The sequence below is a fragment of the bacterium genome (genome assembly GCA_030693205.1).
Taxonomy (GTDB): Bacteria; Patescibacteriota; Minisyncoccia; order JAHIHE01; family JAHIHE01; genus JAHILZ01.
Genome location: JAUYBG010000006.1, coordinates 1 through 57,671, shown reverse-complemented (window position 1 = coordinate 57,671; position 57,671 = coordinate 1). Strand labels below are relative to the sequence as shown.

General features: G+C 38.1%; 59 protein-coding genes (1 of these 59 running past the window's edge). 51 read left to right on the top strand and 8 right to left on the bottom strand.

Annotated features, from left to right (window positions below):
- The 25 genes from ftsW to rpsI all read left to right on the top strand — a co-directional run.
- Positions 1-368 carry the 3' portion of a putative lipid II flippase FtsW gene (gene ftsW, locus Q8N37_01145; protein MDP3057113.1) on the top strand. Its footprint begins 742 nt before the window's first position, so only the last 368 of its 1,110 coding nucleotides appear in the window; the start codon falls outside the window, past its left edge; the stop codon is at positions 366-368.
- Positions 369-491: 123 nt separating this feature from the next.
- On the top strand, positions 492-698 hold the full coding sequence (locus tag Q8N37_01140; GenBank protein ID MDP3057112.1) for a hypothetical protein: 207 nt from the start codon (positions 492-494) through the stop codon (positions 696-698).
- Between the two features lie 92 nt (positions 699-790).
- Complete coding sequence (locus Q8N37_01135) at positions 791-1,033, top strand: hypothetical protein (GenBank protein ID MDP3057111.1); 243 nt, start codon at positions 791-793, stop codon at positions 1,031-1,033.
- A gap of 17 nt (positions 1,034-1,050) precedes the next feature.
- Positions 1,051-1,407, top strand: coding sequence for a hypothetical protein (locus Q8N37_01130; protein ID MDP3057110.1), 357 nt, complete (start codon positions 1,051-1,053; stop codon positions 1,405-1,407).
- Positions 1,408-1,501: 94 nt separating this feature from the next.
- Positions 1,502-2,608, top strand: a complete 1,107-nt coding sequence (gene murG, locus Q8N37_01125; protein MDP3057109.1) for an undecaprenyldiphospho-muramoylpentapeptide beta-N-acetylglucosaminyltransferase — start codon at positions 1,502-1,504, stop codon at positions 2,606-2,608.
- 156 nt (positions 2,609-2,764) lie between these two features.
- Positions 2,765-4,315 (top strand): UDP-N-acetylmuramate--L-alanine ligase, encoded by a 1,551-nt coding sequence (murC, locus tag Q8N37_01120; protein MDP3057108.1) that lies wholly within the window; start codon positions 2,765-2,767, stop codon positions 4,313-4,315.
- A gap of 13 nt (positions 4,316-4,328) precedes the next feature.
- Positions 4,329-6,074, top strand: coding sequence for an ABC transporter ATP-binding protein (locus tag Q8N37_01115; protein ID MDP3057107.1), 1,746 nt, complete (start codon positions 4,329-4,331; stop codon positions 6,072-6,074).
- Between the two features lie 61 nt (positions 6,075-6,135).
- Positions 6,136-7,092, top strand: coding sequence for a UDP-N-acetylmuramate dehydrogenase (gene murB / locus Q8N37_01110; GenBank protein ID MDP3057106.1), 957 nt, complete (start codon positions 6,136-6,138; stop codon positions 7,090-7,092).
- Positions 7,093-7,131: 39 nt separating this feature from the next.
- Positions 7,132-7,581 (top strand): HPF/RaiA family ribosome-associated protein, encoded by a 450-nt coding sequence (locus Q8N37_01105; protein ID MDP3057105.1) that lies wholly within the window; start codon positions 7,132-7,134, stop codon positions 7,579-7,581.
- A gap of 55 nt (positions 7,582-7,636) precedes the next feature.
- A complete protein-coding gene (locus Q8N37_01100; protein ID MDP3057104.1) occupies positions 7,637-7,903 on the top strand; it encodes a hypothetical protein in 267 nt (88 codons plus the stop codon).
- 7 nt (positions 7,904-7,910) lie between these two features.
- Positions 7,911-8,180, top strand: coding sequence for a DUF5661 family protein (locus Q8N37_01095; GenBank protein MDP3057103.1), 270 nt, complete (start codon positions 7,911-7,913; stop codon positions 8,178-8,180).
- A 7-nt stretch (positions 8,181-8,187) separates the two neighbouring features.
- On the top strand, positions 8,188-9,327 hold the full coding sequence (gene mnmA / locus Q8N37_01090) for a tRNA 2-thiouridine(34) synthase MnmA (GenBank protein ID MDP3057102.1): 1,140 nt from the start codon (positions 8,188-8,190) through the stop codon (positions 9,325-9,327).
- Positions 9,328-9,419: 92 nt separating this feature from the next.
- The gene (locus Q8N37_01085; protein ID MDP3057101.1) at positions 9,420-11,429 is read left to right on the top strand and encodes a hypothetical protein; all 2,010 of its coding nucleotides are present in this window, start codon (positions 9,420-9,422) and stop codon (positions 11,427-11,429) included.
- 67 nt (positions 11,430-11,496) lie between these two features.
- Positions 11,497-11,769 carry a hypothetical protein gene (locus tag Q8N37_01080; protein MDP3057100.1) on the top strand — a complete coding sequence of 91 codons (273 nt, stop codon included), beginning with the start codon at positions 11,497-11,499 and terminating at the stop codon, positions 11,767-11,769.
- Positions 11,766-13,667, top strand: coding sequence for an alanine--tRNA ligase (locus Q8N37_01075; GenBank protein ID MDP3057099.1), 1,902 nt, complete (start codon positions 11,766-11,768; stop codon positions 13,665-13,667). The genes Q8N37_01080 and Q8N37_01075 overlap by 4 nt, the downstream gene beginning before the upstream one ends.
- Positions 13,668-13,692: 25 nt before the next feature.
- A complete protein-coding gene (locus Q8N37_01070; GenBank protein ID MDP3057098.1) occupies positions 13,693-15,351 on the top strand; it encodes a hypothetical protein in 1,659 nt (552 codons plus the stop codon).
- 231 nt (positions 15,352-15,582) lie between these two features.
- A complete protein-coding gene (gene infA / locus Q8N37_01065; GenBank protein ID MDP3057097.1) occupies positions 15,583-15,795 on the top strand; it encodes a translation initiation factor IF-1 in 213 nt (70 codons plus the stop codon).
- A gap of 14 nt (positions 15,796-15,809) precedes the next feature.
- Positions 15,810-15,923 carry a 50S ribosomal protein L36 gene (gene rpmJ / locus Q8N37_01060; protein MDP3057096.1) on the top strand — a complete coding sequence of 38 codons (114 nt, stop codon included), beginning with the start codon at positions 15,810-15,812 and terminating at the stop codon, positions 15,921-15,923.
- Between the two features lie 81 nt (positions 15,924-16,004).
- A complete protein-coding gene (gene rpsM / locus Q8N37_01055; GenBank protein MDP3057095.1) occupies positions 16,005-16,394 on the top strand; it encodes a 30S ribosomal protein S13 in 390 nt (129 codons plus the stop codon).
- A gap of 26 nt (positions 16,395-16,420) precedes the next feature.
- On the top strand, positions 16,421-16,879 hold the full coding sequence (gene rpsK, locus Q8N37_01050) for a 30S ribosomal protein S11 (GenBank protein MDP3057094.1): 459 nt from the start codon (positions 16,421-16,423) through the stop codon (positions 16,877-16,879).
- 165 nt (positions 16,880-17,044) lie between these two features.
- Positions 17,045-17,674, top strand: coding sequence for a 30S ribosomal protein S4 (gene rpsD / locus Q8N37_01045; GenBank protein MDP3057093.1), 630 nt, complete (start codon positions 17,045-17,047; stop codon positions 17,672-17,674).
- 70 nt (positions 17,675-17,744) lie between these two features.
- Entirely contained in the window at positions 17,745-18,731 is a 987-nt protein-coding gene (locus tag Q8N37_01040) for a DNA-directed RNA polymerase subunit alpha (protein MDP3057092.1), read from the top strand.
- 12 nt (positions 18,732-18,743) lie between these two features.
- A complete protein-coding gene (rplQ, locus tag Q8N37_01035) occupies positions 18,744-19,094 on the top strand; it encodes a 50S ribosomal protein L17 (GenBank protein ID MDP3057091.1) in 351 nt (116 codons plus the stop codon).
- 44 nt (positions 19,095-19,138) lie between these two features.
- A complete protein-coding gene (gene rplM / locus Q8N37_01030; protein MDP3057090.1) occupies positions 19,139-19,606 on the top strand; it encodes a 50S ribosomal protein L13 in 468 nt (155 codons plus the stop codon).
- 85 nt (positions 19,607-19,691) lie between these two features.
- The gene (rpsI, locus tag Q8N37_01025) at positions 19,692-20,135 is read left to right on the top strand and encodes a 30S ribosomal protein S9 (GenBank protein MDP3057089.1); all 444 of its coding nucleotides are present in this window, start codon (positions 19,692-19,694) and stop codon (positions 20,133-20,135) included.
- A gap of 88 nt (positions 20,136-20,223) precedes the next feature.
- On the opposite strand, the gene Q8N37_01020 is transcribed toward rpsI, so the two are convergent.
- Entirely contained in the window at positions 20,224-21,633 is a 1,410-nt protein-coding gene (locus Q8N37_01020) for a hypothetical protein (GenBank protein MDP3057088.1), read from the bottom strand.
- Positions 21,634-21,964: 331 nt separating this feature from the next.
- Between Q8N37_01020 and Q8N37_01015 the strand changes: the two genes are divergently transcribed.
- The 4 genes from Q8N37_01015 (at position 21,965) to Q8N37_01000 (ending at position 25,601) form a co-directional block, all read left to right on the top strand.
- On the top strand, positions 21,965-22,966 hold the full coding sequence (locus Q8N37_01015) for a rod shape-determining protein (GenBank protein ID MDP3057087.1): 1,002 nt from the start codon (positions 21,965-21,967) through the stop codon (positions 22,964-22,966).
- 3 nt (positions 22,967-22,969) lie between these two features.
- Positions 22,970-24,067: a glycosyltransferase family 1 protein gene (locus Q8N37_01010; GenBank protein MDP3057086.1), complete on the top strand. Its 1,098-nt coding sequence runs from the start codon at positions 22,970-22,972 to the stop codon at positions 24,065-24,067.
- A gap of 71 nt (positions 24,068-24,138) precedes the next feature.
- Positions 24,139-24,543: a hypothetical protein gene (locus Q8N37_01005; GenBank protein MDP3057085.1), complete on the top strand. Its 405-nt coding sequence runs from the start codon at positions 24,139-24,141 to the stop codon at positions 24,541-24,543.
- Positions 24,544-24,596: 53 nt separating this feature from the next.
- Positions 24,597-25,601 carry a virulence RhuM family protein gene (locus tag Q8N37_01000; protein ID MDP3057084.1) on the top strand — a complete coding sequence of 335 codons (1,005 nt, stop codon included), beginning with the start codon at positions 24,597-24,599 and terminating at the stop codon, positions 25,599-25,601.
- Positions 25,602-25,774: 173 nt separating this feature from the next.
- Here Q8N37_01000 and Q8N37_00995 read toward each other — a convergent pair whose 3' ends face one another.
- Positions 25,775-26,905, bottom strand: coding sequence for an Eco57I restriction-modification methylase domain-containing protein (locus tag Q8N37_00995; protein MDP3057083.1), 1,131 nt, complete (start codon positions 26,903-26,905; stop codon positions 25,775-25,777).
- Between the two features lies 1 nt (position 26,906).
- Positions 26,907-27,545: a site-specific DNA-methyltransferase gene (locus tag Q8N37_00990; GenBank protein ID MDP3057082.1), complete on the bottom strand. Its 639-nt coding sequence runs from the start codon at positions 27,543-27,545 to the stop codon at positions 26,907-26,909.
- A gap of 142 nt (positions 27,546-27,687) precedes the next feature.
- On the opposite strand from Q8N37_00990, the gene Q8N37_00985 reads away from it, so the two are divergent.
- From Q8N37_00985 to Q8N37_00880, 22 genes are all read left to right on the top strand, one after another.
- Positions 27,688-28,035 (top strand): hypothetical protein, encoded by a 348-nt coding sequence (locus Q8N37_00985; GenBank protein ID MDP3057081.1) that lies wholly within the window; start codon positions 27,688-27,690, stop codon positions 28,033-28,035.
- 8 nt (positions 28,036-28,043) lie between these two features.
- Entirely contained in the window at positions 28,044-28,790 is a 747-nt protein-coding gene (locus Q8N37_00980; protein MDP3057080.1) for a R.Pab1 family restriction endonuclease, read from the top strand.
- A 145-nt stretch (positions 28,791-28,935) separates the two neighbouring features.
- On the top strand, positions 28,936-29,190 hold the full coding sequence (locus Q8N37_00975) for a hypothetical protein (GenBank protein MDP3057079.1): 255 nt from the start codon (positions 28,936-28,938) through the stop codon (positions 29,188-29,190).
- Positions 29,191-29,424: 234 nt separating this feature from the next.
- The gene (locus Q8N37_00970; GenBank protein ID MDP3057078.1) at positions 29,425-32,997 is read left to right on the top strand and encodes an AAA domain-containing protein; all 3,573 of its coding nucleotides are present in this window, start codon (positions 29,425-29,427) and stop codon (positions 32,995-32,997) included.
- 231 nt (positions 32,998-33,228) lie between these two features.
- Entirely contained in the window at positions 33,229-33,789 is a 561-nt protein-coding gene (rhuM, locus tag Q8N37_00965; GenBank protein ID MDP3057077.1) for a RhuM family protein, read from the top strand.
- Entirely contained in the window at positions 33,782-33,928 is a 147-nt protein-coding gene (locus tag Q8N37_00960; GenBank protein MDP3057076.1) for a hypothetical protein, read from the top strand. Before rhuM ends, Q8N37_00960 begins: the two co-directional genes overlap by 8 nt.
- Positions 33,929-34,039: 111 nt before the next feature.
- Complete coding sequence (locus Q8N37_00955; protein MDP3057075.1) at positions 34,040-34,330, top strand: hypothetical protein; 291 nt, start codon at positions 34,040-34,042, stop codon at positions 34,328-34,330.
- Positions 34,331-34,448: 118 nt separating this feature from the next.
- Positions 34,449-34,850 (top strand): hypothetical protein, encoded by a 402-nt coding sequence (locus tag Q8N37_00950; protein ID MDP3057074.1) that lies wholly within the window; start codon positions 34,449-34,451, stop codon positions 34,848-34,850.
- A 77-nt stretch (positions 34,851-34,927) separates the two neighbouring features.
- Positions 34,928-36,067 (top strand): glycosyltransferase, encoded by a 1,140-nt coding sequence (locus tag Q8N37_00945; GenBank protein MDP3057073.1) that lies wholly within the window; start codon positions 34,928-34,930, stop codon positions 36,065-36,067.
- A 60-nt stretch (positions 36,068-36,127) separates the two neighbouring features.
- Complete coding sequence (locus tag Q8N37_00940) at positions 36,128-37,120, top strand: DNA polymerase III subunit (GenBank protein ID MDP3057072.1); 993 nt, start codon at positions 36,128-36,130, stop codon at positions 37,118-37,120.
- Positions 37,117-38,232 carry a hypothetical protein gene (locus Q8N37_00935; GenBank protein MDP3057071.1) on the top strand — a complete coding sequence of 372 codons (1,116 nt, stop codon included), beginning with the start codon at positions 37,117-37,119 and terminating at the stop codon, positions 38,230-38,232. The genes Q8N37_00940 and Q8N37_00935 overlap by 4 nt, the downstream gene beginning before the upstream one ends.
- 17 nt (positions 38,233-38,249) lie before the next feature.
- Positions 38,250-38,804, top strand: a complete 555-nt coding sequence (gene frr, locus Q8N37_00930; GenBank protein ID MDP3057070.1) for a ribosome recycling factor — start codon at positions 38,250-38,252, stop codon at positions 38,802-38,804.
- Between the two features lie 29 nt (positions 38,805-38,833).
- Positions 38,834-39,952 (top strand): site-2 protease family protein, encoded by a 1,119-nt coding sequence (locus tag Q8N37_00925; protein MDP3057069.1) that lies wholly within the window; start codon positions 38,834-38,836, stop codon positions 39,950-39,952.
- Positions 39,953-39,974: 22 nt separating this feature from the next.
- Positions 39,975-41,216, top strand: a complete 1,242-nt coding sequence (locus tag Q8N37_00920) for an aminoacyl--tRNA ligase-related protein (protein MDP3057068.1) — start codon at positions 39,975-39,977, stop codon at positions 41,214-41,216.
- A 111-nt stretch (positions 41,217-41,327) separates the two neighbouring features.
- Positions 41,328-42,380 carry a rod shape-determining protein gene (locus Q8N37_00915; GenBank protein MDP3057067.1) on the top strand — a complete coding sequence of 351 codons (1,053 nt, stop codon included), beginning with the start codon at positions 41,328-41,330 and terminating at the stop codon, positions 42,378-42,380.
- 116 nt (positions 42,381-42,496) lie between these two features.
- The gene (mreC, locus tag Q8N37_00910; protein MDP3057066.1) at positions 42,497-43,207 is read left to right on the top strand and encodes a rod shape-determining protein MreC; all 711 of its coding nucleotides are present in this window, start codon (positions 42,497-42,499) and stop codon (positions 43,205-43,207) included.
- A gap of 152 nt (positions 43,208-43,359) precedes the next feature.
- Positions 43,360-43,740 carry a hypothetical protein gene (locus Q8N37_00905; GenBank protein ID MDP3057065.1) on the top strand — a complete coding sequence of 127 codons (381 nt, stop codon included), beginning with the start codon at positions 43,360-43,362 and terminating at the stop codon, positions 43,738-43,740.
- Complete coding sequence (gene mrdA / locus Q8N37_00900) at positions 43,706-45,631, top strand: penicillin-binding protein 2 (protein ID MDP3057064.1); 1,926 nt, start codon at positions 43,706-43,708, stop codon at positions 45,629-45,631. The genes Q8N37_00905 and mrdA overlap by 35 nt, the downstream gene beginning before the upstream one ends.
- A 115-nt stretch (positions 45,632-45,746) precedes the next feature.
- Positions 45,747-46,205 carry a transcription elongation factor GreA gene (gene greA, locus Q8N37_00895; protein ID MDP3057063.1) on the top strand — a complete coding sequence of 153 codons (459 nt, stop codon included), beginning with the start codon at positions 45,747-45,749 and terminating at the stop codon, positions 46,203-46,205.
- 5 nt (positions 46,206-46,210) lie between these two features.
- Positions 46,211-47,674, top strand: a complete 1,464-nt coding sequence (lysS, locus tag Q8N37_00890; protein ID MDP3057062.1) for a lysine--tRNA ligase — start codon at positions 46,211-46,213, stop codon at positions 47,672-47,674.
- Positions 47,671-48,078 carry an adenylyltransferase/cytidyltransferase family protein gene (locus Q8N37_00885; protein ID MDP3057061.1) on the top strand — a complete coding sequence of 136 codons (408 nt, stop codon included), beginning with the start codon at positions 47,671-47,673 and terminating at the stop codon, positions 48,076-48,078. Before lysS ends, Q8N37_00885 begins: the two co-directional genes overlap by 4 nt.
- A gap of 13 nt (positions 48,079-48,091) precedes the next feature.
- Positions 48,092-48,271 (top strand): alpha/beta hydrolase, encoded by a 180-nt coding sequence (locus Q8N37_00880; GenBank protein MDP3057060.1) that lies wholly within the window; start codon positions 48,092-48,094, stop codon positions 48,269-48,271.
- A gap of 45 nt (positions 48,272-48,316) precedes the next feature.
- On the opposite strand, the gene gatC is transcribed toward Q8N37_00880, so the two are convergent.
- The 5 genes from gatC to Q8N37_00855 all read right to left on the bottom strand — a co-directional run.
- Positions 48,317-48,607 carry an Asp-tRNA(Asn)/Glu-tRNA(Gln) amidotransferase subunit GatC gene (gene gatC / locus Q8N37_00875; GenBank protein MDP3057059.1) on the bottom strand — a complete coding sequence of 97 codons (291 nt, stop codon included), beginning with the start codon at positions 48,605-48,607 and terminating at the stop codon, positions 48,317-48,319.
- Between the two features lie 93 nt (positions 48,608-48,700).
- A complete protein-coding gene (locus Q8N37_00870) occupies positions 48,701-54,985 on the bottom strand; it encodes a LamG-like jellyroll fold domain-containing protein (protein ID MDP3057058.1) in 6,285 nt (2,094 codons plus the stop codon).
- 74 nt (positions 54,986-55,059) lie between these two features.
- Positions 55,060-55,554, bottom strand: a complete 495-nt coding sequence (locus tag Q8N37_00865) for a hypothetical protein (protein MDP3057057.1) — start codon at positions 55,552-55,554, stop codon at positions 55,060-55,062.
- 29 nt (positions 55,555-55,583) lie between these two features.
- A complete protein-coding gene (locus tag Q8N37_00860; protein MDP3057056.1) occupies positions 55,584-56,888 on the bottom strand; it encodes a PKD domain-containing protein in 1,305 nt (434 codons plus the stop codon).
- A gap of 30 nt (positions 56,889-56,918) precedes the next feature.
- Positions 56,919-57,671 (bottom strand): hypothetical protein (locus Q8N37_00855; protein ID MDP3057055.1); only part of this gene is annotated, 753 nt, incomplete at its 5' end.

Here is a 57,671-nt window from a genome sequence, read left to right as displayed (position 1 = left end):
GACAGAGCCGGCAAAAATATAATTATTTGCCCGAGCCTTTCGGCGATTCTATTTTTGCTATTACCGGAGAAGAGCTGGGTTTCGCGGGACTTTTGGCGTTGATCATTTTATTTTTAATATTTGTTTGGCGGTGTTTTATCATAGCCAAGAACGCGCCGGATAATTTTGGGAAATTATTGGTTTCCGGAATTACTTTTATTCTTGTTATTCAGTTTTTTATGAATATTGCCGCGATTACGCAATTTATACCGATGACGGGAGTTCCTATGCCTTTTATCAGCTATGGCGGGTCTGCGCTAGCAACTGCTTTGTTCGGGGTTGGGATAATATTGAATGTTTCAAGCCATACTCCAAGAAAATCTCATTAAACATAAAATCTTATATGGAAAATATTTTTCAAAAGAGATAGCTAAAACTATAAAGTGATGCTTGGCATAATTCTGAAAAAGTAGTATAATTAAAAAAGAAAGAAAAAATGTAAATTTTTAGGTTTGGGCACGAACCACATCGTGGTCCTTACCCAATTCAAACCCGGCACCGTCTACCGCTTCCGCGTCGCTTCCACTGACAAGTTCGGCAACACCATCATCTCCTCCGACTACACGGTCCTCTCGCCGGTCAAACGCCAATCCATCATCCAGATGATCATCAACCAATTCGAGAACATCTTCGGCTGGGCTAGGGGGATAGGGATCTAGGAAAGAAATAGCGGACTAATAATTAAGGGCTTTACTAATTTTAGAAATGCGGTATAATTATAAAGTATTTATTTAACCGTTATTAGCGCCGTATGCAAGATTTTCTTTTATTATTTATTGCGGTTTTGTTGCTTATATTAGCCGTTGAACTAAGCATGGTTTTATATTACGCGATAATTTTTTTGCAGGACGCGGTTATTATTATAAAACGAGTGAAATCTCTCGAAGGCAGTTTGGAAGAAAAACTGACAGTGCTCGAGAATGACCTGACTCTTACAAGCGGAAAAATAATAAAAGGAATTGTTAAAGGTGTCGGCAAGTTTTTAAAAAAATAATTAATTAAATTAAAAATATGGTAAAGACGCAAAATAGCGACAACACAAAGAAAATTTTAGTCGGAGCCGGATTAGTAGCCGGTGCAGCCCTAGCAGCTTATCTTTTAACTTCGCCTAAAGACAGGAAAAAAGCCGCAAAAAAAATTAAAAGCTGGATGGCGGAAATGCAAAAAGAAACCGCTGAAAAAGTCCAGAAAGTCCAGGATTTGACGGAGGAAAAGTACAATCAAATTATTGATGAAGTTAAGCCAAAATATGAAGCCGCAAAAGATATTAGCGCGGCCGAACTATCAACGTTTGCGGAAGAAATGAAATCACATTGGAAAAATATTTCTCGTGCGGCTAAAAAAATTAAAACGAGCAAGAAGAAATAGAATAACTAATAAATTCCCAAAAAAAGCAGAGAGTTTTAGAGATAAGCTTTCTGCTTGTTCGTAGTTAAAGAAGCATGTTAACTATCTTATTACCATGAGAGTATTATTTACCGGCGGCGGAACAGGAGGGCATATTATGCCTATTATCGCAGTAGCCGCAAAAGTAAAAGAAATATTAAGTACGCTTCACGAAATACCAAATTTTCTGTTTATAGGCAGTGATAGTCCGTTTAATGAAGTTATCGCTATTTCCGGTATCCCGATTAAGACCATTAAGGCGTATAAACTGCGCAGATATTGGTCAATTGATAATATTATTGATTTGATAAACTTGCCGATTGGCGCAATTCAGGCTTTTTTCCAAGTCTATTCGTTTATGCCCGATGTGGTATTTTCAAAAGGCGGATATGCGTCTTTTCCAGTCGTGCTAGCGGCCTGGTTTTTCCGCATCCCGATAATTATTCATGAATCTGATTCGGTGGCGGGATTGGCAAATACCATTGAAGGAAAATTGGCCAACAGGATCGCGGTTTCTTTTGCCGAGGCGGGAAATTATTTTAGCAGGAAGAAAATAATTCTTACGGGCAATCCGGTTCGCCAGGAGATTTTTCAGGGCGATAAAGAGCGGGCAATAGAAGAATTTGGCTTGAAAAGAGATTTACCCACGCTTTTGATATTAGGGGGAAGCCAAGGAGCGCAAAAAATTAATAATATAGTGCTGGAGGCGCTAGTTAAGATCGTTACGAAGGCTCAGGTCATACATGTATGCGGGATTGATAATTATGAAGATGTAAAAAAAACAATTTCCGATTTTGGCCTGACAAACATTGAAGATTATCATCCTTATCCTTTTTTATTAGACAATCTTAAGGATGCTTATGCCATAAGCGACCTGGTCGTCAGCAGGGCCGGAGCAAATAATATTTCGGAAATAATCAATTTGAATAAGCCGGTGGTTTTAGTTCCTCTTCCGAATTCTGCCGGCGCCCATCAATTAAAAAACGCTTATTATTACAGCAGCAAAGGCGCGGCGTTGTTGCTGGATGAAACTAACCTGACGCCCAATATGCTTTATGACGCTATTTTTGGAATATTGGACAATAAATCAAAGCAAGTTCAGATGATTCGCGCCGCCAGGCAATTAATGTCGCTCGATGCGGCGCAATTGATCGCTGAGGAGATTATAAGACTGGGAAAATAGATTTTTAATAAAAAGAGCGCTGTAAGCCGGCTCTTTTTATTTTGATTTTAAACTTGTTTTGGGGTATAATTTAATAAGCAATGATAAAAATATTTAACCCGCTAGAAATATGCAAATTATTTTTAATGCGGTTTGGCAATAAACGATAGCATAAATATGGGAATTTTTAACGGGTTGAAAAAAATAGATTTTGATAAAATAAAAAAAATTCATTTTATTGGAATTGGCGGAATTGGCATTTCTGCGATATCCAAGCTTATGCTTGCGCAAGGCAAGAAGGTTAGCGGTTCAGATCTGGGTGAATCCGATATTACGGCAAAGCTAGAAAAAATGGGAGCAAAAATTTTTATCGGCCAAAAAAAAGAAAATGTGCCGAAGGACGCGGATCTGGCTATTTATACGCCTGCGATAGCTTACGATAATGTTGAAATGATAGCCTCTAAAGAAAACAGGATACCTCTTATGAGCTATCCGGAAGCTTTGGGGTTTTTATTGAATGATAAATTTGGTGTTGCTGTTTGCGGAACGCATGGCAAGTCAACTGTGACTTCAATGGTTGGCCTTGTTTTGGCAGGCGGCGGATTGGATCCGAGTGTCGTGGTAGGGAGTAAAGTGCCGGAATTTGATGGAAATTTGAGAATTGGCAACTCGATAAACAGTGAACATTATTTTATTGCGGAAGCTTGCGAATACAAGCGTGATTTTTTGGAATATTATCCGAAAATTATCGTTTTGAATAATATCGAGCTTGACCATACGGATTACTATAAAGATATTGCAGACTTCAGAAGCGCCTTTGAGGAATTTATTGGACATTTGCCGGATAATGGAGTTTTGATTTTGAATGGAGACGACAAGCAAGTTGAAAGTTTAAAGTTAAAAGTTAAAAGTCCGAATGCAAAGCTGAAAATTATACAATTTGGTCTCGGCGAGAATAATGATGTAAGGGGGTATGATTTTAAAACCGAGAACGGGAAAACAAAATTCAAAGTAAATTATAGAGATAAAGATTTGGGCGAGTTTGTGATTAAACTTCCCGGGAAATTCAATGTTTATAACGCGTTAGCCGCAATAGCAACAGGCTTGCATTTGAAAATTGATGCGGAAAAAATAAAAAAATCCTTAGCTGATTTTGGCGGAATTTGGCGGAGATTTGAGATAAAAGGCGAATATCGCGGCGCAACGGTAATTTCCGATTACGCGCATCATCCGACAGCGGTGAGGTCGACGATTGAAGCGGCACGGGAATTTTATCCCGAACGAAGAATTGTCGCGGTTTTTCAGCCGCACCAGCATAATCGGACGAAAATGCTCTACGATGATTTTTTGAAGAGTTTTGACAGCGCGAATGTTTTGGTTTTGGCGAAAATTTTCGATGTTGCAGGAAGAGAAGAAAAAAAAGATCAAAATGTGAGCTCGCAAAGACTGGCGGAAGATATAAAAGCTGTCATTGCGAGGAGCGAAGCGACGAAGCAATCTCTGGCTAATGCCAGATTATCAAACAAGTTGAGAGATTGCCACGCCCCGACAAGCGGGGCTCGCAATGACAATAATAATGTTTTTTTGCAATCCGATTCTATTTTTTATGCCAAAAATTTGGATGAAGTTCGAAAATTGATCGATGAAAAAATCAAACCCGGTGATGTTTTATTGATCATGGGCGCGGGAGATATTTATAAGGTGGCGGATGAATTGGTTAAAAAATAAAAAATATTTTTTTATGGAGTTCGCTGATGATTTGAAAATCGTTTGGAGGTTTTTAGCGAAATATAAGCGCGAGGTTTATATCATTTTTTGCGTGGCATTTTTTGCTTCCGCCATCGAAGCCGCTGTTCCTTATATTTATGGAAAAATCATTGATTTGATCATCAACGGTGAAGGGATATCGGTTTTTGCCCTGATTTTGTTTATTTGGCTGGTTTTAAGCTTTATTAAAGACTGGGCTCATCGGTATGTGGTGCGCGAAGGGGGAAAAATCAGCGTAAAATGCGCGGTTGATCTGATCGCCGACCTGAACAGTTATGTGATGCGTTTGAGGTTAAGTTTTCATAAAACTCAAAAGACGGGAAAACTCGCTTCAAAATACATAAGAGCATCCGATTTTTTGGAGTCAATCATTACGGATATAGTTTTTGTTTTTGGCTCCGATCTTTTGACAGTCGTTTTGGTGTATTTGGTGATATTAAATATAGAATGGAGGATCGCTTTATTTTTGGGACTGGCCATTGTTTTTTACCTTTGGATCACTTTGAGCAGAATCAATAGCATTAGCGGCGCGCTGCTTAAGATGATCAGCTCTTATGAAGAAGGGGATGCGATTATGCATGATTCCATCGCCAATATTCAAGTTGTAAAAACGAATGTGAATGAAAAATACGAAACCGAAAAAGCGAAAAAATCTTTAAATACCAGCTACGCGAGGTATAAAGATTTTATTAACGCGTGGAGCGCGCTTGATTCTTATCAGCAGGTCATTATTAGCATTACCACTATTTTATTATTCGGGGTTTTGATTTTATTAAAAGACCGCAGCTTGATTTCAATCGGTGAGATAGTTACGGTTATCGGGTACAGCAGCTTGATTTTTAATCCTTTGCGGCGAATTTCACAAAATCTTGAACGGTTCAAGCGCTCGGTAGGCGTCGTTAAAAAAGCTTTAAAATTATTTAATGAGCCCCTGGAACCATATGAAAAATCAGGAGCGATAGTTTTGAATAAGATCAAAGGCCAAATAGAATTTAAAGACGTGGATTTTAATTATAATAAAGGAAATCCGGTGCTGGAAGATATAAATTTTAAAGCCAGGCCGGGTCAAGTGATCGCTTTGGTCGGTGAAAGCGGGGTCGGGAAATCGACATTGGTGGATCTGATCTCGCGCTACAATATTCCTGCCAGCGGGAAAATAATGCTTGACGGAACAGATGTTCAAGATCTGGATTTAAAAAGTTTGCGGAGCCAGATCGCCATTGTGCCGCAGGAGATCAGCTTGTTCAACGATACGCTGAAAAATAATATTATTTACGGAAAACTTGATGCGACGGACGCGGAAATATGGCGGGCGGCCGAAGCGGCGCACGCGGATGAGTTCATAAATAATTTTCCCGATAAGCTCGCGCAGCAAGTCGGAGAAAGAGGGGTAAAATTATCCACCGGACAAAAGCAAAGAGTGGCGATCGCCCGCGCGATCTTGAAAAATCCGAAGATATTGATCTTAGACGAGGCGACTTCGGCGCTGGATTCCAAAAGCGAGCTACTGGTGCAAAGAGCGCTTAAAAAATTGATCAAAGGCAGGACCACTTTTGTTATCGCGCACCGCTTGAGTACGATTCAGCACGCGGATAAGATATTAGTGCTGGACAAAGGAAGGATCGTCGAATCAGGCAAACATAGCGCCCTGATCAAAAAGCGGGGTTTGTATTATAGATTATTCAGTTTGCAGAGCTTGGGAGAAGTTGAGGGAGAATAATACTGTTTTATTGAAACTTTATTACAATTGTGAGATAATTTTAAAAGTAAAGAAACAGACCATGACTGTTATTAAAAATTTATTAAAAAATGTTCAAGAAAATATTCCACTGGCGCCATATACCACTTTTAAGATCGGCGGACCGGCAAAATATTTTTATGCGGCAAAAACCGCCTTGGAAATCAAACAAGCGATGCAATTTGCCAAAGGATTAAAACTACCTTATTATGTAATAGGAAGTGGAAGCAATATTTTGGTCTCAGATAAAGGGTTTGACGGATTGGTGATCAAACTGCAAAATACCGATCATAAGATACAAGCTGAAGAAGTTATTTGCGAGAGCGGAGTTCCTTTGGGAAAAATAGTGAATGAAACCGTTAAAAATGAATTAATCGGGCTGGAGTGTTTGATAGGGATTCCGGGAACAATTGGCGGAGCGATCTATGGTAATGCCGGGGCGTTTAATCATTCGATTGGTGAATTTGTGAAAAGCGTAAAAGTCCTTAATTCTGATAATTTGAAGGAAGAGGTTTTGGCCGGAGAGGAATGCAAGTTTGATTATCGCAGCAGTGCGTTCAAAGAAAAAAAATATATTATTTTAAGCGCGGTTTTAAAACTGAAAAAAGGCGATAAACTGGAGAGTGAAAAAATAATAAAAGAATATGTTGCGAAACGGCAAGGAAGGCATCCTGCCGGTCCAAGCGCCGGTAGCGTGTTTAAAAATCCGCTAATAAAGGAAAATCAAAGAGTTTTCGAGAAATTAACTGAACGATATCCTGAATTGGAAGAATTTAAAGCAATAGAAAAAATACCGGCAGGGTGGTTGATTGAAGAATATGGCTTGCTGGGCAAAAAAATCGGCGGAGCAATGGTTTCCAAGGAGCATGGGAATTTTATTATTAATACTGGCGGGGCTAAAGCCGAAGACGTAATAATGCTGATAAGCTTGATTAAACAGAAAATTCGTGTTAATTTTGGCATACAGCTTGAGGAGGAAATACAATATGTGGGGTTCTAAAATTTTACACTTTTAATCTTTAATTTTTAACCTGAAAATATGCGCATTACCATCAGAGGCAAGAATTTAGAATTAACCGAGACAATAAAAGATTACATTAATAACAAAATCGGCGGATTGGAAAAATTCTCCATTTTGGGCGGTTCTACCGGGGAAAAAGAAGAAAGCAGCAGCCATTCGGTATCAATTGCTGATGTGGAAGTCGGTGTTTTGACGCATCATCACAAAAGCGGGAAGATTTTTATCGCTATGGCAACTTTAACTTTTCCCAAGCATCTTATCAGAGCGGAAGCGCAGGCGGAAGATTTATATCAAGCGATCGATGAGGTGCGCGATAAGCTTGAAATGAACATAGAAAGCCAGAAAAAAGGTTTTATTTCGAGAAAGCATCGGGCAGCGCTGATTTGGAAAAAAATAAAAGGACTTTCGCCGTTGGCGTGGCTTAAAAATGAATTTAGGAAAGGGAAAAGAGGGAAAGAGAAGTTTTAAATAAAACCCGGAAGTAGTATTACGTTAATCTTAGTGATTTAAATTTTATTGGTTTATGATGCAAAATAATTTTAAGAGCAAACTGTATCGGTCGATAATGTCTTTTTTTTCGGTGGCGGAAAATCGGCGGGGTGAATGCGCTAATTGCGGCGCGTGTTGCCAGTTGCCGGTGAAATGTCTTTTTTTGCGTTTTGACGGGAAAGGAAAAAGTTATTGCGCGATCTGGAAATATCGGTTTTTACAGTGCCGAAAATATCCGCGCACCAAGCAAGAATGGATCACGCCCGAAAAATGCGGCTATAGTTTTGAAAAAAATAAATAATTATAATATGCCAGATAACAAACATTTTACAACCGAGGAAGCAAAAACCATTGGTGAAAGCTTTGGTATTAAATGGGATAAATATAATGTTGAGCAGTTTCGAATGGGACTCGACGTCGAGCTTGAGCATGGATTAGTGGATCCAAAAACAAATGTTACGGACGACGACCCGATCATAACTGGCAAGATCGCTCTCGCTCATCTTAATGAGTTTTCTGATTATTATACGCGCTTGGAAAAGCTTGAGAAAGAAGCGGACGAATATTGGAAGAAGTAATAAAAAAATGAATTTAACTAAGAAAAAAATTAAAATTGCCGTCGCGATGAGCGGCGGCGTGGATAGTTCCGTGGCTGCCGCCCTGCTCGCAAAGCAGGGTTATGACGTTATGGGAGTATTTATGCATTTTTGGTTTGAAACGCCGAAAGACGGGCAAAAACTGGATGAATTTGTAAATCGCTGCTGTTCGCTGGAAGCGGAAAAAATGGCGCGCGGGGTATGCGAAAAAATCGGTATTCCGTTTTACACGCTGAATGTTGCCGAAGAATTTAAAAAAGCGGTGGTTGATCATTTTTTAAGCGAATTAAAAAAAGGCGCTACGCCCAATCCTTGCGTGGTTTGCAATAAGGAAATAAAATTCAAGCTTTTGCTGGAAAAAGCGGAAAGTTTTGGCGCGGATGCCGTGGCGACAGGGCACTATGCGCGCATAAAGCGGGAAATCCCAAATCCCAAATCCCAAATCCCAAACAAAAACCAAATTCCAGTTTATAAATTACTTAAGGCGAAGGACAGGAACAAAGACCAGAGTTATTTCTTGTATAATCTAACGCAAGCGCAATTGGCCAAGTATTTATTTCCCATTGGCGATCATTTAAAAACCGATGTTAGGAAAATGGCGAAGAAACTTGATCTTCCTGTGTGGAATCGGCCCGAGAGCCAGGAAATATGTTTTATATCGGACAACGATGTAAGAAGATTTATTAGCGAATATCTTGATTTGACTCCGGGAAAGATTATCGATACCGCCGGAAAAGTTCTCGGAACACATTCGGGTTTGCCGCTTTTTACTGTCGGCCAGCGGCATGGTTTGGGTATTGGCGGGGGAAAGCCGTATTATGCGGTAAAGATGGATTATAAAACGCACGAGCTTATCGTAACTTCTGATACCGAGGATAAATTGCTGTATCGGAAAGATTTGATAGCCGAAAGCGTCAACTGGATAAGCGGTAAAATGCCTTCGAGCTCGGCAAAATGCCAAGCGACAATTCGCTATAGGCATAAGCTGGAAGAGGCAATAGTGAAGCCGCTAGAAAAGGGGAAGTATGAAGTGAAGTTCGCTGTTCCTCAGCGTGCTATGACGTCCGGACAGTCGGTGGTTTTTTATAAAGGAGAAGAAGCGCTGGGTGGCGGAATAATTAGTTTGTAATTTGTAGTTTTTTTCAGCGTTGAATCGCCAAAATGCGCTTTAAAATCTAATGGGGGCATCGTTAATAAAATATTTTGAGTAATTTTTTGTTTATGTTTTTTATTTTTATCGCTTTAATTATAGTATTTATAACCGGTTATTCGATTGGTATTTTTTTTCTTGCGGATAAAGCAAAAAAAATTGAAATTTTACCAATGGCTTTTGTTGTTGGGCTGGTAGTGATGGGATATTTTATTTTATTCGCAAGCATTTTAACCGGTAATTTCGCCACCGCTGTATGGATCTTTATGGCGTTAGGCGGGATTTATAGCGTATATTTCGGATTTATAAATTTTAAAAAACTAAAAAGCGCGATAAGTTCCAAAGAATTAAATACGAGTTTTTTGATTGGAAAGCTAAAAGAAATTTCTTGGCCGGAAATAATTTTTTTTCTATTATTTCTATTATTTTTCTTTGATATATTTTCCAAAACAATAGTTTACCAGGATGGTGCTTATAAAGTTGCGTTTGCGGGATACGGAGATATACCGTTTCATATGGCCGAGGTTAGCTATTTTATCCATAACAATCCATTTGCGCTTGAGGAACCGATTTATTTAGGCAGTAAGCTTGTTTACGCTTTTTTAATTAATCTTTTGAGCGGCGTTTTTTATGTTTTAAGCGGCAATTATATTTTATCTTTTAATTTACCTTCGTACATTTTGTTTTTTACGGGCTTTTTCTTTATTTATAAATTTATTTCCGCGTTTATTAAAACTGTCGCGATGCGGATCTTGGCTTTTTTGATTATGTTTCTTGGTTCGGGAGCGGAATTTATAAAAATTTTTCAAGATAGCTTGCTTTGGGAAAAAAGCAGTATTGGAGGGATAATTAATTATATTTTGCATCTTCCGTATCCGATCGTGGTTTTTTATAATGCGGTTTTTCCGGCGCAAAATAATATTTGGTCAAGTTTTACGACCATGTTTCTTACGCACCAAAGATCATTCTTTTTTGGCTTTGCGGCAGGTGCGATGATTTTATATGTTTTGAGTGAGGCGCTTAAAAATGGACATAAAAAATATTTTTATTTCATTGGACTTTTGATCGGATTTCTGCCTTTAATTCACATGCATAGTTTTATCGCGATTTTGCTTATTGTTTTTGGTTTTTATGTTTGGAAAATTTTTATTCGCGAAAAATCTTTGGCGAAAAATTTATTTAATACGATTTTAACCGGCACAATAATTGGGTTTCTGATATCATATTTTTTTATTCTTGATTTTTCTTCTGGAGTGAATTTTTTAACTTTTCGACTAGGATGGATGAGTGAGTCGGGAGGAATCGGCTCTATACAGTATAATCCGGCAGGCGGTTCACCGGTAGGCGCCTGGATTTCTTATTTGTGGGAAAATTTCGGTTTGTTTTTTCCGCTTTTGATCGCCGCAATAATTTATTTTATTTACAAAAAAAATGATCTTTGGCGGAAAAAAGATTCTGTGTTCGGGCTGATCTTTAGCGGGTTTTTTATTTTTATTGTTGTAAATACAATAAAATTCCAGCCGTGGGATTATGATAACGGTAAGATCTTTGGTTATTTTTATTTGTTGGGAAGCGTAATCATTGTTTATTTTTTTGAGCAATGGAAATTTAAGTTTAACAAACTTATTGCAGTTATTTTGACATTTTTTATGATTTTTGTCGGCTTAATTGATACCTTTTCGCGATCTTCATTCGCCGGACCGCCGTTTTACGAGATTTTTGGCGCTAAAGAGCAAAAGGCGGCGGAATGGATTATAAATAATACTTTATCAAATGATATAATTTTAACCGGCACTTCTCATTTAAATCCGGTGAATTCTTTGGCCGGCAGGCCTGTCGTGATGGGGTATCCCGGCTGGCTTTGGTCGCACGGGATCAAATATCAGGCGCGGGAAAAAGATATTATGGAAATTTATCGCGGTTCAGCCGGCACGAAAGATTTGTTAAAAAAGTACTCCGTTAGTTATATTTTTATCGGCGCTGCCGAAAGATCTATGCCGAATTTTAACGAGCAATTTTTTACAGAAAATTATCCAGTGGTTTTTCAGGAAGGCGATATAAAAATTTATAAAGTAAACTAAACTTGTTAGTTTTTAAGAAAAAAGATATAATGGTAATAATCTACATAATTTTGCATAAAATATACTTATGAATGATGACATTATTGATGATAAAGACGAAGCTTTAAGCTCAAAGCTTAGGATGCAGATAGACTTGCAGCAAACCGATGAGGGTTTGCGCCGGGTAAGGAATGAAATTTTAAACTTGAACATTCAGATCAGGAAATTTCAGCAAGATTTTTCAAGGGCTAAAATGGCTCTTGAAGCGGCAGAGACGCGGTTGAAAGTTTTAAAAACAGAAGAATTCGATCTAAATCAAAATGCAATGCGGCAAAAAAGAGCATATATAGCAAAAAAATGATCACCTCAAAAGATTTAAGGAAAAAATATATAGAATTTTTCAAAAGCAAAGGGCACGTGGAAATACCTTCAGCTTCGCTTGTGCCGGAAAACGATCCGACTGTTTTATTCACCACCGCGGGAATGCATCCGCTGGTGCCTTATTTGCTGGGGGAAAATCATCCGGCAGGCAAGAGGCTCGTGAATGTGCAAAAATGCGTCAGGACGGGCGATATTGATGATGTGGGCGACAGCACGCACAATACTTTTTTTGAGATGCTGGGAAATTGGTCGCTGGGAGATTATTTTAAGGACGAATCAATTCGCTGGAGCTGGGAATTTTTGACTGATAAAAAATGGCTGGGGATCGATCCTAAAAGAATAAAAGTCACGGTTTTCGAAGGGGATAAAGACGCTCCAAGAGACGATGAATCGATCAAAATTTGGCAGGAATGTTTTGAAAAGTTCAAGATAAAGGCTGAAGTTTACGCGAAGGAAGACAAAAACGCCAAAACTGCGAGAATTTTTCCATTGCCCAAAGAAGATAATTGGTGGGGACCGGCAGGCATTACCGGGCCTTGCGGGCCGGATACGGAGATTTTTATTGATCTGGAAAAGCCGGTTAATCTTGAAAAATGTCCCAGTGGAGATGATTGCCGTCCCGGCTGCAAATGCGGCCGATATGTGGAAATTTGGAATAATGTTTTTATGCAGTACAACAAAACCGCGGAAGGAAAGTTCGTGCCGCTGGCGCAGAAAAATGTCGATACAGGAATGGGAATGGAGCGGACACTGGCGATTTTGAACGGATACAGCAATGTTTATGAGACTGATGTGTTTATTCCGCTTATTGGAAAAATTGGAGAGATTTCCGGTAAAAATTATCAAGATTATAAAAAAGAGTTCAGAATAATCGCTGACCATATTCGTGCTTCGGTATTTATGATCTCTGACGGAGTTGTGCCGTTAAACGTTGAAAGAGGGTATATTTTAAGAAGATTATTAAGAAGGGCGATTAGGCATGGCAAAACGCTGGAAATGCCAGCAAACTTTCTTACGCCATTGGCAGAAGCGGTAAACAATATTTACAAAGAAAATTATTCGGATTTAAAAAAGAGTAAAAACAAGATGCTGGATGAAATAAAAAACGAAGAAGAGAAATTTGAAAAAACTTTGGAAACGGGATTAAGAAAATTGAAAGAATATGTATCAAAAAAAGAAAAAAGTTGTACCTCGGGAATCGCCAAAATTCTCAAGGATAATAATACCGATTTTGTCAGCATGATTCCGGGGAAAGACGCTTTTGACCTATACCAGAGCTACGGTTTCCCCCCGGAATTAGTTAAAGAAGAATTGGCGCACTATCAGATGACGTATAATAAAGAAGAATTTGACGAAGAGTTTAAAAAGCATCAGAGTCTTTCCCGCACCGCTTCGGCTGGAAAATTCAAAGGCGGTTTGGCTGATCATAGCGAGCAAACTGCCAAATATCATACTGCGACGCATCTTTTACTCGCTGCTTTGAGAAAAGTTTTGGGCGAGAATATTTATCAGCGCGGAAGCAATATCACGGCCGAAAGAATGCGCTTTGATTTTTCGCATTCGGAAAAAATGACTAAGGAAGAAATTAAAAAAGTGGAAGATATTGTGAATGAGCAAATACAAAAAAATCTTCTTGTCGGCTTAGAAGAAATGAGCCTGGAAGACGCGAAACGGCTTGGCGCAATGGGTATTTTTGAAATCAAATACGGCGAGCGGGTAAAAGTTTATACGATCGGCGACGAGAGAACCGGCATATTCTCGCGCGAGATCTGCGGCGGTCCGCACGCGGCCAATACCGGAGTTTTGGGCAAATTCAAAATAAAAAAAGAAGAAGCCAGCTCCGCGGGAGTGCGGAGAATCAAGGCGATTTTGGAATAAATCATTTTTGTAGTATAATAGAGCTATGCAAACAATTTATTTAAGCAATGAGGATACTGTTGATATCATTGCCGGAAAAATTAAGTCGAGCCAGGAAAAAGAAATTAATTTATTGGTTTTATCAAGAACCGTTCCTGTTTTAAGCGTTGTAAACCTAAAGATGTTCAAGAAGATCGCCGAGAATCTCAATAAGAGCATATCGGTTTCCACTGTCGATGAAGCGGTAAAAATATTAGTTGAAAATTCCGGAATAAATCTAAAGGTAGCCGAGAAAAAGGACAGTGGCGATGAAACTAAAGCAAAATACGCCGTTAATGCCAATAGTTTTACGCATAAACCAAGACTGGTTGATTCAATTGTCTGGAGCAAGGGTCCGGTAGATTTATCTTATCAACGCGAACTTCCCCGGAAACAAGCGCCGGAAATCTTAGAGGAGCCGTTGCCTCCTAAGATGGAAAAAAGATTTGAAGAATTCGATGAAACTGAAAAACTCGAAGAAGAGGCGGTAAAATTTCAAGTTCCCCGGACAAGCAGAAACATTTTTATAGCATTTATTATAATGGTGATCATAGCGGTGGGGGTAGCGGGGTATGTTCTGTTGCCGACAGCAAAAATAGTAATTACTCCCAAAGCCAATCCGATCAACACAAGTTTTGATTTTATAATCGATAGAAACGTCAAAGAAGTGGATATCGAAAATAAGAAAATTCCCGCGACAGTAATATCCGCTAATATTGAAAAGGACGGACAATTCACAGCTACAGGCAAAAAGCAGATAACAAGCAATGCTACCGGTACAGTAACCATTTACAATGAATGGTCTTCGTTTCCCCAGAAATTGGTGGAAAACACCAGGCTTTCTACCACTGACGGCAAGATATTTAAAATAACAGACAGCGTAACAGTGCCGGGATTTATTAGAGATGAAGCGGGCAGCGATGTTCCGGGAAAGATCGATGTGCCGATAGTCGCTTCCGAATCCGGTCCCGATTACAATATTGAACCTGCTGATTTTACTATTCCGGGATTTAAAGGCACTGCGAAATATATTAAAATATACGCGAAGTCCGTAACGGCCACTTCCGGAGGCGCTTCGGGGTTTACAACGGTAATATCCGCGGATGATTTTAAAAAAGCAAAAGACTTCCTAGAAGAAGAGGCAAAAAAAGATATTGTTTCCCAATTGAATGATAAAAAACCATCCGATCTGACAATGATCGATCAGGCGATAAGCGTAAAAAGCGGAGAGCTGATTTCCCCGCTTAGCATTGATCAGCCAGCGAATAAATTTAAAGCAAGTTTGAAAATATCCGCGATCGCTTTCCTGTTTAATTTAAACGATGTTAAAGAAATTGCCAAGAGCATTTTGAAAGAAATAAACGAAGAAAAGAAAAATTTTGTCCTTATTGATAACGGATTAGAATATGGAGATGCCCTGATAATCGGTTCGGATACGATCAAATTATCCGCTCAATCGCATGCCAATGCGTTCAATTTGATCAACGAAAGCGAGATGCGCGCAAAAATAGTCGGAAAGAGCAAGGAAGAATTGGAGGAATATGTTAAAAATAACTATCCTGATATAAACAAGGTCAGTGTTAATTTGTGGCCGTTTTGGGTCAAAAAAATACCAAGCATAGAAAAGAACGTGAGTATAACCCTTGACATTCCGCACGGGGAATGATAATATATAAAAGTTGTAATCTTGAATAATTTTTTAGAAAGTTGACATTATATATTATATAATATATACTTGGAACAGTGGTATTAGATAGCTAATTTACTTGGAAACAATTAATATAATTAGCGCATTTATTTAATAAAGTACCAACGCTAAGCAATAGGCGTAGGATACTTTTATTTTATTTTATTTATATTGCGCTTTTTAAAGTATTTACATTGATCTTATTGAAATATGGAAAAAAAAGTTATTCAAACCGAGGGTACTATTTTAGAGGCTTTGCCCAGCGCAACTTTTAAAATAAAACTTGAAAACGGGGATGAGATTATTGGCTATTTATCAGGAAAAATGAGGATGCATTCGATAAGAATTTCAGCCGGTGACAAGGTTTTAGTGGAAATGAGTCCGTTTGATAAAACTAAAGGGCGGATCACAAGAAGATTTTAAATAATATTAGACATATGAAAGTAACCCCATCAATTAAAAAAAGGTGCGAGAAATGCAAATTTGTCAAGCGCAAAGGAGTGCTTTTTGTAATCTGTACTAACCCGAAACATAAGCAAAGACAAGGATAAGCCGAGCACGGATTTAAAAGCGCGATTAATATAAAAATTCAAAAATTTTCATTTAATATTGAAACTTAGAAATAAAAAATTATGGCACGACTTGCTGGGGTAACAATACCCGATAATAAAAAAATTGAATTTGCTTTGCCCTATATCTATGGAATAGGCCACGTTTTATCTTGTAAGATTTTATTGCAGGCAAATGTCGATAAAGATAAAAGAACCAGCGAGTTAAGCCCGGAAGAGCTCAATCGTTTGAGGCAGATCATTGAAAAAGAATATAAGGTAGAAGGAGAGTTGCGCCGGGCGATCATGTTCAATATAAAGAGATTAAAAGATGTTGGCGCTTACAGAGGAATTCGGCACGCCAAACACTTGCCGGTTCGCGGTCAAAGAACAAAAACCAACTCCCGGACGGTTCGCGGAAATGTCCGCCGAACTGCGGGTAGCGGCAGAATCAAGGGATTAAACAAGACATAATCTAAACAGAAATTTAATTTTATTCTATGGGAAAAAAACGCGTATTAACAATTGGAGTATCGGCTCAGGAAAGTGAAGATGTAAAGAACAAAGTTGCGGCGGTAAAATCTTCCGGAGCGGCAAAAAATTTGAAAAAGATGGTTGTCAAAGGCCAGGCTTATATTCAGTCTACCTATAATAATACAATTGTTACTTTGGCTGATGATACCGGTAGAGTTTTAGCTTGGTCCAGCGCGGGATCAATTGGTTTTAAAGGCACTAAGAAATCCACTCCTTACGCCGCTTCACTGATCGTAAAAAATGTTGTTGAAAAAGTGAAGAAGCTGGGATTAAAAGAAGTGAATGTGTTCGTAAAAGGGATCGGTTCAGGAAGAGACTCAGCGATAAGATCTTTGGCGCAGCAAGGCTTGACGATCAATGCCATCAAAGATGTGACTCCTGTGCCGCACAACGGATGCCGTCCGCCCAAACCGCGGCGCATATAAGTTTAATATAATTATTTAAATATTTAACATTGGGTTAAGATAGATATTATTTAAAAGAAAACTGATTTAAGATTTACGATTTATGATTTACGAAGAAAATGTTGGAAGAAACGGAGAAAATTATATTCATAAATCTTAAATCATAATTCATAAATCATAGCAAATATGGCAGTATATAATTCAGCAAAATGTAAGGTATGTCGGAGAGTCGGCGATAAGCTTTTTCTAAAAGGCGAGCGTTGCAATACGGTAAAATGCGCTTTAACCAGGCGCGCTTATCCGCCAGGACATCTCGGAAAGAATGCCAGGGTTAGGTTGACCGAATACGGCTCTCAGCTAAGGGAAAAACAAAAAGTTCGAAAGACTTACGGAGTGCTCGAAAGACAATTTGTCAAGTATCTCAATGAAGCCGTGGGCATAAAAGGCGATACGGCGGTAATCTTGCTTAATATGCTTGAGTTTCGTTTGGATAATATTGTTTATCGCTCAGGCTTGGCTTCTTCCAGAAGCGAAGCGCGTTTGCTTGTCAATCACGACCATTTTAACGTTAACGGCAAAAAAGTGAATATTCCTTCATATCGGGTAAAGATCGGAGATGTAATTTCTATACAGGAAAAAAGCAAGAAAAAGAATTATTTTAAAAATATTACCGAGGCTTTGAAACAGAAGAAGGCTCCTTCTTGGATGGCGTTTAATCTTGAAAAAATGGAAGTTAAGATAATGGCAGCGCCGTCATTATTGGAAGCAGGGCTCTCTGCAGATATCAAGCCGGTGATCGAGTTTTATTCTCGATAATTATTATTAATTTATTAACCGCTCCGATCTTTTCCGTTTTAAACGGAAAAGTGCGAGGGGAAAAAATAAAATGAATATTATTACATTACCAAAACCGCCAAAATTAATTAAAAAAGAGGGAAACTTGGGAATTTTTGAAATAGACGATATTTATCCCGGATATGGAGTTACCCTGGCGAATGCTTTGCGGAGAGTTATGCTTTCCAGCTTGCAAGGCGCGGCTGTGACATCGGCTAAGATCAGAAATGTTTCGCATGAATTTTCGACATTGCCTCACGTCAAGGAAGATATAGTAGAAATCATTTTGAATTTAAAGCAATTGAGGTTTAAATTATTTGGCGATGAACCGGTAAAAGTCACTATTTCCGCCAAAGGGGAGCGCAGTGTAGTTGCTTCCGATATTAAGCCCAATAGCCAGATCGAAGTTATAAATAAAAACGCTCCGATCGCCACTCTTACCAATAAAAATGCAGAATTAAACATTGAATTAACGGTTGAAAAAGGGTTGGGATATTTAACCATCGAACAGCAAGCAAAAGGCAAGAAAGAAACCGGTGTGATTGCTATTGACGCGATTTTTTCTCCCGTTCGAAAAGTTGGTTATGAAGTGGAAAACGCCCGTGTCGGACAGAGAACCGATTATAATAAGATAATATTTGAAATTGAGACGGACGGAAGCATTGATCCGGAAGACGCTCTCAGTCAGTCCGCGGAAATTTTAATTAAGCAATTTGAGGCGATAAGGTTGATCAGCGGCAAGATTGCCAAGAAAGAAGACGTTGTTTCTGACGCGGTAGTACCCGAAAAAGAAAAGAAAAAAGTTAAAGAAGTCGCAAAAGAGCCGCAAAAAGACGAATCAGTTTTATTGAAATCAGTTGAGAGTATGAATTTTTCCGCCAGAACAATAGCGGCGCTGAAAGAAAATAAATTAAAAACAGCCGGCGCTATTTCGAAGAAATCCGAAGCGAGTCTTCTGGAAATGCCAAAAATGGGCGCGGTTAGCGTGAAAGAAATTAAAAAAGAACTGGGTAAATTGGGTTTAGTCTTAAAACAATAATAAAAACGAGCTATGAGACATTTAAATAAGGTAAAAAAACTGGATCGATCCGCATCTCAAAGAAAAGCTTTGTTAAAAAGTTTAACAGGCTCATTGATTGATGCTGAAAAAATTATTACGACAAAAGCCAAAGGAAGAGCGCTTGCTCCTCATGTCGAAAGATTGATAACGCGCGCTAAGAAAAAAGATCTGGCCGCCGAAAGATATCTTTTAAGATTTATCCCCGCTTTATTCGTAAAAAAACTGATCTCCGAAATAGCGCCTCGTTACGCTTCAAGGAACGGCGGCTATACTCGTTTGACTAAGATCGGCAGACGCCAGCACGACAAAGCGGAATTAGTTGTCGTTGAATTGCTGAAATAAGTTTTATTGGAATAATATTTCCCTTTTATATATAATAAATAAATATGGTTAAAAAAAATTCTACAGGGCTAGCTGGCGATAATGAGCAAAAACCCGGACAAAAAAAGCAAGACGAGCAAGACGGCATTGCGAGAGAATGGTATTTATTTGACGCAAAAGATCAATATCTCGGAAGGTTCGCGACAAAAATAGCAAAAGTATTAATGGGTAAGCATAAGCCTACATTTACTCCGCATATTGACGCGGGTGATTACGCGGTTGTAATCAATACTGATGGCTTGAAAGTAAGCGGCGCTAAGGCTGATCAGAAGAACTATTTTCATTTTTCAGGATTTCCGGGCGGATTAAGCGAAACCAAATATAAAACTTTATTTAAAAAAGATTCCGGATTGGTTTTAAAAGCGGCGTTGTGGGGCATGATCGCAAAAAATAAGCTTCGGGATAAGAAAATATTAAGACTGAAGATGTTTAAAGGCGATAAGCATCCCTATGGCGATAAAATTAAAAAGTAAATTCATATAAATATTAATATTACTCGTAATGAAAACAGCTATTAAAAAACATATAAAAAAAGAAGTTATTAAAGAAAAACCTTTGATGGAAAAAGCAGAAGTGCCGGATATTGCCAAAAAGAGCGAAAAGTATTTTTTAGGCATAGGCCGAAGAAAAACTTCTACCGCGCAGGTGAGGCTGTATCCGCAAAGAAAAAGCGAAGAGACAACGCTCGAGATGACCATAAACGGCATGGAATACAAAAAATATTTTCCTTTAAAAAAATTGCAGGAAGTTGTTGTCTCGCCGGTCAATTTATTGCATTTGCAGAACAGGTTTAAGATCAGTTGTATTGTCAGCGGCGGCGGAGTGCCTTCCTCGGCCGGAGCGATTCGGCTTGGCATTTCCCGGGCGCTTATTGAGGCGAATCCTATTTTTAAGAAACCTCTAAAACGAATCGGGTACTTGACCAGGGACGCCAGGAAGAAAGAGCGAAAGAAGCCGGGTCTCAAGAAAGCCCGTCGCGCACCACAGTGGCAGAAACGCTAAGGATTATTTTACAGTATGTTCGAAAACACTCGCCGAAATGGCGGGTGTTTTTATGTTTGAAGTTTATTTGTTTTCTTGGACTGGGGTTTTATTTTTGTATTTCAACCTGATAAATCGATAAAGCGTTATTTTCCAGCTGGTCGTAGTAAATGTTATTTGAATCAGTATAGATGATATTGGCAGGGTTTTTGGGAATATTGATAAAATCAATAATGTTCGGAGTAGGCCGCGAGTCCAGTTCGATATTCTTTATAATTTGATTTGCCAAATACCAAATATGAGCGTAATCGCTATACCAGCTGACATTAGAGATCTTTTGAGATAAGCGGGTGACAAGATTTTTTTGGCCGCCGCCTAGCGTATAGGTAAAAATTTCATTGGAGGAATTAAAAACGAGATTTTCGCCGTCTTTGGAAAATATAGCCGCTTCTATATCGTTTCCAATATTGAGAGGGGTGCCGTTTTTATCAACGATAAAAAGATTTTTTTCCGGGGTAATTACAGCCAAAGTATTTTTAGCGGAGATCAATATTTCCATTCTTTGGGCTTTTTGAGCAATGGACATAGGGACGTAAGAGAGCTGTTGTTTTTCAAGCGGATTATTGATCGAGGATCGGTAAAAGAAAAGATTATTCCGATCCAGATAATAAATATTTTCGTTTTTCAGGGCAAAGCCCAGTATATTTTCGAGAATTTTTTTCGGTTTTCCGTTTGTCGTATCGTATAAATTAAGCTCTTCTTTATCGTTTAAATAAAGGAAATAACGGCTGGAATCATCCCAGCGCTCATCCAAGATTTTATTATTTGAAATAAAATCTGCAATTGACAAGATGCTTTTTTCAGCGGAATTCAATAGAACAATTCTGTTGTTCTCTTCCGGCAGAATAAAGCCGAATTTTTTTCCGTCAGGGGCAAAAAAGATCCTTGAGCCTTCGGAAACAATGCTTGATTTTTTTGATTGATCGCCAAGCGCGTCAACGGGAAAGGTGCTCAATGTTTTTTTTGAAAAATCATAGATATTGGCGGATGTTTTTTCATCGTTGCTTTTTAGATAAAATATTTTTTTAAACTTGTCGGAAATTGACCAGAGAGCAATATCAGTGTCGCTGAATATCAAATTATTTTTAGGATCGGACGGCAATAATAAAGGCTGAGCGTAGGTAATAAGTCCCGGCGAAACGACAAGATTTTTTTCCCAACGATGGTAATTTTCCTTGTCGATCTTGATGTTGTAGGTTTTTGGCATCAAATTATAGAGCACAAAGTCTTTTTTAAAAATACCTTTGATATTTATTTTGCCCGACTCTTTTTTGTCGTTGATCAAGATCTTTATATTATCCTGAATATTGGGTGTTAAGTAGATTATGCCCGTTTGCATCAGTTTTTTTTCCGCGAAGTCATAGCGGAATCCAAACGCGTATAGGATAACCAGCGGCGAGCTGATCAAGAACAAAATAATGCAAAAACAAAAAAGAATTCTTCTGGTTATCAGTTTCATAGAAAATTATTTTAGCATACTGGCGGTTATTTAAATACTGGCAGGCAATATTAGTTAGTATGAGTTAAGTTATTTTAAGTTTTTCCCAATAAATATTATTTTAAGCCAAAATATGCCATTTGTGTCATCCCGAACTTGTTTCGGAATCTATTACTAATTTTTAGCTTACCTTAGATGCTGAAACAAGTTCAGCATGACAAAACTTTAAATGAGTTCAGTTTATGCCATTATAACATATTTCAGTTATTTTGAAAGTCTTTTAAGGTTGACTTGCTTTTTGATTACTGCTATGATTTTAAAAGAAAGTAAGAAAGTTTTTGTAAGTAAATTTATGTTTATTAAAAAAATTGGCATTGATCTGGGTACGGCCAATACTTTGGTTTTTGTTCCCAGAAAAGGCATTGTGATAAACGAACCGACAGTAGTGGCGGTTTCTTTAGATGATAATAAGATCTTGGCGGTTGGAAGCAAAGCAAAGGAAATGTTGGGAAAGACCCCAGAAACCATAATCGCTTCGCGTCCCATGAAAGATGGCGTTATAGCTGATTATCGGATTATTGAAGCTATGCTCCGATATTTTATCAATAAGACTTGCGGCCGTATTCAGTTTTTTCGTCCGGAAGTAATGGTGGGAGTGCCGGCAGGAATTACTTCCACCGAAAGGCGCGCGGTTATCGATGCGGCGATGAATGCGGGCGCAAAAGCCGCTTATATCGTCAAACAGCCGATTTTGGCGGCCATTGGCGCGGGAATACCGATTAATACTCCTTCCGGCAATATGATCATTGATATTGGCGGGGGCACAAGCCAGGTAGCCGTGATATCGCTGGGAGGCATTGTTTCGTCATCGTCAGTAAGAATCGGCGGAGACAAACTGGATCAGTCTATTGCTGATTATGTCAAGAAAAAACATAATTTGGCGATTGGCGAACAAACGGCCGAAGAAATTAAAATAACGATCGGCAGTGCCATTCCTGTTAAAGAACCCATCGAGTTTGAAGTTAAGGGAAGAGATCTGATCAGCGGTCTTCCGAAAACAATTGCAATTAATTCCAATGAAGTAACCGAAGCAATTTCCGACGAATTAAGAGAGATCATCAAGGTTATAAAACTGGTTCTTTCCGATACTCCTCCGGAACTGGCGGCGGATATAATAGACAAAGGCATGGTATTGTCGGGAGGCGGGGCATTGTTGAAAAACTTGGATATTTTAATTTCTACCGTTACGGGCGTATCTTGCTGTGTCGCGGAAGAGCCGTTGCTTTGCGTGGCAAAAGGAACAGGGGTGGCGCTTGATAATCTGGATGCCTATAAACGGAGTATAAAATCGTAAATTATGATCATCGGCATTAATACTTCCGCGGCTTTAAAAGAAAATCCCACCGGAGTGGAAGAATATGTTTTTCAACTTATTAAACATTTGGCGGTGATCCCGGAATCTCGGGCTCATCGCTTTATTTTATATCTGAATCCGCGGCTTAGGTCCGGGCGTTTAAAAGAACTGCAAACGTTGCCGGAAAATTTTGAGCTTAAATTTTTGTCTTTTCCTTTTGGCTGGACGCAAATAAGACTGGCCTGGGAGATGTTGAATTCCAAGATTGATGTTTTGTTTATCCCGGTGCATATTTTGCCCCTGATCCATCCGAAAAGATCAGTTGTCGCGCTTCACGGGCTGGAATATGAATATTTTCCGGAGCTTTATCCTTTTTGGCATCGTCTGTATTTGCGATGGTCAACGAAATACGCACTCAAAACTGCCGCGAGAATTATTGCGGTTTCAGAGAATACTAAGAAAGATCTAATGAAATTATATGGCGGAAATGTACAAAAAATTAGTGTAGTTTATCATGGGATAGGGCAGGAGCCAAAAATTATGAGTCAAGATCCAGAAAATAATAAAAGGGGTTCTATTGTATATATCGGGCGGATCGAAATGAAGAAAAATATTTTGGGAATTATCGAAGCGTATAATAAATTTAGGCAAAAAAATTTGCAATTTTCAAATAAACTGATTTTGGTCGGCGGGACGGGTTTTGGTTTCGAAAAAATCGCCAGCGCAATAAACGCCTCAGCATTTAAAAAGGATATTGTTTTGAAAGGATATGTGACGGAAAGCGAAAAGAATGATTTGTTGAAAAATTCCTCGGTTTTTCTTTTCCCGTCGTTTTATGAAGGATTTGGTTTGCCGGTGCTGGAAGCGCAAGCGGCTGGAGTTCCGGTTATCACATCTAATACTTCTTGCTTGCCGGAAGTTGCGGGCGCGGGCGCGGTTTTTGTCGATCCGAAAAATTCTAGGGAAATTACGATGGCTCTGGAAAAAGTGCTAAGCGACGAAGCATTGCGTCAGGATCTTATTCAAGCCGGCTACGAAAATACCAAAAGATTTTCTTGGGAAAAATGCGCGAGGGAGACGTTAAAAATATTGATAGAATAATTTCATGCAATTTACCCCCACACTTATCGTACAAAGTGTCGGAGAAAATAAGGGATTAAGTTTGAAATATTATGGCGAATAAAATAAACGCGGCAAACACAAAAGTGTGGGGGTTTAAAATGCCTAAAAACACTCGCTATCTGGCTTGGACGCGTCATATTGCGAGAAAAATGATGTTTTATGGCTTGTCCGCCGCAAAAGTAAAGAGTGTTTTGTCGCGCCATGATCGCGAAGAACAGGGTATCGCGCCGGATACTGTTGCCGTGATGAAAAAATCCGGTTCCAAGAAAAATCCGCAGGAGATTTGGGTGATGTATCAGGATAAAAAAATAACTCAAGATGGAGTTAGCAATGAAAGGCGAGTCGTAATTACCGCTTGGCGTTATCCGGGAATTTCCAAACTGCGAGAGGCGGTTCCGATACCGGAAGGAGTTTTGGCGGAATTGCAGGAAGATGGCGATGTTAATTTCGTTTGATTTTAAGCGAGTTTTGGGGTAAGATTAGATAGAGTTTAGTTTAAGAAAATTTTATGAAAAAGGAAATTAAAAAACCGCAAATTGTTATTTATCAAACCTTTGGCGATGAGCAAAAAATTCGCGTTAGAATTGAAGATGAAAATGTTTGGTTGACGCAAAAACTAATTGCGGAACTTTTTAATGTCGATATACGCACTGTTAATGAACATTTAGCAAATATTTATTTAGAACGAGAACTGGATGAAAATTCAACTATCCGGAATTTCCGGATAGTTCAGAAAGAAGCTTTGCGAGAAGTTGCGCGTGATGTTAAACATTATAATCTTGATGTTATTTTGGCGGTTGGCTATCGTGTACGGTCTGAACAGGGAACGCAGTTTCGCCAATGGGCGACAGAAAGATTGCGGGAATATTTAATTAAGGGTTTTACAATAGATGACGAACGGCTCAAACAGGCAGGTGGCAGGGCGCGTTATTTTCAAGAGTTATTGCAGCGCGTGCGGGATATTCGTAGTAGTGAGCGGATGTTTTATCAGAAAGTGACTGATATTTATGCGACAAGCATCGATTATAAGATTGATGCCGAATTGACGCAAAAATTTTTCGCTACCGTGCAAAATAAAATGCATTTTGCCGTGCATGGACATACGGCAGCAGAAATTATCACTCAGCGAGTCGATAGTAAAAAACCTTTGATGGGGCTTACAAGTTTTAAAAGAAATTATATTACCACTGACGATATTGTCGTTGCGAAAAATTATTTGACCGAATCGGAAATAAATCAATTAAATCTGATCGTTTCGCTCTATATTGATTTTGCGGAATTGCAGGCCGCTTCTGGTCGATTGATGAAAATGCGGGATTGGATTACAAAATTGGATGAATTTTTGACTATTTCAGAGAAAAAGTTATTGCATTCGGCTGGCACAGTGAGCGCGAAACAGGCGGAAGATAAAGCTTTGCAAGAATATGAAAAATATCGTCAAGAGCGGGATAAAAATTATATTTCCGATTTTGACAGGGAAGTGAAAAAGATTTTGAAAAAAGGCAAGAAATGAATTATTTGCCAAAAGACAAGCCGGTGAAATATTAAATTCGCCGGATTTTTTTTATTTGATTTTATGGAGGTTTTGGGGTAAGATAATGTAGAAGTTTAGTTTAAGGAAAACAATTATGCAAGAACAAGCCAAAGAAAAAATTAAAGCGCTGGTGGAAAAAGGGCATTGTTGCTTTAAATGCTAACTTTAAAATTATAAATATCCTCTTTTTTAATTGATTTACTCCCAACTCGGCAAGTTATATTTCTAAAATAATCAATATTTTTATTTATTTGACGACAGATATTTTCTTTTATTTGTTTATTTTTAATATATTGATTTTTTACATCAAAGATATAAAACATATCATTTAAAATATCTTCTTTTTCGTTTATCAAACCACACTTTCCGACACTGGAATTTCCGACTCTCACGACAGCAATTTTATAATTTTCAGTGAGTTTATTTTCTGGAATTATATTTTTTTCAAGAATATTTTTTGCCGAAATATTATTTTCCTCGTATGATTTTTTTATATTTATCTTTTTTGTTTCAAAAAATTCCGACAAAGGCGTTCCTATGTCATTTTTTATATACCCATTGTTTTTATGATAAACAACTTGGGGAATTAATTCTTCATGGATATTATTTATGCTAAATACTTCTTTATTTTTTTTACCATTTTCATATATTAAAACAATTTTATTTTTTAGTTTGTCGGAATTGGTAAAAACAGCAAAACAACAGGGAATATTTTTATCGAACCAAACCTTATCGTTTTGATAAATGATAATGGTAGAAAAATATTTTAATAATTCATTTTTTATGGATTTATTTCTATTTTTTATAAAAAATGAGATGGGTAAGACAAAACCAATAGATGAATTATTATCTTGTAAATGTTTTAAGCTTTTGAGCAAAAAAATGTTCTCAATTTTTTCTTTATCTTTTCTTAGCTCATTTTTTGTTAAATAAACAGAAGCTAATGCGTTAAATTTAAGATGTTTGTTTATATTAAAGTAGCTTTCTTTTAAATTATATTTACTAAAAGGCGGATTGCCGATGATTAAGTCGTATTTTTTCTCAAAAGGCATATTAAAAAAATCTGACGGATTTTTGGTTAACTCTTCGTCAATTTCACAGCCTTCAATATTGGAAAGATTCTTCTCTTTTAGTGCTTTGATAAAATTTCCGGTTCCGAAAGAAGGTTCAAGTATTTTAATGCTATTTTTATAATGTTTGTTTGATAAAACTAAATCTACCAAATTTCTGACAATTTCAATTTTGGTAAAATATTGGCCTAAAATTTCTTGTTTATTATTCATATCAAAATTTTTTTAATCTCTCGTTTGCTAAGTTGCAATAATCATTGCTAATTTCAAAACCTATATAATTTCTTTTCAATTGTTTACAAGCGACTGCCGTACTTCCGCTTCCAATAAACGGATCAAGGATAATGTCATTTTCTTTTGAAAAAAGCATTAGTAATTCTTTTATGAATGTTTTGGGTTTTGGCGTAGGGTGGTTTATGAATCCTTCATCTGGTTCAATCATTCTGCCCGGTGTGTCTAGAAAAATATCTTTACCTCTTTTGATCAACTTAGGATTACCTTTTTTAAAAACAACGCAGGACATATATTTAGTAAAACCAATAGGTGACATTACACTTCCGTTCGGACAGTATAAAATGAAATTCCAAAAATACCGAAAAGGATTATTTTTGAAAATATCCGGTAAAAATTTTGTGCTAAAAAAAGTGATATAAAAAGAATCATTTTTTAATACTCTATGGCTTTCTGGCAAAGACAAATAAAATAAACTTAGGTCGTGGTCATTTTTTATCCCAGTTTTATTTAATCCATAGGGCGGGTCTGTTAAAATAAGATCAATTGAGCTGTCGGGAATTATTTTAAATCCCTCCAAACAATCAATGTTTTGAATTGTATTTAAAATATTACTTTGCATGAAATTTTTACCCTATTATTGCAGAATATGAAAATCTGCTCTATACTTATAATATCAAATATTAAGCAAAAAATCAATTAAGAAAATCAATTGAGAAAATGGCTTAATAGATTTTTAGGCAAGATTAAGATAAAATAACTATATGTTGGAAGATTTAAGAAAAAAAATGGGCGACAAATGGCTAGTCTTTGATAAATTACATCAAATTATTATGTTTAGCAGCCCCAGTATAGATTATCGGGTTTTTCCAATTTATGTTAGCTATTTCATAGAAGACAAAATGGTTTTTGTTATATATTATAGAGGTAAAACACTATCAGGAATTCAGCTTGATGTCGGTTTTTCGCTAAAAGATAAACCGAACATGCCCGGTTTTGTTAGTGCTAGCTATATGCAATATCCGGGAATAAATTATAGTATAAAAATCAATTCCGTTAAGGACATTACAAAAGAATTTAAAAAAATAATAAATAAAGCAATTAATTATTGAAAATATATATGGATTATATTACAAAAAATAAGGAAATAATTATAAAAATTCCCGCATCAAATTCTGGAAAATTTAGATTTAAGACGAGAAAGAATAATTTGCAGTTTGGCGATACTTTTGCCGCTAGAACAAGAAATTTTGACGAGAGTGTATATCTTGAATGGCAAATCGGCTACGATGCTGTTGTAAATGATGTTGTGAATGGCAAAAAAGACACAAGGTTAAAACGATTAACTTTTATCGGCGCTAACGGCAAAACAAAATATCTTTATGAACTTTCCGAACTTATTTATGATGGAATACAAGTTGGCTTGGTATCAATTGAAAAAATTACTAAGTTATTGGAGGAAATTAAAAAATATAATGATTTTATAGATGACAAAAAAATTGCAATTGAACATAACTCAAAAATAGTTCTTAATGGAATGAATTTTGAAGAAACAAGTATAAAACTGCCAACTCTTTTTATGATTCAAACGGCCGACAATACGCAAGTAGAGGTATCTATACAAAAACAACAATATGCAACGGGTGTTCAACCGATGGTATATTTTTGCATACCAATTAAATCATTTAGCAATTATTCCGGTTTGATAGGACATTCTTCGAAAAATAGTGATATACTAGAATATATAATAAACAAAAATAATGCGGATGTGTTGTTTGACATAATGAAAATTTTTGCCATGTGTTCTAAGAGGCATAACCACGATATTATAGAAATTATTAAAATTTTAATTAAACTGTCAAAATAAAATTTAGGATGATAGTATAAAATAGATTATGTTTAAAAATTGAGTGTCGAATTAAAAATATTAATTTAAAAAGAATTGACCAAAAAGTTTATGAGCTGTATGGGTTGACAGAAGAGGAAATTAAGATTATAGAAAATAAAAAGATATGAAAAATATTCAAATTCCAAAATCTAATAGTAGCGAACAAGAAACTATAATAATTGAAAAAAATATGGTAATTATTGGTGCAAACGGGGCTGGTAAAACCAGATTCGGGTCAAAGCTTGAACAGGTAAATAGTCCTACAAAAAGAATTTCAGCCCAAAGATATTTACAGATGAACGAAGTAGTGCAAAGGCAAGATTTTGAAAAAAGGCAAGAAATGAATTATTTGCCAAAAGACAAGCCGGTGAAATATTAAATTCGCCGGATTTTTTTATTTGATTTTATGGAGGTTTTGGGGTAAGATAATGTAGAAGTTTAGTTTAAGGAAAACAATTACGCAACAACAAGCCAAAGAAAAAATTAAAGCGCTGGTGGAAAAATACGAGAAAATCCGTAACTTTGCTCTTCAGCCGTTTTTTCATTAATTTTAAGCCCAAATTGGGGTAAGATTGCGATTAATAAAGCTTAAGAAGGAAAAAGAAGTAATATTATGGACAATAACCTTTCAAATTTCATTAAGTATTGTCTTGGTTATATAAAATTAACCCGAGCACATACGATATTGGCACAGCAAAAATATTCTGTTATTCTACCAGCAGAACTTTTTGGATTACTTGGTTTATTGAACGGAGACACGGATGAAAAAATCGCAGAATTGATTGATCTAAAAACTTTTTACAAATATGATCCAAAGGATGTTCCCAAAGATGAAATGGACGAGTACGAAAAGGAAAAAGAGCTGGCAAATAAAATAGACGATATTTATAGCAAATATAAAAATGATCAATACACAAAGCAGATCATATTAAGTTTTGGGTATTTTGAAATTGAAATTCCCATTGAAAGCAATGGCGATATTATTTCATCAGAAGAACAAGAGGAAAATGTGGAAGAAAAACCAGTTAAAACTAAAATTGACCGTTATCCACTTTTTTCATTGCCAGTAAAAATAGAACAAGAATTTAACAAAAAAACTGGCGCTAAAGAGTACTCTATTTATTTTGTTGATCCAGAAGTCCAAGTAAATATAGGAATGTTGGAACCAATACTTGGCGAGGATTTATATTTTCAGCTTTTGGAAGAAATGGGTAAATATGAAATTGAAGGGCAATTTTCTTTGCCCATAACTGATTTATTAATTTTTAAAGAAATTTGGCACAAAATAAAAGCCCAATTACGACTTAAAAACGCTAATTTTGATGAAAAATCTTTTTCGCTTGAAGAAATTAAAATTGCCTTAAGCCCAAAGGCGAATTATTTTCTTGCTGAAGATTTAGCCAAACTCTCCCAGCTAACAGAAGAAGAACTTGCTAAAACCGCACTTACGAGCTGGACACAAAACGATGAGTTAAACGTTGAGGGTGAAACTCCCCATGAAAAAGATTTATATTTTCCATTTCTCTACGACAAATACCAACTTTCCACTCTTTCAATTCTTGGCAATAAAGGGGCGATTATTCAAGGGCCACCTGGAACCGGTAAGTCAGAAACAATTTCAAATATACTTTGTCATCTTGCCGCTACTGGCAATCGCGTGCTTTTTGTTAGTCAAAAAGCGCAAGCTCTCAAAGTTGTAAAAGATAAACTCAAAAAGCTTGATGTAAAATATTTATTCGGCTATCTGCCCAATCCAAATTCAGCACAAATTGGGGAAGAAGACGAAGCAGATGGAATAGCGCCACAATTAAGTGCACTCGGTTCCCATATTGAAAAACTTGGTTATAAATTTAACGCAAGAAGGCATTTAGTAGAATATAGTGGAAAAAACATATCAATTCCGGCAATTGATCAAATTGTTGGGGAAAAAGAAAAAAATCGGGAAGCTCTTAATGAAATTATCACTATTCAAAGAAAAATATACCAACTTCATCAAGAGTTATTACAACTTAAAGAATACGATATAGATATTTCTGATTTTGGATGTTTTGCAAGAAGTTTTTCATCTGACGAATGGCGAGAAATTAAAAATGCAAAAGCAGAGATAGAAACAATCGGCAAAATTATCAGAAAATATGAGCGAAGCGACGAAAAAAAAGAACTTGACCATCTTCTTTCTGTCCTTAATCTAAATGGCGAACATTTTGCCGAGGCCATAGGGAAATTAAGAGATGATGTTGCGAAAACTGGATACGATCGACATTCAAACTTTTTTCGCAAGATTAACAATGTTAGTCGCAATTTTCGGCTTGGTAATGTTCGAAAAAAATTGCCACGAGAAATTATCGATTACATAGATAAAATTTTGATAAGTAGTATGTCGCGGAATGAACAAGCAAAAACGCTCGATTGTCTTTATAATCATTGTTGTTACTATGAAAATATTCAATGTTTGGAAAATGCCGAGGAAAAATTGCGACAAAAATTGAGTACTTGCGGAGTTTCTGATGATGAGTTTGAAATTTTAGATAGAAAAATTGACAACACCGCAATTGCCAATTTAGAAGAAATTAAAAATAAAATCTTACGAACACAGGAAATTAAATCGGAATTACAGAAATTGGCAAAAACAGACAGTATTAATAAAATAGGTTCTGCGTTAAAGCACACCGAACAGGAACGGGTTAAGCGCGTTGGACTTTATATCCAGAATATTATCAATGAAGGAATTCTTAAAAAATGGAAAGAAGGGATAACAATTAGGCAAATAGTTAACAAGTTAGCAAAAGCTTTCGGAAAATCAAAAAAAGCGTTTAAGACGTTTGATAATCTCCGAAAAGATGTAAATAATTTTAATGCAATTTTGGATTTAATTCCCGTTTGGATTATGGAACTTGATGACGCAAGCCGTATTATTCCGCTTGAAGCCGGAATTTTTGACTACGTAATTTTAGACGAAGCATCGCAATGCAACGTTGCTTACACTTTACCGGTTATGTATCGCACAAATAGAGTTTTATTTGTTGGCGATAGCGAGCAAATGCGCGATAGTACGATAATGTTTAAATCAAATAAGTTTTTTGATCAACTCGCGCATACATATAAAATACCAGTAGATAAACAAATCAAAGCGACAGGCGATGCCGTTCAGTCCGTTTTAGATATTGCAAAAAATCGTGGTTTTATGGAAAAACCCTTACATTACCATTATCGTTCTGCGGTAGAATTGATTGGCTTTAGTAATAAATATTTTTATAAACCTAAAGGTAAAGAATTAATTTCAATCAATAGTAATTATCTAACCTACAAAGACACAAACCGCATAATGCTTGTTCATGAAATAAAATCAGATTGGAGCGAGGAATTTTCAGATAATGTAAATATCGCTGAAGCAAAGGCGATATTAAACCTATTCAAAGAGTTGCGGGATGACGAACGCTATCGCGATAAATCTATCGGCATTTTATCTTTCTTTAATGCTCAAGCGACTTATATTCGCAATCTCTTTGAGAAGGAAGGTTTTAAGGAAGAAGACGACAATTACAAGGTGAGTATTATTGAGGGCATTCAAGGCGACGAGAAAGATATTGTAATTTATTCATTTGTTATTAGGACGCCTGAACAAAAAAACAAATATGTTCCGCTAACTGGTGAGGGCGGAGATATACGCGCCGATATAAACAAAGGCAGAGTTAATGTCGCTTTTTCGCGCGCAAGATTACAGGTGCATTGTTTCGTTAGTTTGTCTACGCAAGAAATGCCAGAAAAAATCTGGCTCAAGAAATATCTTGAGTATGTGCAAGAAAATGGAGAAGTTGCGTTTTATTCAACCGATCTCAAGCCATTTGATTCATATTTTGAGGAAGAATTTTTCAATCTTATGCGTGCAAATCTAAAACGCGGCTATAAAATTCAGAATCAAGTTGAAAGTTGCGGTTTCAAGATTGATTTTGTTGTGAGTAATACAAATACGGGTAAGCGTATTGCGGTTGAGTGCGATGGCCCTTCTCATTTCAAAGACGAAATAGACGAGGCGTACGGTATTCATATTGAAAGCGACGAAGAACGCCAGCGTGTACTTGAAGCTGCAGGGTGGGTATTTTACAGAGTTAAATATAGCGATTGGATTAGTGAAAAGCGTGATAGAAAATTAGTTACTAAGGATATTATAAAAATTATTTCTTAATAATATAAAGTGGAAATGAGGCACTAAGCGCTTTTTAATATTTTTGAGAATTGCTTACAAGATTTAAAAAATCTTTAAAATCAATTCATATTGAAAATCCGGACCCAAAATTTTCCAAAGATCTAATCAAACCCAAAATCGCCGGAGATAATTTTCAAGCGAATCTTTCGCGAGAATTAAATTTTAAATTGAAGAGAGATTAGACGGAAGATAATGCGAGTCATAAAAACTATGCTAAAAAAGAAAAAACTCGAACAATTCAACAGAGGCGGAATTGTCATCTATAAGCCCAAAGGCGGCGATATTCAAATTGAAGTAAAACTTGATAATGAAACTATTTGGTTAACGCAATCTCAAATTGCTTTGCTTTTTGGCACGCAAAGGCCGGCAATTACCAAGCATCTCCGCAATATCTTTAAAACTGCCGAGCTAAATAAAAATTCAGTTAGTTCCATTTTGGAACATACTGCCGCCGATGGAAAAATCTATAAAACCCAGTTTTATAATCTTGATGCAATTATTTCCGTCGGTTATCGCATAAATTCGGAAAGAGCTACTCAATTCAGAATTTGGGCGACTAAGATAGTTAAAGATTATTTGATTAAGGGTTATGCTGTAAATGAAAAACGACTTTTGGAAGCTAAAAGCAAATTCAAAGAATTACAGAGCGCGATTGATTTTCAGCACCGAAGAAAAAGCGGCGCATCTTTTGTATTTAACCGTGAAAGACCATCCGTTTTCCGATGGCAACAAGCGCATCGGCTCTTTTATGTTTGTTTATTTTTTGGATAAAAACGATTATTTGTATCGGGAAAACGGAGAAAGAAAAATCAACGACAACGCTTTAACGGCCTTGGCGATTCTTATCGCCGAAAGCAAGCCGAAAGAAAAAGATCAGATGGTGGCGCTAGTAACTCAGCTTTTAAAATGAAATCCTGCCGAGAACTGTTCTCGAAATTCAAAAAATCCTAAAAATCAATTCATATTAAAAATCCCGCCGCAAAATTTTCCAAAGATTTAATCAAGGGATAAGATAAATATTATGGAAACTGTAAAAATTGCTTTGTTTAAAGGTAAGAAAATTAGAAAAATAATCTATAATAATGAATGGTGGTTTTCGGTCATAGATGTTGTTCAGGCATTGACTGACAGCGTAGATCCAAATGATTATTGGTTTAAAATGAAAATTAGAGTTAAAGAAGAAGATGGATTTGAACCATCGACAATTTGTCGACAGTTGAAATTGATTGCTTCTGATGGAAAAATGCGCGAAACCGATTGCGTCGACACCGGAAGGAGTTTTGGCGGAATTGGCGGCGGAAATAGAATCTGATTCTATATAGAATTATAGTGGTATATAAAAATTGTATTTTTTAAATTAGTTTAATATATATTGACAAAATTTTTAAATACCTTAATATTGACTTAGCTCTTTAAAGGAAGGTGAAAAAGTGAAAGATAGAGAAAAATTAGCGGTTGATAGAATCAAAGAAATTCAAGAAAAAATAATCTTGCTTAAAAAAGACCTGGGAGCGGGGTGGGTAATAGTGCTATATCGTACTGGCTTGCCGATTGTTTCAACGGAGGCAAAAAGCATACTTGAGCCAGAACCCAGAATTATTTTTTCAATAGCGGATCGTATCGCAAAATTATTTTCAATAAGCATATCTCTCTACAATGAGCAGATCAATGAGATGCATGAAGGTGTGATTATTGAAGGAAAAATCTCGGATATAATTATTGGAGAAATAAATCCCGACACATTGCTTGCTTTCAATATCTCAAAATACAATATCTGGACAAAAATAAAAATTGCTCACACAAGCAAAGAGATCAGGAAAATTTTGGAGTAAGGGGAAAATTGACATTTCCTCTTTTTTTTATTCCCAAAGTATGCTATAAATAAAGATAATATCATATAAATTCATCTATGAAAATAGCAATTGTCCATGATTTTCTAACTTACTGGGGAGGCGCCGAGCAAGTATTGCTTTCTTTTCATCGCATTTGGCCCGACGCGCCGATTTATACATTGCTTTACGATGAAAAAATCGTCAAGGAATATTTTCCCGACGCGAAGATCAAAGCTTCATTTTTGCAAAAATTTCCGAATTTTTTGCGCCGGCATAAAAAATATATCTTGCCATTGGCGGGCATTGCGCCGGAAACCATCGATCTGAAAGATTTTGATCTGGTGATCTCATCGTCTTCTTCTTTTGCCAAAGGGATAATTGTCAAGCCCAAGACGATCCATATTTCTTATTGCCATACGCCAACCAGATTTTTATGGGATTGGTATTTTGAATATTTAAGGGAAAACGAATTGGGGGCAATTAAAAAATTATTTGTCATACCGATCTTGCATTATTTAAGAATGTGGGATAAATCAGTGGCTGACAGGGTTGATTATTTTATTGCCAATTCTCTGGCAACGCAAAAAAGGATCGCAAAGTTTTATCGAGCGAAATCCGATGTGATCTATCCGCCTGTTGATACGCATAAATTCAGAGCATTAAAATCCGAAGATTCCTCCTTCGCTAAAGCTTCGAAGGACACGTATTTTTTGATAGTTTCAAGATTAAGCGCGTATAAAAAGATCGATAACGCGATTGAGGCTTTTAATAAGCTGGATTGGCCGCTGTATATTATCGGAGACGGAGAACAGAAAGAGTATTTGGAAAGCATTGCCGGAAAGAATATAAAATTTTTGGGTTTTGTCAAAAGGGATGAGTTGCCGGGTTATTATCAAAATGCCCGGGCGTTGATTTTTCCCGGAGAGGATGATTTTGGAATTGCGCCTGTTGAAGCAATGAGCGAAGGTACGCCGGTTATCGCGCTCCGAAAAGGAGGCGCTAAAGAAACAATTATTGAGGGCGTGACCGGAGATTTTTTTGATCATTCGGTGGCGCCGCTCATCGCCGAAGCAGTCGTTCGGTTTGTTGAAAATGAAAAAAAATATAACCGGGAAATAATCGTCCGCCATGCGGAAAAATTTTCGCGGGAAAGGTTTGAAACCGAAATTAAAGATTATGTCCGGAAGATAATCGGTCAAGAAAAAAGCGATTTTTAGTTCTTGCTAACGGTCTTTTGTTGTGTTATCATAACTATATTAAGGGTTATATAATGCAATATGGACAGTTTTTTAAATGTTGCCGGGCACGAGAACGCCAAAAAACTTTTGTCAGCGGCGCTTAGAAATAAAAAGATCGCGCATAGCTATTTATTCATTGGCGTGGAAAATTTAGGAAAATTTTTGCTGGCTAAAGAATTTGCAAAAAATCTGTCTTGCCAAAACGGCACATTTGGGAATGCTTGCGGCGTATGTCCCAGATGCCTGACAATTGAAAATGAGACCGATCCGGATGTTTTGTTCATAAATTCGTCAAAAAATAAGATATTAGACAAGGACGGGGAAGAAAAAAAATCAATTTCGATCGATGAGATCAGGGTACTCGAGCATCATTTAAGCCTTTTTCCCTATAATTCAAAATACAAGATCGCGATCATCAACGAAGCGCATAAGTTTACAGTTGAAGCGGTAAATGCTTTTTTGAAAACGCTTGAGGAGCCAAAAGGCAATTCTATTATTATTCTTGTCGCGGACGACAGCAAATTTTTGCTAAAAACCTTGATTTCCCGGACTCAGGTAATCCGTTTTTGGCCTTTGAAAGACGAAACAATTGAAAATTTTCTTGTTAGCCGCAAAGCGCCGGTGCAAAAAGCAAAAACTATCAGCGCAATTTCTTCCGGCAAACCCGGACTGGCGATAGAGTTTTTAAAAAACGAGCAAAAGATCGAGGATCATTACAAGAAAGAAGAAATTTTTTGGAATTTTTTTGCATCGAACTTATCGGAAAAAATAATTTTTCTGGAAAATTTATCCAAGAATGAAGAGAAAGGGGAAAATATCAGCGATGTTTTGAGGTTTTGGCTGTTATGCTTGAGGAAAAAAATTTTAGAGAAATATTTATCGGGAGGCGTTGCGAACGGCGCGATGCAAACCGAAGGCGGACTAAAAAAAACGGTGGATTTTATTAATAATTTAGTTATAATATTAAATTTAATTAATAGCTCTAATATTAACAAGCGCCTGGCGCTTGAAATTTTAGCTTTAGAAATATGATAAAAAATAAAAAGCAATTTATATTTTTAGCCATTGCCGCGTTTTTATTTTTTGGAGCCGCATTTCCGGGGTGTTCGTCCAGCGCCGTGCCAAAAGATGCGGGGGTTTTTAAATCTATCGACGGGGGTCTGACCTGGGAAAGGAAATTGCAATTGATTCTTCCGGCAGACGCCAAGGTAAAAACGGACCTGTCTGAAATAAATTTTTTAAGCTTCGCTATTAATCCGAATGATAGCAATATTATTTATGCCGGCAGTGCGGCCAATGGTTTGTATCAGACAAAAGATGCCGGCGAGAGCTGGGATTCGTATAATGGAACAGGCCTTTCTCTTCAAGCCGCGGTTTACTATGTTGCCATTGATCATAAGAATATAAAAAATATGTATTTGGCCGGAGTAAGCGACTATGGCAAAGGAAGGATTATGAAAAGCGAGGATGAAGGATTGACTTGGCAGGAAGTATACGTGACGTTAACCGCCGGAGAATTAGTGAATAGGATCGAAATCGATTCTTATGATACCAGCATCGTATATATCACTACCACCAAGGGGCAAATTTTTCAGAGCGCCAATTACGGGCGAAGCTGGACAGTGCTAAATCGCTTGACGGCAATAATCAATAATTTCGTAATTAGTCCGAAAGACACCAGGATACTTTACGCCACCAGTGTGTCGGAGGGCTTGTTCAAGTCTGTTAATAAAGGCAACGACTGGGAGTCTCTCAAGGATAATTTAACCAAGATACCGGCTTATAACAACGCTATAAATGTGATCGCGGTGGATCCGGCAGATCCAAACATAATCTATATTGGTTTTTTGAACGGTATGTTGAAATCCAGCGACGGAGGCATAAAATGGTCGACAGTTAATATCATTACTCCGTCAGCGATCTTACCGATGAATTCTTTGGTTGTCAGCCAGAAAGATTCAAAAAGCATTTATTACACGATCGATTCGCAGGTTTATTTTACGAACAACGGAGCGGAGTCAAATTGGCTGGTGCGCAATTTGCCTACAATAAGAGTTATCACCGCGCTGACGATCGATCCCAATAATTCAAAAGTTATTTATGCCGGCACGGTTCCTCCTCCGGCGAAAAAAAAGATGTTTTAATTTTTTATAATAATAAAATGAGTATAAATATCAACGAAGTAAAAAGCGAGTTAGGCAAGATCGTAAGCAAATTCAATGAAGATGTAAAGGCAATGAGAACCGGGCATGTTTCCGCGATTTTGGTTGAAAACATTTTAGTTGATTATTATGGCACAAAAGTTCCCCTGAAGCAAGCCGCTAATATCACGGTTCCTGATGCCAGGCTGATCATCGTTGAGCCTTGGGTTAAGGAAAATATGAAAGACGTAGTGGCGGCAATTTCCGCGGCTAACCTGGGAGTAAATCCGGTAAGCGATGGCGTGACTCTAAAGTTGGTTTTTCCTCCGCTTAATGAGGAAGAAAGAATAAAAACGGTAAAATCAATGCATCAGCGCGCGGAAAAAGCAAAAGTTTCCGTAAGAATTTTCAGGGAAGGGCAGAGGGATATCGTAAAAACTCAGGAAAAAAACAAAGAGATCGGCGAGGATGAAAAATTCCGCCTGGATAAAGAGATTCAAAAAGCGGTTGATGGTTGCAATGAACAAATCGCGGATATCGTCGAGAAGAAGGAAAAACAGATAATGACGATATAAAAAAAACGATAAATATTTAATTTTATTTTATGACAATTGTAACTATATTGGTTTTTGTAATTACTTTGGGAATTTTAGTTTTCTTTCATGAACTTGGCCATTTTATCATGGCCAAAAGAGCTGGAGCAAAGGTGAAAGAATTTGGCTTTGGTTTTCCGCCGAGGATTTTTGGCGTTAAAAAAGGAGAAACAATATATTCAATAAATTTGATTCCTGTCGGGGGTTTTGTGAATATTGTCGGTGAAAACGGCGATGGCAAAGATGACAACAGAAGTTTTGCCTCAAAAACCATTTGGCAGAGATTTCAGATATTAGCTGCGGGAGTAACAGCCAATATTCTTTTGGCAATTATTCTTTTTAGCATGGTCGCTTATATGGGTTTCCCGTATATTCACGAAACAGGAACAGCCAATAATGTAAAAGGATTATCCGTGATGATCATGGAAGTAGTTGCCGGCTCGCCGGCACAAGTCGCCGGAATCAATCCGGGAGACATGATCTTGTCGCTGAAAACCGCAGAGAACAATAAAACGGTTGAACCCAAAAATATCGCGGAAGTCCAGGGATTTATCAATGATAATCTTGGGGGAAACATAATTTTTAATATTAAGCGCGGAGATAATAATCTTGAATTAAAAGCGATGGCGCGGAAAGATGCTCCAGCGGATCAAGGCGCGGTGGGGGTTTCGCTGGGCGAGGTAAGCATCGTCTCGTATAATTGGTATGAATCCATCTGGCAGGGAATTAAAAAAACTTGGGATGTCGGAACTTACATAATCATTACCTTGTTTACTCTTCTTAAAGAATTATTTACGACGGGAAAAACTTCAGGTCAGTTATCCGGTCTTGTCGGAATAGCGGTTATGGTCGGGCAGGCGACACAGCTTGGTCTTTCTTATGTTTTGCAATTTATGGGCCTTTTGTCGGTAAATTTGGCCATTATCAACGCCTTGCCATTTCCGGCTCTTGACGGCGGAAGAATATTATTTCTCTTGATCGAAAAAATCAAAGGCAGCCGGGTCAGCGCCGAAACGGAAGGAAAGTTTCATTTTGCGGGGATGGCCATTTTGCTCTTATTGATGGCGCTGGTGACATATAAAGATTTTGGAACTTATCATATTTGGCAAAAAATCAGCAGTTTTTTATAATTTTTTAAATTAGCATTATTTTATGCGCCAATCACAATTATTTACCAAAACAACTAAAAATATTTCAGCCGAGGAAAAAAGCCTGAACGCGCGGCTTTTGACGAGAGCGGGTTTTATTGACAAGCTGGCCGCCGGCATATATATGCACTTGCCTCTGGGGCTTCGAGTTATAAATAAGATTGGAAATATAATTCGCGAGGAAATGAACGCGGTAGGCGGGCAGGAGATCTTGATGCCGGCGCTTCAGCCAAAAGCGAATTGGCAGATAACCGGCCGCTGGGACGAGCTGGATGTTTTGTTTAAGCTTAAGGGCGATGACAGCAAAGAATACGCTCTCGGAGCCACTCATGAAGAAGTGGTTGTGCCCTTGCTTGGAAAGTCCATTTCTTCTTACAAAGATCTGCCTGTGTCGGTTTATCAGATTCAGGCCAAGTTTCGCAATGAAAAACGGGCAAAGAGCGGAATTTTGCGGGGCCGGCAGTTTTTGATGAAGGATATGTATTCATTTCACGCGGATGAAAAAGATTTGAATGAATTTTATGAAAAAATAAAAGATACATATTGGAAAATTTTTGAGAGAGTCGGAATTAAGGGAAAAACTTATTTGACCTTGGCAAGCGGCGGAACTTTTTCGAAATACTCGCATGAATTTCAGACAATTACGGAAGCCGGGGAAGATGTTATTTATATCTGCAAAAAATGCCACTTGTCGATCAACAAAGAAATATTGGCTGACATAAACCCGGTTTGTCCGGAATGCCAAAGCGAGGAATTTGAAATTAAAAAAGCGATCGAGGTGGGAAATATTTTTAAGCTGAACACGAAATATAGCGCGCCGTTCAATTTGCGTTTTAAAGATCAGGATGGAAAAGAAAAGACTGTTATTATGGGTTGCTATGGCATTGGACTTGATCGCTTGATGGGAACGGTGGTTGAAGTATGCAATGACAAAAATGGCATTATCTGGCCCTCTAGCATTGCGCCTTTCCGCGTGCATCTTATCCTGATCAACCCGGATGATAAAAACGCAAAGAAAGAAGCGGAAAATATTTACGCGTCTTTACAAAAAGCCGATATTGAGGTATTATTTGATGACCGAAATTTATCGGCGGGAATGAAATTTAAAGACAGCGATCTCATTGGAATTCCGCTTAGATTGGTGGTAAGCGAGAGAAATAAGGGTAAGATTGAAGTAAAAGAAAGAGGCAGAGAAGAAGTGAAATTAATGAGTTTGGAAGAAGCAGTCAAATTGATAGATAAATGATATTTAGGCAAAGATTTAAGATATACGATATACGATATACGATTTATGATTTAAGAATAAATCAGCGTTAAATTCATAAATCTTAAATCATAATTCATAAATCATTCTGATATGTTCAAAGATTTTTTTAAATTTTTTTCGCGAGATATTGGCATAGATTTGGGTACGGCCAATACTTTGGTTTATGTCCGCGGCAAAGGAATTGTTATCAATGAACCATCGGTTGTCGCGATAAATAAAAAAACCAATCAAGTATTGGCTGTCGGGAGTGAGGCAAAAATAATGGTCGGGCGGACTCCCGGATATATTACCGCGATCAGGCCTCTTAAAGATGGCGTGATTTCCGATTTCGAAGTTACGGAGCAAATGTTGAAATATTTTATCGACAAGGCGTCAGAAAAATTTTTTTCTTTTATTTCGCGTCCCACGGTCGTAATTGGAATTCCTTGCGGAGTAACTCAGGTTGAAAAAAAAGCGGTGCGAGACGCAGCGCTTTCGGCGGGCGCCAAAGAAGTTTTTTTAGTTGAAGAGCCGATGGCTTCGGCGATCGGAGTTAAGCTTCCCGTACAAGAGGCGATTGGAAATATGATCGTTGATATGGGGGGCGGAACTACCGAGATTGCGGTCATTTCTTTGGGCGGCATCGTGACCTCCAGGAGTTTAAGGGTAGCGGGAGATGAAATGAATGATGATATCGTTCAATATGCGCGGGACGAATTTAATCTTTTGGTTGGTGAAAAAACCGCGGAAGAAATTAAAATTTTATCCGGTTCCGCTTGGCCGCTTGGGGAAACTATCAAGGTTCCGATCAGGGGGCGCGATCTGGTTACCGGATTGCCAAAAGAAGTTATTGTGAGCGATGAGCAGATAAGAAAAGCGATCAATCGTTCCGTGCGAATAATCGTTTCAAATATTAAAAATACGATCGAAGAAACCCCGCCGGAGCTGGTGGCGGATATCATGGGGCAAGGTATTATTCTGGTCGGAGGAGGAAGCCTTTTAAGAGGCATTGATAAATTAATTAATCAGGAAATTCAGATGCCGGTGCGGATAGCCGACGATCCCCTAACCGCAGTTGTAAGGGGAACCGGTATTATTATTGAAAACATCGATACTTTGCGAGAGGTTCTGGTTTCAATTGAAGATGAAAAAGTGCCAACGTAGAATTAAGCCATTGTTTTAACAGATAATGTAAAATGAGGCCGATTAAACGTAATATCAAATTTTTTGCCGCTATTTTTTTTATTGTGATAATTATTTTTTTAAACAATAAAAATTATTTGGAGGCATTTAAAAATAAACTTTCCTATTTTTTTTATTATCCCGAAATTATTATTTCAAAAATAAATTTTTCCGTAAAAGATTCTTTGCGTTTGATCTTTGAAATAAGAAATGCATACGACGATAAAGTTCTGTTAATGGATGAAAATAATAAGCTGCGTAAGCAAATTTCTGATCTGAAGGAAGTAAATAATGAAAATAAAACGTTAAGAAATATTCTTAGTCTCCCTTTAATTAAAGAGCATTCTTTTGTTGACGGTACGATTATTGGAAAAGATCCTTATAATTTTTCAGATTATTTACTGATAAATTTGGGCAGTGAAGCGGGGATTGGCAAGGATATGGCGGTAATCGATCAAAACGGTTTTTATATCGGCAGGATAATCAATGTTTCGGCAAATACCGCCGGGGTTCTTTTGTTTACCGATAGGCGAAGCGTTATTAGCGCGATCGATCAAAATACTCGGGTTCAAGGTTTGGTAAAAAATGATCAAAATATCGGGTTGTATTTCGATATGGTTTTGCAGGATGCCGAAGTCAACGCGGATGATATTTTGGTTACTTTGCCGGTCAGCGGCAGTATTGCCGCATTTCCACTGGCAAAAATTGTTTCAGTTGAAAAATATCCGAACAAAACATTCCAAAAGGTCATTCTTTCTCCATTAGCCGATATGAAAAAAATAGAAAAAGTTTTTATTTTATTAAATTAATTTCAATGAAGCTTACATATGCTATTTTAATTTTAATTTTAAGCGTAATTATCCAGACAAGCTTTATCCGGTTATTTGATTTTTTTTTATTTGCACCCAATTTATCGCTCGTTGTTTTGTTTTTATTATGTTATTTTTTATCGTTTGAAAAAATGTTAATTTTAACGATAGTCGGGGGAATAACGATAGATCTGGTCAGCTCGGTAAGTTTTGGTTCAACTTCTTTAGCCGCTTTGGGCGCGTACTCGTTAAGTTTTTATTTAAGAGAAAATGTCCTGAAAGGGGGAAGGTTTTCGGATTTTTTACTGAACAGCTTGATCACTTTTTCCGCGTTTTACTTTTTATTGGGGATCGCGAATGTTTTTTTGAAAGCCTCGACGGGTTACGCGGGAATTTTCAAATTGATGGATATTAATTTAGCAGGAGAGATATTGTTTAATTTCGCGCTTAGTGTTTTTGGATATCGTCTTATAAAATATTATAAAAACAGTAAAATTTATGGTTTTGCCCGGAACATCAAAATATCGTCTTAAGAAAAAAACTTCAAGCGACTTGGAGTTTGAAGAGACTACTCCTTTTATTCACAATAGCGGTGAAAAAATATTAGGCAGCAACGAGCGGGTTAGTGTTTATTCAAAATTCACGATATCTATTATTATTGTTTTGATCGGAGTATTAAGTTTGCAGACATTCAAGCTTCAGGTTATTGACGCGAATAATTTTGCTATTTTAGCCGAAAATAACCGTTTAAAAGAAGTTACTTTCCACGCTGACAGGGGAATTATTTATGATAAAAATAAAAATTTTTTAGTTAAAAATAAAGCGATCTTTGATTTAGTGGCAATTCCCAAAGAGGTTACTCGCGACGCAAATGAATTAAAGCAAATCGTAGAAAATATCGCGAAAATTACCAAAAGAGATCCCGCTGAGATCAGTGGTAATTTAGAAAAAATTGACCGTACGTCTTATAAAGCAGAACTTATACTGGATAATTTGGATATTACGAGCGCGATGGCGATTGAATCTTTGGGTGAAAAAATACCCGGTTTTGAAATAAAAAATAATGCTATACGGGAGTATCCGGACGCGAAATATTTTTCAAATATAATCGGTTATACGGGACGCGTCAATCAAAAAGATCTAAGTTCGGATGATTCTTATGAAACAGCCGATTTTATCGGGAAAGGAGGCCTTGAGGCTTATTATGAAAAATATTTGCGCGGCGAAAAAGGAAAAGAAAGTTTGGAAATTGATGCCAACGGGCGAGTTATTTTCACTTTAAATAAAACCGAAACCAAAACTGGCGGTAATTTAATTCTTTCTTTAGACGGAAACTTGCAAAAAAAACTTCAGGATACTTTAGCCGAGATGTCCAAAAAAATAAAAATTAAAGAAAAGAATAACGGCGCCGCGGCAGCGATCGCGATGGATCCCCGGAATGGAAAAATTTTGGCATTGGTGAGTTTGCCGGCGTATGATAATAATATTTTTGCGGACCCCGCGAATAAAAATAAAATAAGCGCTATTTTCCAGGATCCGCTCAGTCCGATGTTTGATCGCGCAATATCCGGCACTTATCCGCCGGGCTCGACCATAAAACCGGTAATGGGCACGGCTGCGCTATCCGAAGGAATTATAAATAAAAATACGATCATCGAAGATCGCGGCGTGATCACTGCTTATAATCAAGATTTTTATGGTTGGAATCGTTCAGGTTTGGGGCCAATGAATATCATTTCCGCAATGGCGCAATCTTCGGACATTTTCTTTTATACGGTTGGCGGAGGATTTGGAAATTTTAACGGACTTGGCGTGGAAAAAATAGATGAATATTTTTGGAAGTTTAATTTAGGAAAAAAACTTGGCATTGATCTGCCCAATGAATCCAATGGCCTTGTGCCGACCAAAGAGTGGAAACTGGCCAATATAGGCAAGAATGAACCATGGACCATCGGCAATACCTACCATATTTCTATTGGACAAGGCTATCTTCTGACTACGCCGCTTCAAGTCGCTTTATGGACATCGGTATTTGCCAATAGTGGAACGCTTTACAAGCCTTATTTGGTTGATAAAATAATTTCAAGCGAGGATGGCAGTGTAACAAAAGAATTCGCGCCTCAGATAATTAACGATAATATTGCCGAACAAAAATATATTAATATTATCCGCGACGGTATGCGGGAGGTTGTCGTGAGCGGGTCAGGCGGATCGCTTAGGGATGTAAAAGTAAAAGTAGCCGGAAAAACCGGCACCGCTGAATATGGCAATGCGGGTAAGACTCACGCGTGGTTTACGGCTTTTGCTCCATATGATGATCCGGAAATTGTTCTAACGATTTTAATAGAAGGTGGAGGAGAAGGCGGTATAAACGCGGTTCCGGTCGCAAAAGATGTTTTGAGCTGGTATTTTGAGGATAAATAGCATAAAAATATGAGGTTTGACATGAATTCGCGAATAAGCTAATATATAGGCATGTATTGCTTCCGGGAGCGCTATTTTTTTTAAACCATAGTTTAATCAATAAAATTATATTTATATGGCGAAAACCTATTTAACCGAAGAAGGCTTCAAGAAATTAAAAGAAGAGCTGGATTATTTAAAAACCACCAAAAGACAAGAAATTGCCCGGCGTATTCATGAGGCAAAAGAGCTTGGAGATTTGAGTGAAAATGCCGAGTATTCCGCAGCCAAAGACGCAAAAGCGGAATCTGAAATAAGAGTTGGAGAAATAGAAAAAATGTTAAAAGAATCGTCAATTATCGAGGAGCCAAAGAAAATCGGAGTGGTGCAGATCGGTTCCACCATAGAGGCGGAAAATGGCACTGGAAGCCATAATTTCACAATTGTGGGACGCAATGAATCAAATCCGGTTATCGGCAAGATCTCCAATGAATCTCCTCTTGGCGCCGCTTTTTTGGGCAAGAAGATCGGCGATAAAGTAGCCGTAAAAACTCCCAAAGGAATGAATATGTATAAAATAATAAAAATAATTTAAATATTGTGATTAATAAAATTCGCGGCGTACGTTTGGAAAAAATGAAAAAAATAGCTGAAGCCGGGATTGATCCATATCCGGCTAAAACCGCGAGATCTCATAAAACAAATGAAGCAATTTTAAACGCGGAAAAACTTGAAAAGGAATCAGCCGAGATCATCCTTGCCGGCCGGTTAATGGCGATTCGGGGTCACGGAGGATCCATATTTGCCAATATCGCTGATGATTCGGGCAGTTTTCAAATTTATTTCAAGAAAGACGATCTTATTCCGTCGCAATGGGACTTGATCGGATATTTTGATGTCGGTGATTTTATTGAGGCTACGGGAAAAATTTTTACGACAAAAAAGGGCGAAAAAACCCTTTTGGTTTCCAATTGCAGGATTTTGGCAAAATCACTTTTGCCTTTGCCGGAAAAATGGCATGGGCTTCAGGACGAGGAAGAAAGACTGAGAAAAAGATATTTAGATATTTTATTTAATCCGGAAATTAAAGAGATGATTAAAAAAAAGTCTGTATTTTGGAATGCTGTTCGAGAATTTCATTTGCAGCGCGGATTTTTAGAGGTAGAAACTCCTGTTTTAGAAAATACAACCGGCGGTGCTGACGCTAATCCTTTTGTAACCCATCATAGCGCTTTTGATACGGATGTCTATTTACGCATCTCTGCCGGCGAATTATGGCAAAAACGTTTGATGGTGGCTGGCTTTGAAAAAACATTTGAAATAGGCAGGATTTTTAGAAACGAGGGAGTATCTACCGAACATCTTCAAGACTATACTCAATGCGAAGCATATTGGGCATACGGAAACTTTGAAGATATGTATAAATTTTTACGTGATTGCTATCGTTTTGTGGCGCAAAAAACTTTTGGCACCCTTGGATTCAAAATTAGAGGATTTGATGTTGATTTGGGCGCCGATTGGCCAATTATTGATTATACCGAAACTGTCAAAAAAGAAACAGGCATAGATATTTGGCAAGATAATGATAAAAAAATACAGGAAAAATTATACGAATTGAAAATTAAATCAGAAGCAAATAATCGCGTCCGTATGGTGGATGCGTTATGGAAATATTGCCGTAAAAATATCGGGGGACCCGCTATATTGATTAATGAACCAAAATTTACTTCTCCATTAGCAAAAGTATTGTCGAGCAATCCAAATATTACCGAGAGATTCCATTTTATTATTGCTGGCTCGGAAGTCGGCCAAGGGTATAGCGAACTTAATGATCCAGTCGATCAAAGAGAAAGATTTGAAAATCAACAAAAACTTCGAGATGCCGGCGACAAAGAAGCGCAAATGGCAGATTATGATTTTGTTGAAGCGCTGGAATACGGTATGCCGCCGACTTGCGGACATGGCTTCAGTGAACGATTATTTTCTTTTTTAATGGATAAGCCGATTAAAGAATGTCAGATATTTCCATTGATGCGACCGAAAGAAATTAAGATAAAGAAATGAAAAAAGTAATGGTGTTTGGGACATTTGATATATTCCACGAGGGTCACAGGGATTTTTTGAGGCAGGCCAAAGAATACGGAGACTTTTTAATTATTATTGTTGCCAGAGACAAGAATGTTTTTAAGGTAAAAAGCGGGTTGCTAAAAAATAATGAGCTTGCCAGGCAAAAAACAATATCCGAAAGCAAATTAGCAGATTTGGTAGTTTTGGGAGATTTGGATGATAAATATAAAGTGATTCAGAAATACAAACCAGATATGATTTGTTTAGGATATGATCAGGAAGTAATGCTTGAAGAGTTAAAGGAAAAATTGACTGCGTTTGACCTTGTCAAGACGCAAATAATTAAATTAAACCCTTTTCATCCGGAAATATATAAGTCGTCGAAGTTGAGAAAAAAGTAGATGTATGTTAAATATGCAGGAAAAACAAATTAAAATTGACGATTTGAATGTAAATTATAAACAAATTGGCGATGGAAATATTCCAATTATTTTATTACATGGGTGGGGGATTAATTCGGATAAATACATTGAAACCGCAAAAGAATTGCTCAGATTTACGATTTACGATTTACGATTTACGGGAAAATTATAATTATTCATAAATCTTAAATCATATTTCATAAATCAATTTTATTTTCTATAACACCGCCTTAACTTTAAAATATTCCCCTTCTGCCAGCGGCGCGGCCTTAAAGATCTGTTTACGAGTGTCTTCGTTGCAATCCTCCGTCTTATCTTCCCGGACAACATTAACCAAACCGGTAACCTGACTGGTCGGAACAACATTATCGGTATTCACTTTTGACAGCTGTTCAATAAAACCTAAAACCGCCGAAAGCTCTTCGGCATATTTTTCTTTTTCTCGGCCGGTCAACTCAATCCTGGCTAAATCAGCGATACGCTGCACTTCTAAGCCGGTTAATTTCATATGAATAAATTAAAACAGTAAATTTCTTACTGTTTTAATTATACTCTTTATTATATTTTTTTCAATGCCCCGCTTCGAGCTTTCAGCTTTTTCTTATCTCGGTATCACTTCTTTCCATTTCAAATTAGAATAACCGACGATAGACGTGGACGCCGCTCTTCCGCCGTAATTTTCGGTTATAACTCGATAATATTTTTCCGCCACGGAAGCATTATTGTCAATATATTCTAATTCGGCATCAAGAACTTCTGTTCCGCATGCGCGCGCCGGACCATTATTGATAATATCCGAACATATTGTACCGAGAACGGAAAAAGTGCCGGCAATAAAATCTCGAGTGGATGATCTTTGAACTTCATACAACGGGGGTTTTCCGGCATTCGTATATTCATTACCCAGCGTCGGGTTTGGCCGCACCCAATGAATCCTGGTTTTCCCCGGACCAAAAACGGCGGAAGAAACCACGGAAGCGACAGGCGGCGCGATCGGAACATAAACAGGAGAAATAATGTTTGAATAAGTTATGCCCGCATCGCCGCCGCCCGCATTATTTATGGCTAAAATTTGATACTCATATGTTCTATTTTCGCTAACCGTATTATCAATATAATTAACGAGACCGGAAATCGGAGGATCGACATAATCTACGCCCGCAAGCATTATTACAACAGGATTATCATAAGCCGCATTGGATATTTTTCCAAAAATACTTTTTAAATAATCCAGCCAGCCATTTTGTTTTTGATAAGCAAATTCCGTCTCGCCCTTAATCCTTCTGAAAACTTTATATTTAGTTTCATTTTGAGTATCTGTCCACCTTAATGAGACCGAACCGCCAGTTACAACAGTATAGGCAGAAAAATTAAGATTCAGTGTCGGGGGATCAAAAGGAGGAGTATTTAGGCAATCAATTGCCTCGCCTTCACCGGCGGGAGTTATGTCCGAAATTGCATGATTATCCACGCCTGACCCAACCGCTTCAATTCTATATGAATAGGTATGTCCGGTGATAACACTGCCATCGGAATATTCTGTTATGGAAGACGGCGATAGATTTTCAAAAATATTAGCGTAACCCGATTCGCCCGCTGTAATATCTTTGCGAAGAACATTGAATGAAAGTGTTTTGGTATTATCGTATGGCGACCATATTATATTTATTCTCGAAGTCATTCCGGCGCATTGCGGCGCAGTTGCAATTACCGGTTTTATCGGTGCGTTATAGCAAGTTAAAACAAGCGCAGTCTGTATATCCGAAGTTCGGGTTATTCCACCGCTGCCAAAAGCCCTGACAAAATAATCATAACTGACGTTGCTTGCCACATTCATATCCACATAGGAAGAACTGGCAATACTTCCCGGAGGATTTAATAATATAAAGCTCACGTCTGTGCTGCGTTTCTTATAAATATTCCAATAATAAGTATTCGAATCGGCAAGCCAAGAAACAGTCATTTGCGTATTAGCGCCATCGCATCCGGACGTTAAAGTCACCTCCGGCGTTAAGGGATTGCAATTCAGCGGAGCGGAACTTGCCATGTTGGATGTGGGAATGCTTGTTCCCCCGGGACCGATCGAAGAGACATTATAATCCTTGCTTACGCCTGTCGCGGCTGCCGAGTCCCAGGCGGTAATATTATTTAAAATATCATTGCCGCTCGCATCCGTAATACGCGCGTACAAACCCCAGCCGCTCGTTCCTTGCTGGACTTTTATCAATAAAGTATTGATTCCCGCGATAAGATTAATATTTTTAGTATCCTGATCAGGAGAAGCGCCTCGTTGCGTTGCATTTGTGTAAACCCACGCTCCGTTTACAAAAGCTTTTACGCCATCATCGCTGCCAATACGTAATTGCGCCGACTGCGCCACCGGACTATAGAAATAAGCAAAAGCATAAGCGCTCGCGTAAGTTTTTGGAGTCAAGGCGGACATCGGAGCGGAAGTAAGAGTAAAATCGGTGAGATTGCTTGACGGCACGCTATATTCAAACCAGGTTTTCCCGCCATATATTTTTCCCGCTCTCGGCTTTACACTTGTCTCTCCTCCCAAATAATCAGCGGCTAAAGCCGTATTGATTTCCGCGGCAGTAGGCGTAGACCCCGCGTGAGAATATGTAAACCCTCCGATTATCAGCCAATTTTTAATATAACCGTTGCTATTCGAATTGATCGTCTTCATTAAAACGGTATTTTTATAAATGGTATAATCCGTAGTATTGGCTGTTTTATTCCAATTTAAAACCGTAACAGGATCATTGTAGCTGGAACAAATGTTGCTTAAGCTTATGCTTGGCGCAGAAGGTAAAGTGCAAATATTGGTTCTTCGGCTGGCCACTACAGACACAGCGCTTTCCAGCCCGCCCACCGGACCAATCGCTTTGATCCAATAATAATACACGGTATCATCCAAAAGGCCGGAGTTTTGCCATGACCGGGAATTAAATAACGCCGGTTCCGTGCTTTTATCTATAGTTCTTGTCAGAGTCGCCGTGCTAAAATTATTTTCAGTGTTTCTGTAAATTTTATATTGTTGGGTATTATAAGTTGTTGCGTCCGACCAATTAACCGTATTATAAGGAATACCAGATGTACAAGCTCCGTTAACTGAAGTAATTACAGGCACGGAAGGCGTGCAATAATTATTATTAAGCGATACAGCGGGATCAATTATCGCATTATTAGACGGCTCGCTTGGACCGCCTGGGCCATAAGCGGTTACTTGATAGGTATAATAAGTATTAACCGCCACTGTTGTATCCGTAAAAGACGAAATTGTCGCATTGGGCGTTAAAGGACTGCCGTTTCTGTAAACCGTGTAATAATCAGTATTCACAATATCTGCCCAGTTAAGATTTACTCTCGGATAAGAACCGGAACAGGAAGGAGTTGCTGTCAGGCTGGAAATAGTATCCGGAGGAACACAGAGTAAAGCGTTTACTGATCTAAAATTGCTTTGATTGGTTAGACCAGTCGGACCGACAGCTTTAATATAATAAGAATATGAAACTCCCGAATTAAGCCCTAAACCATTATTATTATCATCCCATGTTCTGGATAAATATTCGGAATCCGCTTTATAAACCGTTTTGATCAATGCGCTGTCGCGATAAATTTCATACTTATCGGTATTGATAGAGTAAGACCATTTTAATCTCACGGAAGATTTTACGCTTCCTTGGCAAAAAGTATTTGCCTCCAAACCTAATTTTGTCGGTTCGCAAACAGGTATTACTGTAGAAGAAGTAAGATTGGATAAAACAACTCCACCCGGGCCATTTGCCCTGACTTGCCAATTGTATTTATTGCCGGTTTGCAAACCATTGCTTGTCCAGGAAGGATCTTCGAGGTCAACAGCAATGCTAGCTCCCAAGACGCCATTATTGCTGTTATTAAAACTATTGGAAACAGTTTGACCGCTTCCTTCATCAAAATGCCATAACCCAATCAAGTTACTTTCATTGCTATAAATTCCGCCATAATGCTCCAACGCTTCCGTATTGCTTAAAACCCTGTTATAAATCCTGACCTCGTCTATTAATCCTTTAAAATTATTAACATATCCCTCTCCTGCGAATAAATTGTATGTGCTCACCGAAGGATCATAACTGCTCGTCCAAGTACCAGAGCTTGCAGGGCTTCCGTTCTTGTAGGATTTCATCGTTCTTGTTGCTTTATTTCTGGTTATAACCACATGAACCCACTTATTGTTTTCAAAAACATTCGGAGTGTTAAAACTCATATATGGCGAATTGTTGCCGCCCGCTGAACCATGGTAATAGCTAAGCTGTCCGCTTATTTCCATAGTTAAACAAAATTCGCCGCCATAAGATTTACAAATCGGATTTTGCCTTGAAGGCGAAGAAACACTGGATGGATTTGCCCAAAATTCTATGGTCAGATCTCCGGTAAGCGGCATGCTTGTCAATCCAAAATCAACGGAACTGCTTCCATTAAAATTCAAAGCGTTACCGAATCCTATATCCGAATATGGCGAAGTTGCGTTAATAAAAGTATTAGTTTCAGCGACAGAATCATCGGCGTTTAAACGATTGCGAAAAAGATCATAAGACGTGGAATTACTGCTTGGCGACCAATTCAGACCAGATCTTGGATATGAACCTTGGCAAAAAATATTTGGAGGATTAGTTAAAGTAAAACCGCTGGGAATAGCGCAGTTATAAGTTGTGATCGGCTTAAATCCTTGAGTGGATGTTTTGGTGTTTAACTGGCCGACAGCAACCACCTTGTAACTATACGCTGTTGTTTGGGCGGTAGGATTTGTGTCCACCCACGAATAACTTGTACCGCCAAGGGCAACTGTCGCAATCGGTATAGTTCCGCCATTAAGATCTTGCCTAAAAATTTCAAAATGATCCGTATTTGCCTTATCCGATGTCCAGCTAACTTTTACTTTTGCATTGCCACTCTCGCAATAAGTGCTCAAAGTAACCGCCGGAGTGGTTGGCAAACACGAATCGGTAGTAATCGATTTGACGGAAGAAAAAGAAGGATTAACCCCGATAACACTATTGGCAATTATCTGATAATAATATGCGGTGGATGGATTAATTCCATCATTATCAATTTTAGAATAAACTGATTTGTCGACAATAGCTTTCGTTGCCAAAGATCCGGCTGCCAACCCTCGCTTTATTTCATAATTAACTATGTTCTCGGCGCTGGTTACAGACCATGAAAGATTGACTTGAGGCATATTTACACTGCAACTTTTGGTTAAGGTAAGAGTTGGCGCAACCGGAGGAGTACAGCTTACCGCCGTAATGCTTTTGGTATCGCTGGCTGAAGTGCTTGTTCCTGCTTTTCCATACGCCCGCACAAAATAATTGTAACTGATTCCGCTTTCCACGCCGGCGTCAACATAAGAAGTATTCGACAAATTGATCAGCGCCGCGCCATTGCGATAAAGAGTATAATAAATTGCGTTGTCGGAAGGGGACCATTCCAGCGCTATTTTTGACTTATTACTTTCACAATAAGCGCTTGGGTTGTTTAAAACCGGGGTAGGACTGGGCGGAATAATCGTGATACAATCAACGCTCTGGCTTGCCGTATTGGAAATAAAATTCGGAAAACCGGCCACACTTGCTTCAGCGCGATAAGAATGCGTACAAATACTACCCGGACAAGTTACGGAATTCAGATAATCCACAAAAGAATTTTCCGTTCCGTCAAGTTGTTTGATAAAATCTGCGCCATCCCTATATAAATTATATAGATCCGCCCCCATAGTTTTTGTCCAGCTAAGACGCATTTCCGGATTATTAAAAGCATCGCACATACCCGCCACGCTTACAAATGGAGCGCATCGGGAAATGGCTTGCGTTTGTGTCAAAGAGCTTTGCGAAATTTCCACCGCATCTTTAACCCAGACTGCCTTTACAAAATAACTTATATTCCCGCCACTCCAATAAGAAAAAGGCAGGCTTGCGACTAAATTGTCGTTATATATTGCTGAACCGGTAACCGTATCTAAAAGAATATAACTTCCTTCGCTCTGAGCTTTGCGATAAATTTCATACCGGCTAACCCCCAATAGATTATTCCAGAATAAATTCGCTACAGGACCTCCGGGAGAACTGGCGCCACAAGCCGAATTAACGGTTAAACTTGGCGCGCAAGCAGAGGCGCTGATGCTGCTGCTTGCCGATTCTATGCTTACGCTGTTTTTCCAAATTGCGCGAATTTTATATTCATAATCATTTGTGCCGATAATATTTTTACTATCACTATAATTTACACCTGTTGCTTCGCCTGTTTTAACAAAAACTAAATCCCCTGCTGTTACATTTTTTCTTAAAATCTCATACTTTAAAAGATCTCCGGTAACGCCAGACCATAATAAATTATTAACCGGACTGTTAGCCTTGCAAACAGGCTCTAAAAAATACAGAACAGGCGCGCAATAATAAGCATTAGCTAAAATTTCGTTGGAATAATAAGTAACCGAGTTTTTTGTTGCTTTAATTTTATAATTATAATTCTTGTCGCTGTGAGTAGCGCTATCGGTGTATTTTTTCAGCTCATTATTATCCACAATGCTGTTGATTAAAGCATAAGCTGATTCGTTTTCGGTTGATAATTTTCGCAAGATTTCATACGTAGGACCGCCTACTATATCCGACGACCACGTTAACTCAATATTTCGCTTGCTATCGCTCGTACAGCTTTGACTTAACTCATTTAATTCATTTAAAACAATACCGGGGCTGGCGGCAGAAACGGAAAAAATCGCGCTAAAATACAGGCCAATAATAAATACCGCAACGATCATCGCGTTTTTTAATAAACCAAAAAAAACAATACCAGGCATCGGATTACTATAGCGCCGCAATAATTGTTTTTTATTTATAACCATTGGTAAAAAAATAACTTTTGAGCTTAAACTATTACTTTAAATCAAATATTTGCTTCATATAAAACAATGGATATTTAGGGCAAAATCGTCATTTGAGTCGCGGAAAATTCTATTGCGGAGCTTATATCTTGTTCGGCAATAACTTCAATATAATCGCCCACTTTAATATCGCTCAAATTTATCACGGATTCAACCGGAGAATTCTTAACAAAAACCAGCTTCTTGATATTCGTGGCGGAATCAATATTCGCCCTCCTGGATTCAGTACTGCTTACGATCTCGCCCTTGAAATCCTTGCTGGAAATTGTGGCATCGAAAATCACCGCGCTTTTTTCTATTTTAGTTATTTTTCCCGAAAGATTATATAAAACCTTGGGTAAAATAATTTCAGGAGTCTTTCTCGCCGGAGCAGCGGTTTCAGCCGGATTGTTCCTCGAATTATTTCCATCATTACCATTGCCTGAAAATTGTAAAACAAAGAAACTAAGCGCGATAATTAAAATTATAATTAAAACCGATAGAACAAAGATTGATTTAATGAACTTCTCTTTGGTAAAATTCATATTCATATTCATATTAAATAATTAAATTAAAATTATTATTTCGGTATTACTTCTTTCCATTTCGGACTTGCCACGCCGATATTGATGCTGCTGTTTTTGGTGCAAGTAAAACCGCCAGGATCCGTCATGGTGAATCCGAGAGCGAAGTTTCCTTGAGCGGTATAAGTGTGTTTAGGGTTTGATAAGGTGGAAAGGGGCGACCCGTCGCCGAAACTCCAGCTTCGGCTCGCGCAAGGCGTAGAATTATTGTTATTGTCGTAACAAATGGATCTATCGGTAAAACTGATCGGTTCAAATTGAGAGTGATTTACGGGACAAGAAGTCGTCGAAGGAGAACAAATGTAATCAGCGGTCGGATACATATGAATGGGGGTGGTAAATAAGGGTGCGGCAGGAGTAATCCAGCCCGAAAACGCCTCGCTCGAATCCCAAACCTGAACGCGCCAGTAATAAGTGGTGTTGTAGGATAGTTTATCCGCGCTCGGCGCGTCAGCCGCTGAAGTCAATAATACTGACTGGGTATTAACAGAACCATCGGCGTTGGTTAAACCGGAAAATGTCCGATCAACAGTCGGGGTTAAAAAATTACTGTCATTGTCTATTTGCAGCTGAAACTTGCTTTCCGTATCGCCTGAATCAGAGAATGTCCATTGAAAACCATAGGCCGCGCCGCTTGTGCATAAAGCCGTGACGGTTGGAGGAGTAATACTAAGATTAGCAGCAACAGGCGGAGCATTGGCGAGATAAACGCCGCCGAATGCCGGGTTAAACTTAATCCAGCCGGCAACATCGCCTCCCCAGGCATAACCAATAAAATTAGAACCGGTTTTGGAAACTTTATAATTGCTTGTCGCGCAGACTCCCCCGTTTAAACAATTCAAAGATATCCATCCGTCCCAGCCGCCGCCGTTGGCCAAAGCCCGCGCCCAGCCGAGAAATTCACCTGTTCCGGAATTATATCGCGGCTGGCAAGTTCCCGCCGGACAGCCGATCACAGCCGCAGGATTAAAACTAATCCAGCCGATGTTCTCGCTCCAGGCATAACCGGATAAAGTATTATCAGTGTTTAAATTAACGCCATAAGCTACCATATTTGTACCGGCGGCAGGACAACCGACGGCGCCTTCTGACTTACCATCATTATTAGCATCGCAATTAACGCTATTAAAACTTATCCAGCCGATGTTCTCGCTCCAGGCATAGCCAGCGACATTATCGGTTACCGCGGCTTTAACGTCAGTTTTATTTATTCCGCTTCTAAAATTCAAACCGTTAAAAATAAAAAAGATAGAAATAAAAATAGCGATAAAACTGAAAATAATTTTTGGCTTGATGATCATTTTTTTAAAATTATTAATTAATTATATGTATTAATAGCATCCAATCTCTGTGCGAGATGCGGTACAAGTACTGGTTAAACAAGCGTAATTGTTCCCTCTGGGATTGACGGATGCATAACTGCATGTTTCAATCGCACCATTATCCGACCATGTATGCGATGATGTGGTGCACCGGGTATCCTCGAAATTACACATACTGTTGCAAGAAGCACCCACGGTTGTCGAATATCCACGATATTGAACCCATGTAGAAGGACAGCTTGCTCCGCTAAACCGGCAGAACTTATCAGCGCCGAAAGTAAATACCGACCCGCCGGAAGCGCTACACTGCGCCGGCGTGTGAAGTCCGCCTGCCAGCCGCTCTTCGGACGCGGAAGTTAACATCCATACTGAACCATTAAAAATTTTAATCGTTTTTGACACACTGTCATAATACATCTGGCCTTCGACCGGTGAAACGGGCTCCAAAGATTGCGGAACTAAAATAGTGCCGACAGAGCGAACATTACCTCCTACTACATCCAGCTTTGCTCCAGGTGCATTCGTCCCAATGCCGACATTGCCTTTGTCAACAATCAAACCATTAGCAGCCCCACTGGTATTTAACCATAAACCACCTGATTTGGTTTGACCCGTCGCTCCCACATTCAAAGGCGTGGCCACATTGCCGCTCGGAGGCGCGACAGTCGGTTCGGTCCAGGCAAGGACAAAATAGGACAGGGAAAGAGAGATTGCCAAGACTGACACGATGAAAGCGAGAGATTTGGTAAGTTGTGAAAATTG

Excerpts from the sequence above, each read along its gene's own strand:
- Q8N37_01135 (MDP3057111.1), top strand. The coding sequence starts at position 791 with ATGCAAGATTTTCTTTTATTATTTATTGCGGTTTTGTTGCTTATATTA.
- Q8N37_01130 (MDP3057110.1), top strand. The coding sequence starts at position 1,051 with ATGGTAAAGACGCAAAATAGCGACAACACAAAGAAAATTTTAGTCGGA.
- murG (MDP3057109.1), top strand. The coding sequence starts at position 1,502 with ATGAGAGTATTATTTACCGGCGGCGGAACAGGAGGGCATATTATGCCT.
- murC (MDP3057108.1), top strand. The coding sequence starts at position 2,765 with ATGGGAATTTTTAACGGGTTGAAAAAAATAGATTTTGATAAAATAAAA.
- Q8N37_01115 (MDP3057107.1), top strand. The coding sequence starts at position 4,329 with ATGGAGTTCGCTGATGATTTGAAAATCGTTTGGAGGTTTTTAGCGAAA.
- murB (MDP3057106.1), top strand. The coding sequence starts at position 6,136 with ATGACTGTTATTAAAAATTTATTAAAAAATGTTCAAGAAAATATTCCA.
- Q8N37_01105 (MDP3057105.1), top strand. The coding sequence starts at position 7,132 with ATGCGCATTACCATCAGAGGCAAGAATTTAGAATTAACCGAGACAATA.
- Q8N37_01100 (MDP3057104.1), top strand. The coding sequence starts at position 7,637 with ATGATGCAAAATAATTTTAAGAGCAAACTGTATCGGTCGATAATGTCT.
- Q8N37_01095 (MDP3057103.1), top strand. The coding sequence starts at position 7,911 with ATGCCAGATAACAAACATTTTACAACCGAGGAAGCAAAAACCATTGGT.
- mnmA (MDP3057102.1), top strand. The coding sequence starts at position 8,188 with ATGAATTTAACTAAGAAAAAAATTAAAATTGCCGTCGCGATGAGCGGC.
- Q8N37_01085 (MDP3057101.1), top strand. The coding sequence starts at position 9,420 with ATGTTTTTTATTTTTATCGCTTTAATTATAGTATTTATAACCGGTTAT.
- Q8N37_01080 (MDP3057100.1), top strand. The coding sequence starts at position 11,497 with ATGAATGATGACATTATTGATGATAAAGACGAAGCTTTAAGCTCAAAG.
- Q8N37_01075 (MDP3057099.1), top strand. The coding sequence starts at position 11,766 with ATGATCACCTCAAAAGATTTAAGGAAAAAATATATAGAATTTTTCAAA.
- Q8N37_01070 (MDP3057098.1), top strand. The coding sequence starts at position 13,693 with ATGCAAACAATTTATTTAAGCAATGAGGATACTGTTGATATCATTGCC.
- infA (MDP3057097.1), top strand. The coding sequence starts at position 15,583 with ATGGAAAAAAAAGTTATTCAAACCGAGGGTACTATTTTAGAGGCTTTG.
- rpmJ (MDP3057096.1), top strand. The coding sequence starts at position 15,810 with ATGAAAGTAACCCCATCAATTAAAAAAAGGTGCGAGAAATGCAAATTT.
- rpsM (MDP3057095.1), top strand. The coding sequence starts at position 16,005 with ATGGCACGACTTGCTGGGGTAACAATACCCGATAATAAAAAAATTGAA.
- rpsK (MDP3057094.1), top strand. The coding sequence starts at position 16,421 with ATGGGAAAAAAACGCGTATTAACAATTGGAGTATCGGCTCAGGAAAGT.
- rpsD (MDP3057093.1), top strand. The coding sequence starts at position 17,045 with ATGGCAGTATATAATTCAGCAAAATGTAAGGTATGTCGGAGAGTCGGC.
- Q8N37_01040 (MDP3057092.1), top strand. The coding sequence starts at position 17,745 with ATGAATATTATTACATTACCAAAACCGCCAAAATTAATTAAAAAAGAG.
- rplQ (MDP3057091.1), top strand. The coding sequence starts at position 18,744 with ATGAGACATTTAAATAAGGTAAAAAAACTGGATCGATCCGCATCTCAA.
- rplM (MDP3057090.1), top strand. The coding sequence starts at position 19,139 with ATGGTTAAAAAAAATTCTACAGGGCTAGCTGGCGATAATGAGCAAAAA.
- rpsI (MDP3057089.1), top strand. The coding sequence starts at position 19,692 with ATGGAAAAAGCAGAAGTGCCGGATATTGCCAAAAAGAGCGAAAAGTAT.
- Q8N37_01020 (MDP3057088.1), bottom strand. The coding sequence starts at position 21,633 with ATGAAACTGATAACCAGAAGAATTCTTTTTTGTTTTTGCATTATTTTG.
- Q8N37_01015 (MDP3057087.1), top strand. The coding sequence starts at position 21,965 with ATGTTTATTAAAAAAATTGGCATTGATCTGGGTACGGCCAATACTTTG.
- Q8N37_01010 (MDP3057086.1), top strand. The coding sequence starts at position 22,970 with ATGATCATCGGCATTAATACTTCCGCGGCTTTAAAAGAAAATCCCACC.
- Q8N37_01005 (MDP3057085.1), top strand. The coding sequence starts at position 24,139 with ATGGCGAATAAAATAAACGCGGCAAACACAAAAGTGTGGGGGTTTAAA.
- Q8N37_01000 (MDP3057084.1), top strand. The coding sequence starts at position 24,597 with ATGAAAAAGGAAATTAAAAAACCGCAAATTGTTATTTATCAAACCTTT.
- Q8N37_00995 (MDP3057083.1), bottom strand. The coding sequence starts at position 26,905 with ATGAATAATAAACAAGAAATTTTAGGCCAATATTTTACCAAAATTGAA.
- Q8N37_00990 (MDP3057082.1), bottom strand. The coding sequence starts at position 27,545 with ATGCAAAGTAATATTTTAAATACAATTCAAAACATTGATTGTTTGGAG.
- Q8N37_00985 (MDP3057081.1), top strand. The coding sequence starts at position 27,688 with ATGTTGGAAGATTTAAGAAAAAAAATGGGCGACAAATGGCTAGTCTTT.
- Q8N37_00980 (MDP3057080.1), top strand. The coding sequence starts at position 28,044 with ATGGATTATATTACAAAAAATAAGGAAATAATTATAAAAATTCCCGCA.
- Q8N37_00975 (MDP3057079.1), top strand. The coding sequence starts at position 28,936 with ATGAAAAATATTCAAATTCCAAAATCTAATAGTAGCGAACAAGAAACT.
- Q8N37_00970 (MDP3057078.1), top strand. The coding sequence starts at position 29,425 with ATGGACAATAACCTTTCAAATTTCATTAAGTATTGTCTTGGTTATATA.
- rhuM (MDP3057077.1), top strand. The coding sequence starts at position 33,229 with ATGCTAAAAAAGAAAAAACTCGAACAATTCAACAGAGGCGGAATTGTC.
- Q8N37_00955 (MDP3057075.1), top strand. The coding sequence starts at position 34,040 with ATGGAAACTGTAAAAATTGCTTTGTTTAAAGGTAAGAAAATTAGAAAA.
- Q8N37_00945 (MDP3057073.1), top strand. The coding sequence starts at position 34,928 with ATGAAAATAGCAATTGTCCATGATTTTCTAACTTACTGGGGAGGCGCC.
- Q8N37_00940 (MDP3057072.1), top strand. The coding sequence starts at position 36,128 with ATGGACAGTTTTTTAAATGTTGCCGGGCACGAGAACGCCAAAAAACTT.
- Q8N37_00935 (MDP3057071.1), top strand. The coding sequence starts at position 37,117 with ATGATAAAAAATAAAAAGCAATTTATATTTTTAGCCATTGCCGCGTTT.
- frr (MDP3057070.1), top strand. The coding sequence starts at position 38,250 with ATGAGTATAAATATCAACGAAGTAAAAAGCGAGTTAGGCAAGATCGTA.
- Q8N37_00925 (MDP3057069.1), top strand. The coding sequence starts at position 38,834 with ATGACAATTGTAACTATATTGGTTTTTGTAATTACTTTGGGAATTTTA.
- Q8N37_00920 (MDP3057068.1), top strand. The coding sequence starts at position 39,975 with ATGCGCCAATCACAATTATTTACCAAAACAACTAAAAATATTTCAGCC.
- Q8N37_00915 (MDP3057067.1), top strand. The coding sequence starts at position 41,328 with ATGTTCAAAGATTTTTTTAAATTTTTTTCGCGAGATATTGGCATAGAT.
- Q8N37_00905 (MDP3057065.1), top strand. The coding sequence starts at position 43,360 with ATGTTAATTTTAACGATAGTCGGGGGAATAACGATAGATCTGGTCAGC.
- mrdA (MDP3057064.1), top strand. The coding sequence starts at position 43,706 with ATGGTTTTGCCCGGAACATCAAAATATCGTCTTAAGAAAAAAACTTCA.
- greA (MDP3057063.1), top strand. The coding sequence starts at position 45,747 with ATGGCGAAAACCTATTTAACCGAAGAAGGCTTCAAGAAATTAAAAGAA.
- Q8N37_00885 (MDP3057061.1), top strand. The coding sequence starts at position 47,671 with ATGAAAAAAGTAATGGTGTTTGGGACATTTGATATATTCCACGAGGGT.
- Q8N37_00880 (MDP3057060.1), top strand. The coding sequence starts at position 48,092 with ATGCAGGAAAAACAAATTAAAATTGACGATTTGAATGTAAATTATAAA.
- gatC (MDP3057059.1), bottom strand. The coding sequence starts at position 48,607 with ATGAAATTAACCGGCTTAGAAGTGCAGCGTATCGCTGATTTAGCCAGG.
- Q8N37_00870 (MDP3057058.1), bottom strand. The coding sequence starts at position 54,985 with ATGGTTATAAATAAAAAACAATTATTGCGGCGCTATAGTAATCCGATG.
- Q8N37_00865 (MDP3057057.1), bottom strand. The coding sequence starts at position 55,554 with ATGAATATGAATTTTACCAAAGAGAAGTTCATTAAATCAATCTTTGTT.
- Q8N37_00860 (MDP3057056.1), bottom strand. The coding sequence starts at position 56,888 with ATGATCATCAAGCCAAAAATTATTTTCAGTTTTATCGCTATTTTTATT.